Source organism: Shewanella sp. S23-S33 (genome assembly GCF_043359565.1).
Classification (GTDB): Bacteria; Pseudomonadota; Gammaproteobacteria; order Enterobacterales; family Shewanellaceae; genus Shewanella; species Shewanella oncorhynchi.
The window spans coordinates 1-47849 of sequence record NZ_JBHFFD010000072.1 but is presented as its reverse complement, the minus strand read 5'-3'; the positions used below and the strand labels follow the sequence as shown (position 1 = coordinate 47849).

At 44.4% G+C, this 47849-nt stretch carries 33 protein-coding genes, 10 tRNA genes and 1 pseudogene; 13 read left to right on the top strand and 31 right to left on the bottom strand.

Annotation, left to right across the window (positions count from 1 at the left end):
- Positions 1-132 precede the first annotated feature (132 nt).
- Positions 133-1902, bottom strand: a complete 1770-nt coding sequence (locus tag ACHA99_RS20890; protein WP_263171958.1) for a flavocytochrome c — start codon at positions 1900-1902, stop codon at positions 133-135.
- A gap of 226 nt (positions 1903-2128) precedes the next feature.
- On the opposite strand from ACHA99_RS20890, the gene ACHA99_RS20885 reads away from it, so the two are divergent.
- The 3 genes from ACHA99_RS20885 to ACHA99_RS20875 all read left to right on the top strand — a co-directional run bounded on the left by ACHA99_RS20885 (position 2129) and on the right by ACHA99_RS20875 (position 5433).
- A complete protein-coding gene (locus ACHA99_RS20885; protein WP_393944736.1) occupies positions 2129-3157 on the top strand; it encodes a porin in 1029 nt (342 codons plus the stop codon).
- Positions 3158-3280: 123 nt separating this feature from the next.
- A complete protein-coding gene (locus ACHA99_RS20880) occupies positions 3281-4162 on the top strand; it encodes a LysR family transcriptional regulator (RefSeq protein ID WP_393944734.1) in 882 nt (293 codons plus the stop codon).
- Between the two features lie 44 nt (positions 4163-4206).
- Positions 4207-5433: a DUF819 domain-containing protein gene (locus ACHA99_RS20875; protein ID WP_393944733.1), complete on the top strand. Its 1227-nt coding sequence runs from the start codon at positions 4207-4209 to the stop codon at positions 5431-5433.
- A gap of 349 nt (positions 5434-5782) precedes the next feature.
- On the opposite strand, the gene ACHA99_RS20870 is transcribed toward ACHA99_RS20875, so the two are convergent.
- Positions 5783-5859: transfer RNA gene (locus ACHA99_RS20870), tRNA-Pro, on the bottom strand.
- 311 nt (positions 5860-6170) lie between these two features.
- Positions 6171-7700 (bottom strand): annotated as a pseudogene (locus ACHA99_RS20865) (alpha/beta hydrolase).
- A gap of 224 nt (positions 7701-7924) precedes the next feature.
- On the opposite strand from ACHA99_RS20865, the gene ACHA99_RS20860 reads away from it, so the two are divergent.
- Complete coding sequence (locus tag ACHA99_RS20860; protein ID WP_263176564.1) at positions 7925-8425, top strand: DUF6942 family protein; 501 nt, start codon at positions 7925-7927, stop codon at positions 8423-8425.
- Between the two features lie 117 nt (positions 8426-8542).
- On the opposite strand, the gene nadE is transcribed toward ACHA99_RS20860, so the two are convergent.
- The 10 genes from nadE to dapA all read right to left on the bottom strand — a co-directional run bounded on the left by nadE (position 8543) and on the right by dapA (position 22945).
- A complete protein-coding gene (nadE, locus tag ACHA99_RS20855; protein WP_028759659.1) occupies positions 8543-9373 on the bottom strand; it encodes an ammonia-dependent NAD(+) synthetase in 831 nt (276 codons plus the stop codon).
- Positions 9374-9574: 201 nt separating this feature from the next.
- On the bottom strand, positions 9575-10879 hold the full coding sequence (locus ACHA99_RS20850; RefSeq protein WP_028759658.1) for an inosine/guanosine kinase: 1305 nt from the start codon (positions 10877-10879) through the stop codon (positions 9575-9577).
- Between the two features lie 477 nt (positions 10880-11356).
- A complete protein-coding gene (gene hemH / locus ACHA99_RS20845) occupies positions 11357-12376 on the bottom strand; it encodes a ferrochelatase (RefSeq protein ID WP_263176567.1) in 1020 nt (339 codons plus the stop codon).
- Between the two features lie 112 nt (positions 12377-12488).
- A complete protein-coding gene (gene adk, locus ACHA99_RS20840; protein ID WP_028759655.1) occupies positions 12489-13133 on the bottom strand; it encodes an adenylate kinase in 645 nt (214 codons plus the stop codon).
- Between the two features lie 140 nt (positions 13134-13273).
- The gene (locus ACHA99_RS20835) at positions 13274-14137 is read right to left on the bottom strand and encodes a tetratricopeptide repeat protein (protein ID WP_263199662.1); all 864 of its coding nucleotides are present in this window, start codon (positions 14135-14137) and stop codon (positions 13274-13276) included.
- A gap of 184 nt (positions 14138-14321) precedes the next feature.
- Complete coding sequence (gene htpG, locus ACHA99_RS20830) at positions 14322-16235, bottom strand: molecular chaperone HtpG (RefSeq protein ID WP_287480980.1); 1914 nt, start codon at positions 16233-16235, stop codon at positions 14322-14324.
- 181 nt (positions 16236-16416) lie between these two features.
- Entirely contained in the window at positions 16417-19512 is a 3096-nt protein-coding gene (locus ACHA99_RS20825; protein WP_028759652.1) for an efflux RND transporter permease subunit, read from the bottom strand.
- Complete coding sequence (locus ACHA99_RS20820) at positions 19509-20591, bottom strand: efflux RND transporter periplasmic adaptor subunit (RefSeq protein ID WP_393944729.1); 1083 nt, start codon at positions 20589-20591, stop codon at positions 19509-19511. Before ACHA99_RS20820 ends, ACHA99_RS20825 begins: the two co-directional genes overlap by 4 nt.
- A 368-nt stretch (positions 20592-20959) precedes the next feature.
- Complete coding sequence (bamC, locus tag ACHA99_RS20815; RefSeq protein WP_263162990.1) at positions 20960-22057, bottom strand: outer membrane protein assembly factor BamC; 1098 nt, start codon at positions 22055-22057, stop codon at positions 20960-20962.
- A 3-nt stretch (positions 22058-22060) separates the two neighbouring features.
- A complete protein-coding gene (gene dapA, locus ACHA99_RS20810; RefSeq protein WP_131523286.1) occupies positions 22061-22945 on the bottom strand; it encodes a 4-hydroxy-tetrahydrodipicolinate synthase in 885 nt (294 codons plus the stop codon).
- A gap of 172 nt (positions 22946-23117) precedes the next feature.
- On the opposite strand from dapA, the gene ACHA99_RS20805 reads away from it, so the two are divergent.
- Together ACHA99_RS20805 and bcp are read left to right on the top strand one after the other, a co-directional pair.
- Positions 23118-23669, top strand: coding sequence for a glycine cleavage system protein R (locus ACHA99_RS20805; RefSeq protein WP_028759648.1), 552 nt, complete (start codon positions 23118-23120; stop codon positions 23667-23669).
- 3 nt (positions 23670-23672) lie between these two features.
- Positions 23673-24140: a thioredoxin-dependent thiol peroxidase gene (bcp, locus tag ACHA99_RS20800; protein WP_028759647.1), complete on the top strand. Its 468-nt coding sequence runs from the start codon at positions 23673-23675 to the stop codon at positions 24138-24140.
- A 244-nt stretch (positions 24141-24384) separates the two neighbouring features.
- Here bcp and ACHA99_RS20795 read toward each other — a convergent pair whose 3' ends face one another.
- Positions 24385-25002, bottom strand: a complete 618-nt coding sequence (locus ACHA99_RS20795; protein ID WP_113940882.1) for a LysE/ArgO family amino acid transporter — start codon at positions 25000-25002, stop codon at positions 24385-24387.
- A gap of 125 nt (positions 25003-25127) precedes the next feature.
- Here ACHA99_RS20795 and ACHA99_RS20790 point away from each other — a divergent pair, with 125 nt between their 5' ends.
- Positions 25128-26063 (top strand): LysR family transcriptional regulator ArgP, encoded by a 936-nt coding sequence (locus ACHA99_RS20790; RefSeq protein ID WP_393944726.1) that lies wholly within the window; start codon positions 25128-25130, stop codon positions 26061-26063.
- Between the two features lie 109 nt (positions 26064-26172).
- Here ACHA99_RS20790 and htpX read toward each other — a convergent pair whose 3' ends face one another.
- Positions 26173-27036, bottom strand: a complete 864-nt coding sequence (htpX, locus tag ACHA99_RS20785; protein WP_006082065.1) for a protease HtpX — start codon at positions 27034-27036, stop codon at positions 26173-26175.
- 435 nt (positions 27037-27471) lie between these two features.
- Here htpX and pepE point away from each other — a divergent pair, with 435 nt between their 5' ends.
- The gene (pepE, locus tag ACHA99_RS20780) at positions 27472-28185 is read left to right on the top strand and encodes a dipeptidase PepE (RefSeq protein WP_263265454.1); all 714 of its coding nucleotides are present in this window, start codon (positions 27472-27474) and stop codon (positions 28183-28185) included.
- 452 nt (positions 28186-28637) lie between these two features.
- Positions 28638-30221, top strand: a complete 1584-nt coding sequence (locus ACHA99_RS20775; protein ID WP_393944739.1) for a glucan biosynthesis protein G — start codon at positions 28638-28640, stop codon at positions 30219-30221.
- A gap of 466 nt (positions 30222-30687) precedes the next feature.
- Here ACHA99_RS20775 and ACHA99_RS20770 read toward each other — a convergent pair.
- From ACHA99_RS20770 to ACHA99_RS20720, 11 genes are all read right to left on the bottom strand, one after another.
- Positions 30688-30774 (bottom strand) — tRNA-Leu (locus tag ACHA99_RS20770).
- A gap of 137 nt (positions 30775-30911) precedes the next feature.
- A tRNA-Leu gene (locus ACHA99_RS20765) sits at positions 30912-30998 on the bottom strand.
- Between the two features lie 49 nt (positions 30999-31047).
- Positions 31048-31121 (bottom strand) — tRNA-Cys (locus tag ACHA99_RS20760).
- 44 nt (positions 31122-31165) lie between these two features.
- Positions 31166-31241 (bottom strand) — tRNA-Gly (locus tag ACHA99_RS20755).
- Between the two features lie 214 nt (positions 31242-31455).
- Positions 31456-32004 carry a CDP-diacylglycerol--glycerol-3-phosphate 3-phosphatidyltransferase gene (pgsA, locus tag ACHA99_RS20750; protein WP_028759642.1) on the bottom strand — a complete coding sequence of 183 codons (549 nt, stop codon included), beginning with the start codon at positions 32002-32004 and terminating at the stop codon, positions 31456-31458.
- Between the two features lie 47 nt (positions 32005-32051).
- Entirely contained in the window at positions 32052-33881 is a 1830-nt protein-coding gene (gene uvrC, locus ACHA99_RS20745) for an excinuclease ABC subunit UvrC (protein WP_113940885.1), read from the bottom strand.
- 103 nt (positions 33882-33984) lie between these two features.
- Positions 33985-34629 carry a UvrY/SirA/GacA family response regulator transcription factor gene (gene uvrY, locus ACHA99_RS20740; protein WP_006082070.1) on the bottom strand — a complete coding sequence of 215 codons (645 nt, stop codon included), beginning with the start codon at positions 34627-34629 and terminating at the stop codon, positions 33985-33987.
- A 416-nt stretch (positions 34630-35045) separates the two neighbouring features.
- Positions 35046-35136: transfer RNA gene (locus ACHA99_RS20735), tRNA-Ser, on the bottom strand.
- 190 nt (positions 35137-35326) lie between these two features.
- Positions 35327-35417, bottom strand: a tRNA-Ser gene (locus ACHA99_RS20730).
- 178 nt (positions 35418-35595) lie between these two features.
- A complete protein-coding gene (locus ACHA99_RS20725; RefSeq protein ID WP_393944723.1) occupies positions 35596-37593 on the bottom strand; it encodes a methyl-accepting chemotaxis protein in 1998 nt (665 codons plus the stop codon).
- 452 nt (positions 37594-38045) lie between these two features.
- Positions 38046-38136 (bottom strand) — tRNA-Ser (locus tag ACHA99_RS20720).
- Positions 38137-38357: 221 nt separating this feature from the next.
- Here ACHA99_RS20720 and ACHA99_RS20715 point away from each other — a divergent pair.
- Entirely contained in the window at positions 38358-40091 is a 1734-nt protein-coding gene (locus ACHA99_RS20715; protein ID WP_393944722.1) for an AAA family ATPase, read from the top strand.
- A gap of 74 nt (positions 40092-40165) precedes the next feature.
- Entirely contained in the window at positions 40166-40681 is a 516-nt protein-coding gene (fabA, locus tag ACHA99_RS20710; RefSeq protein ID WP_198574003.1) for a bifunctional 3-hydroxydecanoyl-ACP dehydratase/trans-2-decenoyl-ACP isomerase, read from the top strand.
- A 122-nt stretch (positions 40682-40803) separates the two neighbouring features.
- On the opposite strand, the gene rmf is transcribed toward fabA, so the two are convergent.
- The 5 genes from rmf to rlmKL form a co-directional block, all read right to left on the bottom strand.
- Positions 40804-40980: a ribosome modulation factor gene (rmf, locus tag ACHA99_RS20705; RefSeq protein ID WP_006082074.1), complete on the bottom strand. Its 177-nt coding sequence runs from the start codon at positions 40978-40980 to the stop codon at positions 40804-40806.
- A 187-nt stretch (positions 40981-41167) separates the two neighbouring features.
- On the bottom strand, positions 41168-43009 hold the full coding sequence (locus ACHA99_RS20700) for a DUF3466 family protein (protein ID WP_393944720.1): 1842 nt from the start codon (positions 43007-43009) through the stop codon (positions 41168-41170).
- Between the two features lie 28 nt (positions 43010-43037).
- Entirely contained in the window at positions 43038-44963 is a 1926-nt protein-coding gene (locus ACHA99_RS20695; RefSeq protein ID WP_198574002.1) for an ABC transporter ATP-binding protein, read from the bottom strand.
- 1 nt (position 44964) lies between these two features.
- Positions 44965-45219, bottom strand: a complete 255-nt coding sequence (locus ACHA99_RS20690) for a glutaredoxin family protein (protein ID WP_263199676.1) — start codon at positions 45217-45219, stop codon at positions 44965-44967.
- Positions 45212-47341 (bottom strand): bifunctional 23S rRNA (guanine(2069)-N(7))-methyltransferase RlmK/23S rRNA (guanine(2445)-N(2))-methyltransferase RlmL, encoded by a 2130-nt coding sequence (gene rlmKL, locus ACHA99_RS20685; RefSeq protein WP_168827462.1) that lies wholly within the window; start codon positions 47339-47341, stop codon positions 45212-45214. The genes ACHA99_RS20690 and rlmKL overlap by 8 nt, the downstream gene beginning before the upstream one ends.
- 257 nt (positions 47342-47598) lie before the next feature.
- Here rlmKL and ACHA99_RS20680 point away from each other — a divergent pair.
- Positions 47599-47675: transfer RNA gene (locus ACHA99_RS20680), tRNA-Met, on the top strand.
- A 41-nt stretch (positions 47676-47716) separates the two neighbouring features.
- Positions 47717-47793: transfer RNA gene (locus ACHA99_RS20675), tRNA-Met, on the top strand.
- The last annotated feature ends 56 nt before the right edge of the window (positions 47794-47849 follow it).

The following is a 47849-nucleotide window of genomic DNA, read 5'->3' as shown; positions in this document are numbered from 1 at the left end:
GAGGCTACATTAGCCTCTCAAAAATAGCAGGGGAGCACTTTAACTCAAGCAATAATTTTATTGCTAATATTTACGATGAATAAAACTTGAGATGTTGTGAGAGACAATAACGAGTCTCTCACTGATTTAGCATTACTTTGTATTTAGAGCATGTTTGGCAGCATTTGTCCCTGCGATTTTACCGAAAATCACAGTATCAGCGACAGCGTTACCACCCAGACGATTATACCCATGAACACCACCAGTCACCTCTCCCGCCGCAAATAAACCTTTGAGCGGTTGACTTTGTATATCGAGTACTTCAGCTTTAGTGTCAATGGCAACTCCCCCCATAGTATGATGGATGCCAGGAGCAACTTTTACGGCATAATAAGGAGATTTTTCTATTGATAGCGGCATCTGCTCACGGTTAAATGCCTCATCTTTACCCTGTTTGAAATAATGGTTGTAGTTTGTGATAGTTTTGTCTAAAACACTTGGGGTCATTCCTGTTATTTTTGCAAGCTCTTCAACAGTATTGGCCTTTTCAAGCATTTCTAAATGATCATACCCCTGAACCATTTTAGCTTTTTTATATAATTCATTATCAAATACTAGCCAAGCATATTGTTCAGGTTGTTTTAGAATGGCATCGGAGGCTTTATCTCGAGTCGTTAATTCATTGATAAAGCGATTGCCTTCTTTATTAACCATTATGGCCCCGACACCTCGAACCGTTTCTGAAATTAATATACGACTATCTTTTCCTACTGTTGGATGTGTCTGGATCCAATCAATATCAGTCATACTTGCACCGACTGCTTTAGCAAGTTCAATACCATCCCCAGTTGAAGTGATATTATTTGAACTTGTCATGCCTTTAAATGTAGGGCGATAAAAAGCAATCATTTCTTTGTTAAACCCATAACCACCTGTGGCTAAAACAACCGACTTAGCTGCAACCATATAGTGACCAGAGTGTTTACCGTGGATGACAACACCCACAATTTTTTGTTCATCATCAACAACCAATTTAACAACTTTGGAGTTGAGTCTTGTATCAACCCCTTCTTTATCTGATGCTTTTCTTAGTACATCAATAATATGTGGACCAACACTTAAACCACCAGATGGACGATGTGTTCTATCGACTCTAGCGCCGCCAGAGCGTTTTAAATCATCCATATTGGCGCCCAAAGATTCTAACCATTTAATGCCATCAGCAGATTGCTCCGCTAATATTTGCACCAATTTAGGGTCGTTAGCATATCGACCGCCTTTCATTGTATCTTCGACATACCATTCGATTTTATCATCGACTTTATGATCTTTTTGCTGAACTGTACCCACAGCATTATACCCGCCTGCGGCGAGCATAGAGTTACCACCACTAAATGGTGCTTTATCAAGCAATATAACGTTAGCCCCCGCCTTTTTAGCTGCAATCGCAGCATTAAACCCAGCACTACCGGCTCCAACAACAATCACATCCGTTGTTTCTTTAGGACCTGCAGCTATCGCTTTATTTATGGCTTCATTATCCCAACCTTTGTCCCACGGTTCTTTAGATTTGGCTTTATTAAAAGGCATGTCGAGCCCTTTAAATGAATGACATTCATTACAATATAATTTTGGTTGTTCATGTCCTTTATGACAAGACGTACAATTAATATCACCTAAGTGTGAAGAATGTGGGTCAATTTCTAGTTTGGGATTTGCTAGTTTTCCATAATCACCATGACAGGATTTACATTGTTTATTTTCAAATGTCTCGCTATCGCTCACTTTATTGGGTGCCGTATGGCAGGTTTTACAACCATTAACATCTTTATGGAATGATGCTAAATCATTTTTATTATCAGCAGCCCATGATGACGCCGTTAAAATCGAACAGACAATAATACTCAAGTATTTTATCTTCATGCAATTCTCCAGTTTTTATTTTGGTAAGATTTGGCGTGATGATAGTTTCTTAATTTTTTTAAATAGTGACATTGAGCAACAAATTGAAATTGTTAAATATAACTTAACACACTTTAAGTTATGCTTAACTTGATGTTTTTGTTGATTAGATGTGATCTAAAGCGGAGATGTGTTTGCTTAAATCTCTAATATGACATTGCTTTTACATTCTAAAAAGGTGATGTCGATGAAAAATGCTAAATATCTTGGTTTTAGTTTTATTTTAATTTGTTCAACTCCAGCTTTATCTGAGCCATTAGATTTTTATGGAAGACTGTGGCTTGGTGTGGCCAACTCAAGTAATGGTCTTTCTGGTAACGAGAAAGTTGATGGATTTTCCCTTGAAAATTATGCATCATATTTAGGCGTTAAAGGTGAGTATAGTGTATATGATAATTTTAGCTTGTTATATAAATTTGAAGCAGGGATAGAAAGCTTTGATAACGATGATTCTAATATTTTCAAACCGAGGAACTCTTACTTAGGTTTTAAAACTAACTATGGCTCGGCTGTTTTCGGAAGAAATGATACCGTTTTTAAAAGTGCTGAAGGTAAAGTGGATTTGTTTAATATTACCTCAAGCGATATGAATATGATCATTTCAGGTAACGATAGATTAGGCGATTCGATAACATTAAATAGCGCTAAGGTCGCTGGTGTTACTATGGGTATCAGTTATGTTTTTGATAAGGATTTTAATCAAAAAAATCCAGAACTTTCTGATAAACAAAACAATTATGCAATTAGTTTTTCCCTAGGCGATGCAGCACTTAAAAAGAATAGTCACTATATTTCAATAGCCTATGCTGATGGATTGAACCAGTTAGAGGCAACAAGACTGGTGGGTGGTGTTGCTATTTCATCCGTAAAATTGGGGGCTATGTACCAGCGCTCTGAGTCAAGTATTTATGATAATATTAAAGGTAACTCCTATCTGTTAAGTATGGTTGTTCCTATTAATAAATATGATATAAAATTTCAATATTTAAAAGATGATGCTGGGCTGGGTAAAGTGACAAAAAATGCCGGAGCAGATCTAAAAACACTAAAAGAGAGTGATGCAAGTCAATATTCAGTAGGCGTTGATTTTAAGGCTCAAAAGGATTTGACTTTTGGGGTAGGTATTTCCTATTTTGATGGTGACTATACTGACGCCAAAGGACATGCTGAGTTTGATGACACTCTCATTTTTGTATCTACAAGATATCTATTTTAACCTCTATAGATAAAGCGGCTAAATAGCCGCTTTATAAAAATCAGATATTTATCATGTTAATTATTTATCGTTTTAAACTATTATACTGCTAGTATAACTGATTTTCCCCTCGCGGAGCATTTGATGCGGATAACATTAAGACAATTGATGATCTTTAAAGCCATACATTCTGAGAGGCAGATCTCAAAAGCGGCAAAAGTACTTCATATGTCAACGCCTGCTGTAAGTATGGCACTTAAAGAATTAGAAAGCTCTTTAGGCTGCAGATTATTTGAGCGAGTGGCGGGAGGTTTGGTTGTAAATGCGCATGGAGAAATAATATTACCTTATGCTAATGAAATGCTATCCAAGGGAAAAGAGTTAGAAAATATATTTTCATTCCCTGAACATGGCATCAAGGGGACGTTAACCATTGGGAGCAGTAAGACTGCTGGTAACTATGTATTATCTAAAAAAATTCCATTATTTAAGAACCAATATCCCGATGTAAAAATAAAACTAGTCATTGATAATAGTTTAGTTATTGAAAAAATGGTTTCAGAAAAAGAACTAGACTTAGGCTTTATTGATGCTAAACCCGCGAGTAAAAATCTCATTTGTGAGCATTGGTTACAAGATAATCTTTGCATTGTGAGTGGCGTAACTCATCCTGCTGCGAATGGTTTAAATACAAAATCTTGGCTTAGTGAACAATTGTGGATATTCGACCATGAATCATCGTTCTCTCGAATTCGTGCAATTCAGTTATTAAAAAGCTTAAATATTCACGTTCGTGATGAAATCAGCATGTCAACCATTGGCTCTATTAAAAGGGCAATTGGAACAGGCATAGGTTTGAGTGTATTACCCCTATTAGCGATTGACGCTGAATTAGCAAGAAAAGACCTTATTTTATTACCTGTGGATGGATGGGATTATAAACGAACTTATTGGTCAATTCAGCGTGAAGGAGAAGAATTATCTGCATTAAGCATGAGTTTCCTAGCCTTTAGTAAGCTACTTTAAAATATAATATATGTATACCAGCTATTCTTACTAGGTGAATTAAATTGATATCATCAGATCTTGGAATAGGATTTTTTTTAGTCTTTTTACTATGTGGTTTATTTTATACACACACATCCTCTATTACACTTTTTAAGCAATTTTATCGTATTTTTCCACTGATGCTAATGTGCTACACCTTACCTGCCATATTTAGCTCGCTAAATATTATTGATGCAAGTTATAGTCAACTTAGCGAAATGGCAAAAACACACTTAATGCCCGGTTGTTTATTTTTGTTGATTTTAGGTACCGATTTCTTTGCTCTCAGTTTAGTGGGAAAAAAACTTCTCGGTATGTACGTGCTAGGTGCTGTGAGCATCTGTATTGGCGGTCCATTAAGCCTATGGTTAGGCTCTATATTTTTTCCGAACGAACTCGTCTGGCAGGGAGATAATGCTGCCTGGAAAGGCATGTCAACACTGATGGCAAACTGGCTTGGCGGAACCGCCAATCAATTGGCTGTAAAAGAAATCCACAGTGTCGGTGATGCCGTATTTGCGGTAATGATGGCTATTAATATTCTTTTTTCCGGTATATGGATGGTTATATTACTTTTCATTGCAGAACGCCAAGATAAAATCGATGATTTCCTGAAAGCTGATAAAAGCTATAGACCGATATTTTGCACTGACATCAAACGTAAAGTGATAGGAAAACAAACAAGCTATTATTGGATTCTGATATTGATCTTGACTTTTTTCATTGTAATTTTCTTTAGTGAAAAATTATCATCCTTCCTTGCAACAAGAATCGCTAATAGTTTCCCACACTTATTTAAATACAATCTTACTTCTGAATTTTTTTGGTCAGTATTAATTGCAACTTTTTTAGGATTATTATTTTCATTAACAAATGCAAGACATGTGTTAGTCAAGGAAACTCAGCAGGCAGCTCTTTTTTTTATCTATATCATGATAATGTTGATGGGGTTGAACTTTGATATTAGCGCATTGAGCGCCGCGCCCTATTACGTTTGTATCGCTCTTATTTGGTTCTCTATACACATTATTATCTTATTTATTTTTACTGTATTTTTTCGATTACCTATCATGTACTTCGCGATCGCGAGTCAGTGTAATATTGGTGGTGCGGCTTCTGCACCAGTTATCGCCAGCGCTTTTCACCCAAGGCTGGCTTCCGCTGCTTTATTGATGGCAGTTTGGGGTTATACTTGGGCGTCTTTGTTGGCGTGGTATTTGGGTTTTTTAATGCAGTTTATTCAACCATAAGATGGGAACAAAAGTGTGTCCAACTAATTTTTTGCTCCCAATAAATGCCACTTCTGAATCTTCAAAGCATTACCCAAAGCTTTCAGAAAATTTCTATTTAACAATACAACTTATACATCCCCCCTATCAATCAAACCTCGGGGTGATTCAACACTGTGATAAAGTCGCAGCTACGCGCAGCCTGCCCATATTTGTTATGTTTTTTCATGATTCAAACTGGAGACACTTTACCATACATATACCTCAGTCTTTTGGTATGACTAAAATGAATTTAAAAATCGCACTAAAATAAAAAAGCCTGCAAACGATTAAGTTTGCAGGCTTTTTAACTCTTATAAAAAGAGGAATTTGGTCGGTATGAGAGGATTCGAACCTCCGACCCCTGACACCCCATGACAGTGCGCTACCGGGCTGCGCTACATACCGAATTTTTAAGTATATTGCATACCTGTGCTGACTTAGCTAAATATAGTTTAGCGATAATCTTTACGGCTTTTGCTTAATTACTTATCACCTAAGATACTGTTTATGGGGTTTATCTTAAGCGAGCCAGAACTGTAGCAATTGCCTCGCAACTGCGCAAGGGCTTCATTACATCTCTTTGATCAACTGCTTAGTTTATGTTCTGAATGACACAATTTTCGTCGATAATGATTGCTCGATACTGATTACGACCATACTCAAACAAGATTTAGCTGCAGAACAGACATAATGACACCTGTTTACTAAATCATCATTCAATGCGAGTGCATATGGGCGAGTCGGTACTCATCCATGCGCTCGAGTAGATACGGGAAAAAGGGATTCCATTTCTGTCGTAACATTTCAGACGCTGACACGCTATACAAGCCGCGCTCTCCGCGCGAAGCTGAGGCTCCGATTTGGATCCTATGTAAATCAGGCTGGATCACGGCGCCATAAAGCCCATCATCTATGCCAAAAGGTAGCGCAACATGGGATAAAGAATACACGCCTGCAGGCCAATATAAATCTAATATCCGCACGTTTTCACTGACCTGAGTGAGCACTTTACCCTGTGTGTCTATATCCTGTGTATCTAAATTTTGTTCATCTAAACCCAGTTCATCTAAACCAAAGTATCGCGCCTGAACCTGCGTGGTTTCATTACTGATATTTTCCACCACAGTGCTGCGATAATGTAACTCAGGGTTATTAATGTTCGCCAACAAGCCCGCAAGCGGATCATTGGACACCATCTTGGCATTTACATCGAGTCGGTTCATATCAAACAGCACTAGCTCATGACCTTTTTCAGGCAACGTTTGATACAGATTATTCACCACCGCCGCAGTTGAAACCGTTGCGTCCACCACTGACTGAAAGGTGAGTATCGACGGAACTTGCACCCGTTGCTTCGGCGTTAATCCTGCCAATAAACCTTGGTTACGCAGGGCTAATTGATAAACTACATCGCCCGCATTAACCGCAAAAGAGGTGTATTTAAAGGGATCGTACTCTACTTGAATACTGTTCCATTACAGTTTATCCAGCTCCAACAATCGTCCTATCCAACTCTGCCAGCGTGCAGCCGCCGCAGATGGCGCTAGCCCTATCGCGGGAGAGATAAAAATCATTCCATCATAATCAGGGGTTTTATTATGGCTTATACGTTCTAACTCATGGTTCAGCGCGACGGCGGCACCCGTCGAAAAAGCCACCACAAATAACGGTTTATCTTTCAGAGTTTGCCGCATATGCGCTGTGGCTAAATTCACCGCTGCGGCCAGATCTTGCCAATAAAGCTCAGTCAATCCACTTGGAATCGTGCCATGTCCTGGCAGTCTTAAACCGAGCACATGGGCTTTACCTTTAAAGTGCACTGCCACATTGGATAGAGCATAGGGCGAATCCGACATACCGTGGAGCAGTAATACTCCAAATTCGGCATTAGCCACAGACCATTCATAACTGCGATTCCAGTTTTGTGGCCAATGGGCAGGATCAGACAAGCTGTTTTTCACATAGCGATTCACTGGAGATAATTCAGAGGTAGGAATCTTCTGTACAACTTTGCGCTCAACTTCGCCGAATAAGCGGTCTTCTAGCGCTAAGTACTCATTAAAATTAGCGAGTTTAGTATTATAATGGAACTCATTTTCTAGCTCGACCGTATGCCAAAGTGACAGCTCAGGGCGCGCATTAAGAAAATAGATCCCTGTCGCGAGTAACGCCACCACTATGCCAGTACTCGCATACACTGCAGCTAAAAATAGGTGTTTTGTCGAACCTATGATGATGGTCTTCATCGCTGTTCCTACATGGAGATAAAATATGCAACTAGATTATACGGGTAGATAAAAACATCCTTCAAACGTTTTACCGCGATAAAATCTACTAGTGTAAGCAGTGCAATTTAATCACTTCAATTTAGTCACCCAATTTACTCATCTCGCAATTTTATTAGCCGCATAGGCCTTAATCGGGTTAGGATCGAAAATAGTCTTATTCCAACGAAACTTATACGCTCTCGATGATAATTGGTAATCCACACGCTAGGTTCGCTTACTATCTTCCTACAGCGCCGCTGGTACCTGAGAGCTGGCATTACACTCAGCCAGATGCTGTCGCGACTCTTATAGCTCTCAATGGCAATCATTGGCGTAAGATCTTCACTATTATGGCAAAAGTCAGCGCGGTTGGAGAAGATTGGCGCAGCTATCGTGACCAAGTGTTACTCAAGCAAAATGAACTGCTCTGCATAGGCGGCACTGAATTGATGGCAAACGCTAAGATTCATCTCATTGCGGGGCAAGTGGCCGCAAATGCTTTAGGGCTCACCATGTCCGTGAACGATTCCGGTGCGCAGCATTTAACTGCCCAAAATAAATCCATAACCGTACTTAAGCTGCCATCTTCGCTAGGACAGCATTGTTTACTCACGCCCTATTTGGATTATCGCCAATACCCAAACCAACTGATCGCCCTGACACGCCAACACTTAGCAACGCCAGAGCCCCACCACAGTGAATAATCCCATTATGATTGTGGTAACGGCTGTCACCACAGCATTAGTCACCAAATAACAAAGGCATAAAAAAGCACTCGTGAACAGAGTTCAAACGAGTGCATATTCAAGGACGATTCAGGGTTAGTCGTAAATAGTTGGAATAGGCTGACGTTTATGCTGCGTCGCCTTATAAATACCAATTAACTTGTCTTCAACCGCCTTGCCAACGTCTTTTCCCTCAAGGAAATCATCGATTTGCGCATAGGTTAGGCCAAGCGCGACTTCATCTTCGAGTAACGGTTTATTATCTTCTAAATCCGCGGTCGGCGCTTTATAGACTAACGATTCTGGCGCGCCAAGATACGCGGCGAGTTGGCGAACTTGGCGTTTGTTAAGACCAAATAATGGCGCTAAATCGCAGGCACCATCGCCCCATTTAGTGTAAAAACCTGTGATATTTTCGGCGCTGTGATCTGTCCCCACCACAAGCCCGCCTACGAGTCCGGCGAGTTCATACTGGGCGATCATCCGCATACGGGCTTTAACGTTACCCTTCACAAAATCCACTTTCGCCACATCGGGCAAAGGCAATCCGGCTTCGGCTAACGCGGCAACGGTAGCGCTGTGCACGCCATCAACGCCTTGATGCACATTCACAGTGACCAACTTAGAGGGCTGAATAAACTGACAGGCTAATTGCGCCTCATGCTCATCTTTTTGGATCTGATAAGGTAACCGCACAGCGATAAACTGGTAACCGCCTTGGCTATTTTCTTTATTTAAACTGTCCACCGCTAACTGACACAAACGCCCAGCGGTAGAAGAATCCACCCCACCGCTGATCCCTAATACCAATGCCTTGCTGCGTGCTTCTTTTAGTTTGGTTTTAATAAACGCGACACGACGTTGCACTTCGAACTCTGGCTCTATGGCCGTGAGTACCTTCATTTCTCTTAAGATTTGCGCTTTCACCGAAAATTCCACCTTAAATCATCGCTGTATTTGGACTACCTGAACCCGACTAACGTTAACATTTATTCGCAACTGCCTGTAGTTAAAATTAATGCTTAGTTAATTGATTATTGATAAACGCCATAAAAATAAGGGCAACAACGGTTTGCCGTTATTGCCCTAGCGTAAATCAGTCAGCTTAATCCCAATACAGCTACCGACTTATCTTTCCCAGTAGGATTCTTCTAAGCTGTCTTCGCGCTCAGGTAAACCGCGGGATAAACGCGGGCTATGCTGAGCTAAGACTTCATAGGCGACGCGGTTAGCGTACTTACACACTTGAGAAAACGAGGAATAACATAGGCCATCACGCTTATGTTTACTTGAGCCTGGCACGTTAGTCTTGTGGAAAGTATTGGCCGCCAGATCGTGCAATAACGCCGATAACGCGCCATCGCCAGCGCCATTGGTGTTACCGATTTTTTCTGGGCCGCCCATATAAGGTGAAATGTGGGCAAACACTTTGATTGGTGTTTCACAGTCACTTTTAAGCTTTGGACGGGAAAATTCATAACGATTAAATTCAGGGATAGCACCCGGCAACAAGGTGTGCGTCGTTTCGCGTTTTTCAGAATCTTCAGTATAACCCGCAGTATAAAGCCCGATAGGCCCCGCCGTGGTTAATACCATGTCGCACCATTCCAAGGCTTTTTCACTGGCAAGCAGAGGATCCCTTGAACCCGTTAAGGCTTCACCTTCGTCTTCATTCATCGCCAAAATGGTGACATGTTCTTTGATGAAGTTTTGCCACCATTGCGGGTCTTCTTCAATCAAGAAACGCGTGCCTAAGGTTAATACCACGGGAACTTCGGCGGCTTTTGCATATTCGATAGCGCACATGGCCGCATCGGTAATACGGTCGCCATCACTGGCGCGCATCAAATACGCGGTCAACACTAAGGCTGAACTGCCCTGCACCACGTCTTTATCGATAAATTCAGGTGTGAGTTTATCCATAGCGCCTTTGCTGATCGCAAATGTTCGCTCGCCGCACTCAGAAATCAGGGTAAAACAGCGACCGATAGGACCATCTACAGGTTGTAGAAAGTTAAGGTCGACTTTAGAAGAGGTATTACATAAATAGCGGTAGGCATAACTGCCCACTTCGATATTCTGACTCATTACCCCAAACAGCACTGAACGGTCATCGGCCAGAATAGAATAATTGTGCACTGTGTTGCCAATCGTGCCACCAGCAAATTCATCGCTAATCAAACCATGAATTTTTAACTCAGTGTAGAGTCTGTGGGCCTGTTCATCATTGATCAAGGTAGAATTGCCTTTGGGCAAGCCATAACGGCTCAGCAATTCGTCTTCCACTTTCGCTTCGATATCCACTAAGGTTTGATCAATACCGCTGATATAGGTCGCAAACGGCTGAGGCTGTTGAGTCAGCTGTTCAAGCAGCGGATCTCGGGTTTTAACCGGAAAATAATGTTTAGATTTACGCTGACCGGGAAACTTCATAGTGGCTCTCTTTTCCTGGCATCCATGCTAATTGGCGTCTGCCGAGGCGGTCAAGCCAAGCAGCATCCTAAAAATATTGAGTCTAGGCTAGCGAGACAAAAAAACCACCCCTTAGCCGGAAGGGCGCAGATTCTATCACAAAATCAGTTCGAAGCCAGTGCTCCAATACCCAAACAACCTGAAGATGCAGGATTCAGCGGGAATTTAACGGAATGGTTCAGACAAGGCAATTTATTACTCCTGCATAAATGGCATTCACGCCATCCATGGCGATTGCGGCTATTTGCAGACCTAGTGGGCTAAGTTAAAAATAGTCAACACAGTATAAAGTGCGTTACCTCGTGTTTAACATCTGCCGCCGGGACGGAGCGCCTAGGGCACTTCACTTCCGTGTTGCATCAATTCAAAAGGTGGCCGACATTCTGTCATTGATGCGCCTTGAATTGAATCACCCTAGGCGCTCTGAAACTCGTATCTTCAGGTGGCTTGGGTATGGGCCCAAGATACCGCTTGTTCTTGGATTAATTGCCGTAATAATTCAATGTGTAACTCATCGTCGTTCAAACAAGGGATAAACCGATAGTCGCTGCCACCCGCATGCAAAAAGGTTTCCTTAGCGCCAATGGAGATTTCTTCTAAGGTTTCGAGGCAATCGGTCGCAAACGCAGGGCAAATCACATCGACACTTTTGATCCCTTGCGCAGGTAACTCGGCCAGTAATTTATCGGCGTAGGGCGTTAACCATTCTTCGCGGCCAAAGCGCGATTGGAAGCACACTTGCCATTGCGACTCGCTCAGCTCAAGTTTTTGCGCCAACAGTTTAGCCGTGACAAAACACTGCTCGCGGTAAGGGTCGCCCTCTTTCACATAACGCAGTGGAATACCGTGAAATGACAAGAGCAACTTGTCGGCCTGCCCATGGGTTTTCCAGTGGCGCGTCACACTGTGTGCCAGCGCAGCAATATAAGCGCTATGGTCAAAATAGTCTTTATTAAAGCGAACCTGCGGCATGTCACGCACAGTTTTAAGATAACGGGCAACGGCATCGAACACACTTGCCACCGTCGAGCAGGAATATTGGGGATACAAAGGCAGCACAATAATACGCTCTGCTCCTTGATCTTTCAGGCGTTCAAATCCCGCATCGATGGAGGGATTGCCGTAACTCATACCCAGTTCAACCGGAATGGTCTGGTTAAAGGTTGCACTTAAGTCCACCGCCAACTTTTGTGCTTGGCGTGCACTTATCACCATCAAGGGCGAACCTTCCTGCGTCCACACGCTTTGGTAGAGTTTGGCGACTTTCGCCGGACGGGTGTTGAGAATAATGCCGTTCAGCAGCGGTTGCCAAATCCACGGCGATAAATCGACGACACGGGGATCACTTAAAAACTGCCTTAAAAAGCGTTTAACGGCCTTAGGACTAGGTTGATCAGGCGTGCCGAGGTTAACCAATAACACACCAAAAGCAGGGGAAGGATTCAACGTTAGGCTCATGGTTAATGAAGTTCACTTGGAGGCTAACATTGCGATACCCATAAAAAAAGCCTGCATCGGCAGGCTTTTTCTTAATATGAGAACTTGTTCTCGTAAATTAACCTTTATTCGGTTATTTCAACACTCTAGCTAACTGCTCACTCACGGCCGCAACCGATTGAGTACCGTCAAACTTGTTGTATTGAGTTTGGCCAGCGGCAGCCACTTTACCGTAGTATTCAACGAGCGGCTTAGTTTGCTCGTGATAAATCGCGAGGCGTTTACGCACTGTGCTTTCTTCGTCATCTGGACGAATAGCTAAATCTTCGCCCGTCACGTCGTCTTTACCTTCCACTTTAGGTGGATTGAAAACCACATGGTAAACACGGCCAGAACCTGGGTGAACACGGCGACCGCTCATGCGCTTAACGATTTCTTCGTCTGGCACGTCGATTTCAATCACGTGATCAATGCTAATACCGTTTGCCGCCATCGCATCCGCCTGTGGGATAGTACGTGGGAAACCGTCTAACAAGAAACCTTTAACACAGTCTTCCTGTGCGATACGCTCTTTAACCAGACCGATGATCAGATCATCAGAAACCAGTTGACCAGCATCCATCACTTTTTTCGCTTCCAAACCCAGTGGAGTACCCGCTTTTACCGCGGCACGTAACATATCACCAGTGGAAATTTGTGGGATACCATACTGTTCCATAATGAACTGGGCCTGGGTACCTTTACCGGCACCTGGGGCGCCCAATAGGATAATGCGCATCTCAAGAGTCCTCTTTTCGCATTGATATTCTTCTTAGGGCGGCGATCTTCGCACATCTGGCCGCCATTGAGAAGGGTTTTAGCTTCGACTTTAGCCTCAGAAACCGCAAATAAACTGCGGTTACTAAGCGATTTTTTTCATTAATAGAGCAAAGTATAGAGCTTACGGCGGTATTGATTGGCTATGGGATTACCTTGGCCAAGTGCCGTTAATACTTCCATAAATACTTGTTTTACTGTGCCATTTTCAGCACCTAAATCTTTACTGAGCACACCGAATAACAGTTCTAATGCTTCATCATCGCGGTGGGCAGCATGCAATGCCTTACTCAGCTCGAGTAATAACACTAAATCTGTTGGATTTTGCTCAAACTTTTGCTGCAAATCGCGAATTTCAGGGGTATCCGCCGCATCCAAGGCAAGTGCGAGCTTAGCTTTTAAACTCTGGTAATAACCATCTTGGTCGGCAAGCCCTACTTTCTCAAGCATGGCTTGTGCTAACACTAATTCGCCCTGCATCAGATACACATCGGCAAGCACTAGACTCACCTCACCCGCTTGATTTGACCCTGTATGTGCTTCTTTAAGCAACACGGCGGCAGTGGCAAGATCCTCTGCGCTAACTTGACTCAGGGCGAGTAATGCTTTTGCCTGTGCTAACTGTAACTGCCACATAGGCGGTAAATATTTATCCAGCATAGCCGTGACTTGCGCCGCATCTTGCAGGCCAGCAAAACCATCGACAGGCTGACCTTTATCCAATACTAACGTGGTCGGTAGACTTTGAATGCGAAAGTAATTGGCAATTTCTAATTCGGCTTCACAGTCAACTTTTGCGAGCACGAATCGACCCGCATTTTGCGCGGCAATTTTCTCTAAGGTGTGCAGCATAGCCACACTTTGTTCCTGCGGCTGAGCCCAAAATGCTAACACCACGATCTGTTGCATCGAGGCGTCAACCACTTGCTGAATATTGTCTTTAGTCAGACTGAGGATATTGTCCATAGTATTCCCTTAACATTTAAGGCCTCTATCATGGGAGGCCTTATTCTTTTAAAACTAAGCGTTAGAACCAAGTCTTAAAATCGAGTCTTACCGCTAACGGATTGAGTGACAGGCTAGGCGCAAACCACTCTTCCTGCACTAGAAACAATATCGGGGCCGTTCAAAGAAGGGCCCCGATAGTCATTTACTTCATGTTAGCCAGTAACATTTGGTTCATCAGCTTGATAAAGGCCGATGGGTCCGCAAGGCTACCTTTTTCAGATAATTGCGCCTGTTGCAGCAGCAGATTTGACCAATCCGCGAAGGCGGCTTCATCTTGAAGATCATTTAAGCGCGATACTAATGGGTGCGCTGGGTTGATCTCAAATGTCGGCTTCACTTCTGGCACAGGTTGACCCGCAGCTTGCATCAGCTTGATCATCTGAGTCGACATTTCGCCTTCACCCGCCACCACACAGGCAGGAGTGTCGGTTAAGCGTGACGTAACTTTCACATCCGCAACGGTTGAGCCTAATGCCGTTTTAATGCGTTCAACTAAAGCTACCGATTCTTGCTCAAGCTTTTCTTGCGCTTCTTTTTCAGATGCATCTTCCAGCTCGCCAAGTTCTAAATCACCACGGGTCACTGAGTGCAATTGTTTCTCTTTGTACTCAGTTAAGTGGTTGATTAGCCACTCGTCGATACGCTCTGACATCAGTAAGACTTCAATGCCTTTCTTACGTAGCAACTCTAAATGTGGGCTGTTAGCTGCGGCTTCATGGCTGTCGGCAACAATGTAATAAATCTTAGTTTGGCCTTCTTTCATGCGGCTGATGTAGTCATCAAGTGACACAGTCGGCGCCGCACTGCCCGTGTGGGTCGAGGCAAAACGCAATAAGCCAGCAATACGCTCACGGTTAGCGAAATCTTCCGCAGGCCCTTCTTTCAGCACTTGACCAAATTCAGCCCAGAACTGTTGATATTTTTCCGCATCGTCTTTCGCCAGTTTTTCCAGCATGCCAAGCACACGTTTGGTGATACCAGTACGCATCGCTTTGGTCACGTGGTTATCCTGCAGAATTTCGCGGGATACGTTCAGCGGCAGATCGTTTGAGTCAATTAAGCCCTGCACGAAGCGCAGATAAGATGGCATAAATTGCTCAGCGTCATCCATGATGAACACACGTTGCACAAACAGTTTTAGGCCGTGTTTACGGTCGCGATTCCACATATCCCAAGGCGCTTTTGCAGGAATATACAATAGGTTAGTGTATTCTTGCTTACCTTCTACCCGATTATGACTCCACAGTAGTGCGTCGGTGTAATCGTGGGAAATGTGTTTGTAAAACTCTTGATACTCTTCATCACTGATGTCAGCTTTATTGCGCATCCACAAAGCCGTGGCTTTGTTCATGACTTTCCATTGACCTTCGGTCGCAGGAATTTTTTCGCCATCAGGACCATCACGCTCTGGCGAGCCTTCTTGCCACATTTCGACTGGCACAGAGATATGATCTGAGTATTTAGTGATGATCGAACGCAGGCGCCAATCATCGGCAAATTCTTTTTCTTCGTCACGCAGGTGCAGCGTAATTTCAGTACCACGGCTCGCCTTGGTGATGGTATCAACGGTGAAGTTACCCTCGCCTTCTGATTCCCACAATACGGCTTCATCGGCCTTATGACCGGCAGCGCGAGTGCGAACAGTGACTTTCTTCGCCACGATAAAGGCTGAATAGAAACCGACACCGAACTGACCGATTAACTGTGAATCCTTTGAAGATTCGCCCGATAGATTCTTAAAGAAATCAGCGGTGCCTGATTTTGCGATTGTGCCTAAATGCTCAATCACGCCGTCGCGGGTCATACCCACGCCGTTGTCTTCGATGGTCACAGTGCCTTTTTCTTTATCGGCACTGATACGGACTCGCAGTTCACCGTCGCCTTCATAGAGTGCGTCATTGGTCAACGCCAGATAACGCAGCTTGTCCGCCGCATCCGCAGCGTTGGAGACCAGTTCACGCAAGAAAATTTCTTTGTTGGAATACAAAGAATGGATCATCAAATGCAACAGCTGTTTGACTTCTGTTTGAAAACCATGAGTTTCTTGTTGTGACATGAAATTTTCCTTTATTTGTTACGTAATTTGGTAAAAGTAACGCTTAGTGTTTACTAAATGGGGCTCCAAATTTGCTTTTCAAGGGCAAGGGCTAAAACGAGGTTCGAATGGCGAAAAATAAGGCGCTTGATGAATACCAAGCGCCTATATGTATGCTTCCAACATCAACCTGCACGAGGCGTTAGTCTTGGGCTAATTCTTTTTCTAACTGTTGGGCGATAGCTTCGGGCGATCCGCTGTTGCGGGCAAAGAGTCCATAAGCGGCGGGGATCACGAAGATAGTGAATAAGGTTGCCAGTAAAATCCCAGACAACACCACTACACCAATCACAAAACGAGTTTCAGCACCTGCGCCTACCGCCAACACCAATGGCACGGCACCAGCGGCAGTGGTGATCCCTGTCATTAAGATAGGTCGTAACCGCTGCGCTGACGCTTGGATAATGGCCTTATCAAAATCAACGCCTTTATCCCGTAATTGGTTAGCAAACTCGACAATCAAGATGCCATTTTTCGCGGCTAACCCGACCAGCATAATAATGCCTATCTGACTGTAAATATTAAGACTCTGCCCCGTAAGCCACAAACCAATTAAGGCGCCGACGGTAGCCAGCGGCACAGTAAGCATGATCACCACAGGGTGGATATAACTCTCAAACTGCGCCGCGAGCACGAGGAATACAATCCCCAGTGCAAGGATGAATACGAAGTACATAGAGCTACCCGACTCTTGATAATCGAGGGATTGGCCCTTGTAGCTAATCACCGCTTCCGCTGGCAAATAGGTACGCGCCAATTGATTCATATAATCAAGGGCTTCACCTAAGCTATAACCATCTTCCAAACTGGCTTCTATGGTGATCGCGCGCATGCGATTATAGCGATTAAGCGAACTGGCGTCGGCAAACTCCTCCACAGTCACTAAGTTAGACAGCGGAATAAGTTCTTGAGTGCGCTCGGAACGAACATAGATATTTTGCAGATCCGCCGCGGTATTTTGATTATCGCGCTCACCTTCAACTATCACATCGTATTCTTCACCGTCACGCATAAACGTCGTCACTAAGCGTGAGCCCAGCATGGATTCCAACGTACGGCCTATATTTGAAATCGACACCCCAAGGCTCGCCGCTCTGTCTCTGTCGATGACGACACGAAGTTGAGGCTTAGTCTCTTTATAATCGTGATCTAATCCCAATAATTTGGGATTCTGTGCCGCCTTTTGCATCATGATATCGCGCCAGCGGGCAAGCTCTTCGTAGCTAGGTCCACCAATCACAAATTGCACAGGTTTACCTACACCGCGACCAAAGGCTTGGCGCATTACAGGGAACGCTTGCACTCCGGCGAGATTGGCAAGACGTTTATTAATGTCGACGATAACTTCCTTTACTGGACGACGTTTGCCCCAGTCTTCCAGTACTATGATTGCCATACCGTTAGAGAAATCCGCCGCGCGGCCAAAGCCACGGGGGGCACGAATGAGCAGACGTTTGATATCACCCGTTTCGACCAATGGCATCAAGCGGTTTTCCACTTCATTCATATAGGATTCTATGTATTCATAACTCGCGCCCTGTGGCCCGTTGACCATCAAAAATAACGAACCACGGTCTTCCTGTGGCGCAAATTCTTGCGGTACTTTTTGGACTAAATAGACACTAGAGCCTAATGCGACTAACACTAGAATCGACACCAATATCGGGTGGGCCATGGCGGATTTTAGGGACAATTGATACCGGTTTGACACTTTTGTCATTATGCCGTCGACCTTACGTACCAACCAAGAATCCTGCGAACTCGGCTTAAGCAACTTAGAGCACATCATGGGCGTGAGTGTGAGCGCTACTAGGCTAGAGAACAGCACCGCCGCACTCATGGTCACGGCAAACTCTTTAAATAATTTACCTAAATCACCCTCAAGAAAAGTGATTGGCATAAATACCGCGACCAACACGAGTGTGGTCGCGATGACAGCAAAAGCCACTTCACGCGCACCGAGAAAAGCAGCTTTGAGTGGGGAATCTCCTTCTTCGATACGTCTATGGATGTTTTCCAGCATCACAATCGCATCATCCACCACCATACCGATGGCGAGGATCATCGCCAATAAGGTCAAGAGGTTAATGGTATAACCTAGCGCATACAGCACAATAAAGGTGCCGAGCAGAGACACAGGCACAGTGATCGCGGGGATCAACATAGCGCGCACGCTGCCAAGGAACAGATAAATCACGATAATCACTAAAATCATCGCTGTGAACAGGGTTTGATACACTTCTTTAATCGAGGCTTCGATAAACACTGAGCTATCGTAGCTGCGTTTAATCGACATGCCCGCTGGCAAGGTCGGGTTGATTTTGTCAACCAGCGCGTTCACTGCGCGCGCCACTTCTAACGTATTGGCGGTTGACTGTTTAGACACGCCTAAACCTATCATTGCCTCTTTGTTGCCACGGAACATAATCCGCTCTTCATCAGAGCCAATTTCCACCCGTGCGACATCGCTCAGTTTGACTAAATAACCGTCTTCCCCTTGGGTGATCACTAAGTTTGCGAAATCTTCGGCAGTGCGATAACCCCGCTCCAGTCGCACAGTAAAGTGCCGCTCCTTCGACTCTATCGAACCTGCAGGTAACTCGACGTTCTCAGCTCTGAGCGCGGCCTCAACATCGGCAACCGTTAAACTGCGAGAGGCCAAGGCTTGTCTGTCAAGCCAAACGCGCATGGCGTAAACCTTACCACCACCAATACGCATCCGCGCCACACCATCGACCACCGAAAAGCGGTCCGACAAATAACGGTTGGTGTAATCGGTCAATTCTAGGGTCGTCATTTGATCCGACACGAGATTGAGCCACATGATCACTTCATCACTGCCATTGGCTTTTTGCACTTCTGGGGGATCAGCTTCATCGGGTAAATTGTCGAGTAAACCTGAGATCCTGTCGCGCACATCGTTAGCTGCATCTTCAATATTACGGCTAATATCAAACTCTAAGGTAACTGATGAGCGGCCATCACTGCTCGATGAACTCACGTGACGAATGCCTTCGACGCCACTGATCCTGTCTTCAATCAATTGGGTAATGCGGCTTTCCACCACGGCAGCACTGGCACCGCGGTAATTCGTGTCGATAGATACCACTGGCGGATCTATGTTTGGGTATTCACGCAGGGGTAATTTATCAAAGGAGACAAGCCCGAAAGCGACCAGCAGCAAGCTGATCACTGAGGCAAATACGGGACGTTTGACCGAGAGATCAGTAAGGATCATACACTTGGCTCCGCGTTCGTATCGGCAAGATAACTAAACTTTTCCGCGAACTCAGTTTGCACTTTATCCCCAGGATGAACTTTCAGTAAGCCGCGGATCACTACGTTTTCGCCCAAGGCTAAACCATCTAAGATCTCCACCCAGCCACGGGTGCGAATCCCAATAGTGACTTGTTTACGTTCAATCACCTTGTCAGCATTGACGCTGTAAACATAATGGCTGTTTTGGATCGGGATAATGGCAGATTCAGGCAACATCAAGGCCTCGCGGCTACGCTTGATGAGTTTGACCTTCATCAACATGCCCGGTAATAAACGCAGTTCAGGATTGGGGATTTCGGCGCGAACAATCACTGTGCGCGTGGTTGGATTCACACGGCTATCAATCGATGTCACCACACCTTTGAAAGTCACATCAGGGAAAGCGACCGCTTTGGCTTCAACCTTTTTACCTGGCTCTAAATCTTGAATAAAGCGCTCTGGCACTGAAAAATCGAGCTTAATGGTAGAAATATCATCCAATGTCGTAATCACAGTGCCGGGCGACACTAAGCTGCCCACACTGATTTGACGTAAGCCTAAACGGCCATTAAAAGGCGCCAGAATACTGCGATCATTGAGTGATGATTGCGCCTGTTCGAGCTCGGCACGGGTGGTATCAATAAGGGTTTGTAATCTGTCGCGCTCTAACTCGGCCACAGTGCGGCTAGTCACCAACGAACTGATCCGAGCTAATTCACGTTGATTATCACTGACTTTGACTTGCGCGGCTTTAACCTTAGCGATCTGCTCAGCATTTTGCAGTTGGACTAATAACTCGCCCTTTTTAACGATATCGCCGTCGTCAAATTTAAGCGCTATCACTATGTCGGTGACTTTAGGCGTTATCGTTACAGATTCTGCGGCTTTATTGCTACCAATAGCTTCAACTTCATCGCGAATGGGCGCCATAGCTGCAGTGGCAATCACTACATTAGGTATGAGTTTAATCTGGGCTGCAGCAATCTCTTGCGGTTGCATGGCTTGGTATCCAAACCATGCCGCGGCCAATATGGCGATTATTAGAATAATTTTTTTCATCGGGCTTCCAAGGAATGACTCGCATTAATGACGGCTAGTTTACTCACTCACATCATCGCATCAATACGTTTTACTTTTTCTTACAAATTACGCTGATAGCGCAAAATATGTATGATTAAGTGTCTTTGGCGATATCAATGGTTGAGTTGCCAGAATGCAGTACGATAACAAGGTTGTTAAGTGATTAATTTTACTTATCACCAGTAACTCAACATTTATCACTAAAACCATTTGAAAAAGATTGGTATATAGATAATTAAATCCTGAAACACAGATCGCCTAGATAATCGACAACTCCCTGCTTAAAACTCAAATCGCAGCCAATAAAAAAGGGCGATAATTCGCCCTTTTCTAGTCAACTGCTGAAATTAACGTATTTGACGTTCTTCTTTCATCAGGTTTGACAGTGACTGGTACACATTGCTAACTACTTCATCGCTTAATGGCTGATCTTCGCCATCGCGAAGGAAGATTTTCGTTTCTTCTGGAGTATCACCATCTTCAAGCAGTAAACGGTAGCTACCTTCTTTCAGTGCTAACTTATCTTCGCCCCACAATGAACTCCAGAAACCAGAGTTATCGTCAAACTTGATAAAGTACAATCCTTTAGCACTATCCATATCGGCAATTTCAAAGCCCATTTCTGGTAGCACTATGCGTAGACGATCCCACACTTGCTTGTAAGAGGCTTTAGCAGACCAGTAAGCTTTACCTTCTTCAGGCGTTACGAGATCAACATTAATACCTAAGGTTTGCTTCAAACGATTCGATTGGATCGCTTGGTCGCGCTTAACGCTGATATACGCAATGGCGCTGTTCAGCATATCAATAGTGTATCTTTGCTTATCTTCACCGCTTAATAAAACTTGTTGCGCTTTATCGTCGTAGAACTCTTCGTGTTCAACTAAGTGAATAACGATATTTGCAGTACGACCATGTGGACGCGTTTCCACGTCAAAACGATAGCGTTGGCGCAACAGATAAACTTTATCCGAGCCCCACATGCTCGATTCAATCACTTCACGGCTTTCAATCCAATCGGTTTCTATGTTGCCTTTGTCAAAATCACGGCTACGAACAGCAATACCTTTTTGAGCAAAGAAACCATCTAAGTTTGTGAAGATTTCTTGTTTCAAATCCACAGCATTGTCGATGGATTCAACCACGATTTTAATGTTGTCACTGCCCTCTTCCACATGAGTACCTTCCGCCATTGGCAGTACTTGCAGTGGCGGACGGATATCTAAGTTTTTGCCATACAGCGAAGCATTCACTTTAGAACCCAGTGCTGGTACATCGAATTCTTTATTGTAGGGTGGCGTTTTTAATCCCGCGGGGATCTTAAGCAAAGGCGCTTGCTCGGCCTGAACATAGTCGTCGTTACCGTTCGCTTGGCGGCGATCAAGTGGCGAACTACAGGCTGCAACAGCAGCAACTAAGATCAGTGGAGTGACTTTCTTTAACATTAATTATTTAACCTCTATCTGGGCACGAGTCATTGCTTCTATCAACAGACCATGACATTGCTCAGAAAGTTCAGTCAAAGGTAAACGAATATGGCCACATTCAATCAAACCCATACGATGGGCAGCCCATTTTACTGGGATAGGGTTGGCTTCACAAAACAGTGTGCTATACAAACCGCGCAGCGGGGTATCTATGCTCTGAGCCAACTCGGCATGGCCAGCGAGCGCCGCATCACACATAGCTTTAAAAGCCTTTGGTACTATGTTGTTAGCCACAGAAATTACGCCATTTCCACCTAAGAGTAAAAACTCTCTGGCAGTGGCATCATCACCGCTATACAAGAGGAAATCGTCGCCACACAGTTCGCGCAGACGTTTTACACGGGATAAGTCACCGGTCGCCTCTTTTACACCAATAATGTTGCTTACGCTAACAAGCTCGGCAACAGTTTCTGGCAGCATATCAACGGCAGTACGACCTGGAACATTATAAAGAATTTGTGGAATATCTGTGCTAGCGGCCACGGCTTTATAATGCGCAATCAATCCCTTAGGCGTTGGCTTATTATAATATGGCGTTACGCCAAGCATAGCGGCAACACCCACCTTAGATAAGGACTTGGTGAGCTCAACGGCTTCAGATGTGGCATTGGCGCCATTGCCACCAATGACAGGAACACGTCCCGCAGCAAATTTAACGGTTTGTGAAACGACCGCTACATGCTCAGGCATAGGCAGAGTCGCTGACTCGCCAGTAGTACCAACGGCCACAATGGCATCTGTGCCTTGGTCAATATGGAATTCGACTAACCTTTCAAGACTTGCAAAATCTACTGAGCCATCACTGTTCATTGGCGTGATTAAGGCTACGATGCTTCCGTTTATCATCTGACTTTCCCCAAGATTTCAGGATTCGCTATGGTACTGATGCCAACCACTAATGACAAGCATTAACGGGGCTCTCAAATTGAATTAGTTATGGTAGCATTACATCCCGCACAAAAACTCAGCTTTAACCCTGAGTTTTCGCTCTATGATATCGAAAAAGTGAGGAAAATTCATGACCAATTTCCTGGTCGTAACAGCGATGGGTCTCGACCGTCCTGGACTTGTAAGTAAACTAGCTCGACTTGCCAGTGACTGTGACTGCGATATCGTCGACAGCCGTATGGCATTATTTGGTAACGAATTTACCCTGATTATGATGTTGTCTGGCTCGTGGGCATCAATAACGAAAATTGAAAGTATGTTCCCCAGTCTGAGCGTTGAGTTAGAACTGCTGACGGTGATGAAACGCACCTCTAAACACACACCACAAAACTACCTTTCTCGCCTCGAAGTACGCTTCACGGGTAAAGACCAACGCGGCACCATTAAACGCATTACCCAGTTCCTTGCTGACAGGTCATTAGATCTTGCCGCAGTACGTTCATTTTCTGAGGAACTCCCCGGTGGTGAACAAACGCAAAATGTGTCGCTAACCATTAATATTCCTGAAAAAGTTGAACTAGAAAAGCTCGAACAGAGTATCTATCAGCTCGCCCAAGATATGACCTTAGATTGTACTATTCGTCGTATGGAAGGCACTGCCATCTTAGAGGACAGAGGATAATAGATGAATACCTTAACGGCTGGGGCAAAAGCGCCTCACTTTACACTGCAAGATCAACATGGCAACTCAGTATCGCTGGCTGACAGCCTTAAGCAAGGCCCTGTTTTAGTGTATTTTTACCCGAAAGCATCAACGCCGGGTTGCACAGTTCAAGCCTGCGGCCTACGTGACAGTAAAGCCGAGCTCGATAGTCATAATGTCACTGTATTTGGCATTAGCCCAGATCCTGTGGCTAAACTGGCTAAATTTGCAGAGAAACAAGCACTCAACTTCACTTTACTGAGCGATGAAGACCACAGTGTCGCCGACGCTTTTGGGGTCTGGGGTGAAAAGAAATTCATGGGAAAAACCTATGATGGCATTCATAGATTAAGCTTCCTTATCAATACCGACGGCGCCATCGCCCACGTATTCGATAAGTTTAAAACCAAAGATCACCATGAAGTCGTACTCGCGCAAATCGCGGGTTAATGACTAATATGACGACGAATACAAGGCTTCAAGCTGCTGCTTTAATCGGCACAAAAGTGTAAACGTCGTGAGTTGAACTTGGCAGCCTGAATAAATAATCGGCAATCGATAACGAAAAGGTCCTGAAATCAGGACCTTTTTCATGAAAAATTTTCACTTTCATATCACAAGATGCAGTCAAACCGAGCAAAAAATCCGCAAAAGTATTCAGCTATGCCCGTATTCTATGGCATCCCAACACCGGTTATCCTGCCACATAGGGCCAAATAATCGCAGCGGCAATGCTCCACATGGTTAACCAAATAAAACGGTCGAGGTAACGCCATGCCGCTGGGCGAGTAAAAATGGGCGCTAACAAACGCGCACCAAAACTTAAGCCAAAAAACCAAATAAATGATGCCAGTACGGCACCCGCGCCAAACCAAGGCCGATCGAAATCATCAAATTGAGTGCTAATGCTGCCGAGCAACACCACAGTATCAAGATACAAATGCGGATTAAGCAAACTGATCCCAAGCGTCGTCAGTACGGCTTTCTTAAATGTGTCCGCATTATCGGCCTGATCCATCTCAATGCCCTTAGCCACAAACGACGCCTTTAGCGCATTCGCACCATACCAGAGTAGAAACGCAGCACCACCGAAACTCGCCACATGCTTAATAGTGGGAAACGACTCAATAATATGTCCTAGCCCCGCGACACCCGCAGTGATCATCAGCGCATCAATAATAGAGCAGAGCAAGGCAATCGGTAATGTGTACGAGCGCTTAATGCCTTGCTTGAGCACAAAGGCATTTTGCGCGCCCACAGCAATAATCAAACTGCCACCAATTCCCATACCTTGTATAAATGCCGCTTGCATAACCACCTCTCATGTTCGAAGAAGGCGCTAGCATAGTCAAAACAACAAAATTAATATAACTAATGTTTTTTATGTATCATAAGTAAAATTAATAACCGTCCAAACACACTCATTTAAGGATGACTATGCTGGAATACGCGAATCTCAAAGCGCTCGCCGTTGTGGTCTCGGAAGGTGGCTTCGACCGCGCCGCCAAAGTGCTGCACATCACCCAGTCGGCTGTATCACAGCGCATTCGACAACTTGAAGAAAAAGTTGGTCAGTCACTGCTTATTCGCTCCAATCCTGTGGTCGCAACGCCCACAGGTAAGCGCCTGCTGCGCCACTATTCACAGGTACAATTACTAGAGAGTGAATTAAGAGCTGAGATGGACGCCGACGATCCCAACCATCCAACCACAGTGCGCATCGCTGTGAATGCCGACAGTTTGGCCACGTGGTTTTTACCTGCGCTAGCAGGCATGTTCAGTCGCCACGCTTGGTTATTGGAATTAATTGTCGATGATGAGTCTTACACCCATCATCTATTGAAAAATGGTGAAGCGGTCGGATGTGTCACCACAACCGAAGTGCCGATGGCGGGTTGCAGCAGTGAGTTTTTAGGCACCATGGAATATTTATGTGTAGCCACGCCCGAATTTGCCGCGCGCTATTTTGGTGAGCCGAGCGACACTCAGTCACTTAGCAACACTCAGCTGTTTAACGGCATTAGCCAAGCCCAGTTAGCGAAGGCGCCAGCAGTGGTGTTCTCCACCAAAGATAAGCTGCACGAGAAGTTTCTCGCCCAATATTTCAATATGACGCCAGGGCAATGGTGGCAACATACTATCCCCTCTTCAGAAAGTTTTTTAGAAGCGATTAACTTAAGCTTAGGTTATGGACTCGTCGGTCATCTGCAAGCGAAGCCATTAATCGATAAAGGGATACTGATTGAGATCACCCCAGAACGGCGCATGCGCGTGCCGCTGTTTTGGCAGCATTGGAATATCAAAGCAAAACAAACGACACTGGTTTACCGTGCCCTTGCGGCAACCGCGCAGCATAATTTGCTGCAGGCATAAAAAATCGGGCTCAAACCAAAGTTTGAGCCCGATGTTAAAAGCCTTCAATCTAATATCAAGTGAGTCTTAAAGACTCAGATTTAACATTTAAGAGTTAACTCACTCTTTATTAGCTCGCTCTTAACGCAGCAATACGTTTCTCTAATGGAGGATGACTCATCATCATTTCCGCCATTGAACGTTTGCCGTTAATACCGAAGGCTGACATTTGTGCAGGCATTGCCGTACTTTCAGGGCCTTGGCGTAAACGCTCAAGCGCAGCAATCATCTTACCTTTACCCGCTAAACGTGCCGCACCTTCATCGGCTTTGTACTCACGAATACGTGAGAAGTAAGCGACGATAATTGAAGCCAAGATACCGAATAGCATATCCAGTACGAAAACAACGGCCATGTAAGCAAACATACCTAAACCTTCGCCTTCTTCATCATTACTCGACACGAAGTTGTTGATAATACCAGCAACCACACGGGCCGCGAAGATCACGAACGTGTTCACCACACCTTGAATAAGTGTCAAGGTCACCATGTCACCGTTAGCAACGTGGCTCACTTCGTGGGCTAATACGCCTTCAATTTCATCTTGGCTCATGCCATATAACAGACCCGTACTGACAGCCACTAATGAATTGTCTTTACTTGGACCAGTAGCGAACGCATTCATGTCAGGCGATTGATAAATCGCCACTTCTGGCATTTTAATCCCCGCTTGCTTAGCTTGACGGGCAACCGTCTCCACTAACCAACGTTCGGTACTGTCACGTGGGGTAGTGATGACTTCACAACCCATGGTCTTTTTCGCCATCCATTTTGAAATGGCTAAGCTGATAAAGGCCCCACCGAATCCAAAAATGGCAGCGAACACCAGCAGTCCACCCATAGTAGACGTGTTCACGCCTAGAATAGACATTACAATTGAGGCTACTAGCAACACAGCTAGGTTAGTCGCAATCAATAGAAATATACGCTTCATTTCAGCTCCTTTAGGGCAAGAATAGGCCATTTAACTTTGTTCAAAGACATAATATGTCCAAATCATCGAAATTCAAGTGGTAAAAGAAAAGAGTTTTTAAAATAGGTTATCTTTCTCGTATATAGACACTGCCTTTCATGGCCGAGAGTCTAGGGACAGTATATTAATCGAAACTTAAACTTATGCCCAAGCAACCTCAAGATACGAGTTTCATCGCGTTCTGAGAGCTTTAATTCAAGGCGTATCAATCACTGACTTTTGCATTGATGCCACACAGAAGTAGAATGCCCCGAACGCTCCATCTTGGTGGGGATCACTATCTTGAAAAACACCGCCGCTAGCCGTGCTATGGCGCAATTCTGCTTTAACTCTCTATGTTTATCGGAATTAATCTTTGTTAACATACCAATACACTCCGAGATTTCAGGATACAAAATGACAATCAACGCCCTACTACTGAGCAGCTCTCGTGTCGGTGATACGCCTTATCTTGCCCACGCGATCCCTTTTATTAAACCGCTCACCGTCAACGCACAAAAATGGATTTTTATCCCCTATGCAGGGGTTAGCATGAGTTATGACACTTATTTAGCGTCTGTCGTGACTGGGCTAGCTGAGCTTGAACTCGATATCAGTGGTATTCATCAGCATCCAGACCCTAAACAAGCAATAAAAGATGCCGATGGAATTTTAATCGGTGGGGGTAACACCTTTCACCTGTTACACCAACTATATCGTTATGATCTGGTCGCGCTTATTCGTGAGCAAGTCGCCCTTGGTAAACCTTATATCGGCTGGAGCGCGGGTTCAAACGTATCGGGACTGAGTATTCGCACCACTAATGATATGCCGATCATCGAACCGCCTTCGTTCAACGCATTAAACTTAGTGCCGTTCCAGCTCAATCCACACTATTCCAATTACCAAGCACCGGGCCACAATGGTGAAACCCGTGCCCAACGGTTATTAGAATTCACTAAAGTCGACCCATTAACCCCAGTGATCGGCATAGTTGAAGGCTCAGCTTTGTGGCGACAAGGAGACACACTATCACTCTTAGGTGACAAACCTGCGTATTTATTCTGTGGTGAGCAGCAAGAGATCCCAATCCCTGTGGGCAGTGACCTATCGCACTTACTCAAGTCCTAATATCCACGTTAGCATACCTAAATGGGCTCACAGTTAACACCGTGAGCCTGAATCACTCATTAGCAATAATTAAGATTAACCATTTGATATTGTAAGTTTTTAATTAACACTCTCGATTCAACTGCACCAATTTTGTGTAAAAACGCCACTGAATTCAATGAGAACAGTGTTAACTCAGCCAAGACAGTTTTTACTGCAGTACCAATTGCGATTACTTATCGTAAAATCACACCGCAAAGTATTGAGAACGGCACCTAAAATAGCGCCAAGCATAATTTATGTTACAAATCTCTAGCTACGCAGGTAAAATTATCCCTTACCTCAGCTACTCGAATCCCACGACTGAGGATTTTATAGCAGACAAGTTATTAATATTTAGGGATTAGATAGACTGAAGCATATATTGTGCCTATGAATCAGCGTCATTTTAGTAAGGAGTTTCCATTTTGCGAATGAATCTTATGATGAATTACCCTACCGGTTATCCGGCATTACTCAAAAAACTACCTTTTGTCATCTTGACCGCCATCGTCTATGTCGTCGGCATAAACAACGTCAATGCCGCAGCGGCAGAGACAACACCAACGCCAGCACCAGAGAAGAAATCCAAAAAATTCTCCCAAGACACAGTTATTGAACTCGCTCAACAACTGTCGCAAAAACCATTTAAAGAAGCGAAAAAAGCACCTAAAGAACTGGTTGATCTCGATTTCGCGACCTATGGCAAAATCAATTACCAAGAAAATGCCGCGATTTGGGGCGGAACACCGACCAAATTTTCGGTACAACTTTTTGCTCCAGGCTTTCTCTATAAAAACCTTGTCGATATCGACGTGGTCGAAAACAGCAAAGCTATTCCAATTGAGCTAACAGAAGCTTCGTTCGATGTCCCTAACGACACCATTGAAAAACTCATCACACAAGTGGGCCAATACGCGGGTGTACGTTTACATTACCCTATCAATGATGATGAAATAAAAGATGAATTCATCATGTTTCAAGGTGCGAGCTATTTTCGCGTGCTCTCTAAAGGACAAACCTATGGCTTGTCTAATCGAGGTTTAGCGATTGATGTCGCTCAGCCAAAAGGTGAAGAATATCCCCTGTTTAAGCGTTTCTGGGTCGAGCGTCCATCTAAATATCAGACGGCAATCGTGGTTCATGCTCTGCTAGATAGCCAAAGTGTCACTGGCGCCTATCGTTTTGGTATTTATCCCGGTTCACCATCACGTGTCGAAGTGGATGTAACCTTATTCCCACGCAAAGATATCCAGCATGTGGGTCTTGCACCGCTGACCTCTATGTTCCTCTTTGGCGGACTCGATAACTCAGATAAACCCGATTACCGCCCACAAGTACATAACTCCGACGGCCTACAAATCGATCGCGGTAATGGCGAGCGCCTATGGCGCCCATTAAATAATCCTAACAAACTGCAGATCAGTGCTTTTGGCGATGAAGATATAAAGGGATTTGGTCTTATACAACGCCATCGTAAATTTGAAGACTATCAAGATCTGAGTGCAAACTATCAACTTCGACCTTCAGCATGGATTGAACCCCTCAATGATTGGGGCAAAGGCCAACTGGTGTTACTTGAAATTCCCTCTAATGCTGAAACCAACGACAACATAGTTGCCTATTGGGAGCCGCAAGGCGGACTGAAAAAGGATCTGCCCTATAAATACTCCTATCGCATAACAGCCTCAAACGACAGCCCTTCTACGGCGTCAAAAGCACGTGTTGTCCGCAGTACTAAGGGGCAAGTGTTAGCAAAAGGCAAAGAATTACTTATCGATTTCAGTAACATCAAGCCGCAAGACATTGATAAAATTATCATCGATGCCAGCATCAGCAAAGGTAAAATCCTGTCGTCTCGGATTGTCGCCCACCCGGACATCAATGGCGCTCGAGTATTTATCAGCTTCGAACCAGAAAGTACCAATGTAGCCGAACTGAGAATACAGCTTAAGAAAGACGATAAACCACTTGCAGCGACTTGGCTGTACCGCTGGAATAGCGATGATTGGCAATAAGCTGATATTCACTATTATCACTGTCTAACAAACATAAACTGACCGAGTAAATGAATAAAAGCGCCAGTTTTTACTGGCGTTTTTTTATGCCTAGGGTTTTATTTATAGGCTTACTATTTATAGGTTTTATCTCTAGCATAAATAGAACAAGCCAAAGCTAAAAACTCACGACCTGCTTTTCAGCAAACATAATCCCATACCTTATCGCTCGACTTCTCTGCCAGCATAACTACTGGCTTACTTCAAAATGACACTATCAGCTTAAAACGTAGCACTATTGTGTGATTTTAGGGTTATTAGCCTCTCCTGATGTGCGTCGCCGCAAGGACCTCTGCGAACTAAAGTAAGCAGTACGTTAAGTGTGTCAGTCAAGTTTGACCTTAAACCCCTCACGAAGAATGCCGACTAAAAGTAGAAATCTAAATGCAAAAAAGCCTCGATATAAATATCGAGGCTTTTTCTTTTTTGGTACCCGAGGCCAGACTTGAACTGGCACGCTGTTACCAGCGAGGGATTTTAAATCCCTTGTGTCTACCGATTCCACCACTCGGGCAAACGCTGAATATTAATGACGGGAATCATGTCAAAAATATTATTAACTCTACATCATTAACGCTTAACACGAATAAATCTATTTAATAAAGCCTATTGAATATTCGGACTTTATTTTTACCATCACTATCAAAATAATGGTACCCGAGGCCAGACTTGAACTGGCACGCTGTTACCAGCGAGGGATTTTAAATCCCTTGTGTCTACCGATTCCACCACTCGGGCAAACTCTTTATATTAACGACGGGAATCGTGTCATTAATACTTTAATCTATGGAGGCGCGACCCGGAGTCGAACCGAGATCGACGGATTTGCAATCCGCAGCATAGCCATTCTGCCATCGCGCCATAGTTGCTAACTCATGTTGTGTAGAATTAGACTTTAAAAATATTGGAGCGACATATCGGGTTCGAACCGATGACCTATACCTTGGCAAGGTATCGCTCTACCAACTGAGCTAATGTCGCATCTTGTTTTACTATTCACTCAGATAAACAAAGCATTTCACTTTATTAACTAGCTAATATCAAACATCAATATTATGTAACGTTAAGACTTTGTTTGCACATTGCCTCTTGTCTACGGGGTGGCATTCTACCGATTTACCACCCAGTGTCAACCGCTGTTTTATCGATAACTTACTGCTTGCACACTAAATAATCTCTTTGATTTTTTATTGCACTATTCAGCGGTAAGATCTTTCCAAGCGGCTAAAATGTAACTCATCATTGACCAAAACGTTAATACAGCGGCGATATATAACAGTACAAATGCGGCATTTGTCATTAAAGGATTGTATTGCCAAATCAGCCCAATAATTGCCACCATTTGCGCAGCCGTCTTATATTTACCAATCCAAGACACGGCGACAGTACCACGTTTACCAATTTCAGCCATCCATTCCCTCAACGCTGAAATGACAATCTCGCGACCTATCATAAACAGGGCGGGCAATGTCAGCCAAATATTCGCGTATTGATCGACCAACAAAACTAAAGCTGTAATCACCATCAACTTATCAGCGACTGGGTCAAGAAAAGCGCCAAAACGAGTTAATTGTTTCAATTTACGGGCAGCATAACCATCTAATGCATCCGTTAACGCCGCGAGCCAAAAGGTAAATGCGGCAACAAAAGGGGTCCAGTCATAGGGTAAATAAAACAGCACCACAAAAATGGGCAGTAAAAAAAGCCTGAAAAGAGTTAATGCTATAGGTAAGTTAAACGGCATGATCAAACCAGTTAGTCAAAAGCAGCGCCAATCTTGCCTTAATTTTATCACCCTCGCAATGCATCATGAATGGTTTGTGCCATTTCTATGCTGATCCCTGGTACTTTGACTAATTCCGCCACACTTGCCCCTTTCACTTCCTGCAATCCTCCTAAATGCTGTAACAAAGCTTTACGACGTTTAGGGCCAATACCAGGAATCGATTCCAATGTTGAAGTATTACGGGTTTTCTGGCGACGGTTACGGTGGCCAGTGATTGCAAATCGATGGGATTCATCACGAATATGTTGGATAAGGTGCAGTGCTGGCGAATCCCCTTCGAGGGAAAAGCTGGTTTCGGTATCCCCTAAGATCAAGGTTTCAAGCCCAGGTTTACGGCCCTCACCTTTCGCCACCCCAATAAGCTGCGGCGCTTTATCCAAATGAACAAACTTTTCATCCACTATCTTTTGGGCAATACGCAACTGCCCTAGTCCGCCATCGATAAACAGAATGTCAGGGATTTTACCGCCTGCCTCAATCTTATCGAAACGGCGGCTTACCGCTTGCTTCATTGCCGCGTAATCATCGCCCGGCGTAATACCCTCGATGTTATAACGACGATACTCGCCTTTATGCGGCCCTTCTCGATTAAATACCACACAGGAGGCAACGGTGCTCTCTCCCATGGTATGACTGATATCGAAACATTCCATCCTCTGGATAGGCCCACTCAACTCTAAGATTTCTTCGAGTAACACAAAACGCTGCTCGACCGTATTTTTATGGGACAAGCGCGTAACCACTGCATTCGTCGCATTGGTCACGGCTAAACGTAAGAAGCTCGCCCTGTCGGCGCGAACATTGGTCTTAATCGAAAACTTTTTATCTAGCGCCTCTGAAATCGCCGCTTCAAGTTCATGTAATTCTTCAAAATTATGGCTAATCACCACTTCTTTTGGAATCGTGCGTTGAATATCTGCATTTAAATAAAACTGTAGGATAAAGGAGCGCAGCACTTCATCCATATCAGTTTGGGCTGGCACTGAAGGATAATAACTACGACTGCCAAAAATTTTACCTTCGCGGATAAATAGCAGGTGGAAACAGGCGATGCCTGACGCATAATGCACCCCAATAACATCCATATCGCCTTTATTATTAGAGACTTCCTGTTGCTCGGCAACTTTACGCAGCGCCATGATCTGATCGCGAAATCGTGCAGCCTGTTCATAGGCCTGCTGCTCGGCCGCAAGTTCCATTTTATCAACCAAGGCGCTGATCACTTGCTGATCTTTCCCCTTTAAAAACAGGCTGGCTAATTTCACTTGCTCATCATAATCAGCGTTACTGACTTTGCCCACGCAGGGCGCGCTACAGCGAGACAGTTGATATTGCAAACAGGGGCGTGAGCGCGATTTGTAGTAAAGATCGTCACATTGACGAATAGGAAACAGCTTCTGCATCAAATGCAGGCTTTCACGCACAGCACCGCCATTGGGATAAGGACCAAAATAGTGGCCTTTTTCCCGCTGCGGACCACGGTGATATGCAAGCCTTGGGTGCTCATGCTGGCTTAATAAGATGTAAGGGTAAGATTTGTCATCACGCAACAACACATTGTATTTTGGCATGTATTGCTTGATGTAATCATTCTCAAGCAACAGAGCATCTGTTTCACTGTGGGTCAGCGTCACATCAATATGGTGAATATGTGAAACTAAGGCTTGGGTCTTAACATTACCGAGGTTTTTACGAAAATACGAGCTGAGCCGTTTTTTAAGATCTTTTGCTTTACCCACATAAATGACGTCATTCTTGACGTCATACATGCGATAAACCCCAGCGGAGGATGAAACAGTACGTAAGAAACTCTGGGCGTTAAATTCATTAGACATCATTCACACCCACAGTTTTGGAGACTTAACACAAACAACATAGGAACATATAACCCAAGAACTCGCTAGATTAAAGTCATCGACCAACGCAATCCACTTCCCATTAAAAATGGCCAGCATCCAACATCTTATAGCGAATAGCTAATCGCGTTAGTTCGACATCACCACTGATCCCCAGCTTAGCAAATAAACGATAACGGTAACTGTTAACGGTTTTAGGACTTAAGTTCAGTTGCTCAGAAATATCGTTAACCTTCTCGCCATTGGTGATCATCAACATGATCTGTAACTCACGCTCGGACAAAGATTTAAACGGGTTTTCATCGGCGGGATTAAACTGGCTCAGCGCCATCTGTTGGGCAATTTCTGGGGACAAATAACGTTGTCCGCGAGAGACCTGACGAATCGCTTGCAGTACTTCCGGCGGCGTCGCTCCTTTTGTTAAATAGCCCGAAGCGCCAGCCTGCATCACCTTACTTGGGAACGGATCTTCCGTGTGTACAGTTAATACAATAATTTTTGCATGGGGTTGATATCGTAAAATTTTTCGAGTGGCTTCCAATCCGCCCATCCCAGGCATATTCATATCCATTAAGATCACATCCGCTTCATTTTGGCGAGCCCACTGCACCGCAGTCTCACCATCAGGGGCTTCGCCCACGACTTTGATCCCACGTTCATCTTCCAAGATGCGGCGGATCCCAGTTCTCACAAGCTCATGATCGTCAACCAAATATATCGAAATCAACTTAACCCACCTTTTACAATTTACAGCTCGATCCGTGTGTTAAACAAAGCAACATGGCAAACGGATAACGAGTTCATAGGGCTAATTTAGCCCAACAACCCCATTTCGCAAAGCATAAATTCAACATTGTTAACTAGATGATATTTAAAGGAAGGATTCCAGAATAGCATACCAATAAAAAGCGTTTAAAAACGAAGCAATAACCCCAGAATGACCAGCCTAAAATCCCTGTTAAATCGATATCAAAATATCCAGCAAATATAGGCAATTTTTCAGTTCAAGAAAAACAAAAGGCCATCATTACTGATAGCCTTTCACGTGAAAATAGCAGAAGAGATACGCTTAGAATGGAGAACCCTAGTTCAAATTTCACATACAAAAAAGGCCATGAATAAACATGGCCTTTTTTGTAAATATGGCGGAGGAGCAGGGATTTGAACCCTGGGTGGGCTATAAACCCACGCCGGTTTTCAAGACCGGTGCATTAAACCACTCTGCCACCCCTCCGAACGAGCGAGATAATAGCTATCTCTGTCGCCACTGTAAACTTAAATTTATGGTTAATAGCGTTGATTGACTATTTCATATTCACTTAAATCGAAAGCCGTGAACAACAAAGGGCTTAGGATGAGAAAACTGAAATGAAAATTGCACAAACAAAAAAGGCCATCATTACTGATGGCCTTTTCCGTGAATATGGCGGAGGAGCAGGGATTTGAACCCTGGGTGGGCTATAAACCCACGCCGGTTTTCAAGACCGGTGCATTAAACCACTCTGCCACCCCTCCGAACGAGCGAGATAATAGCTATCAACTACTCTGCTGTAAACCCTTAATTTAAAGAAGCAATCTACATGGTCAATCTACATCCAATCCGCTTAAAAATATTGCGTTATTCAACTTATCTTTGACACCCTTGTCAGTTGAAGCGCCATTTTAAGGTGGCACACTTCACACTATATTAAGACTAAGCTCGATTGATATTGATTAAACGGTCAGATAGTTTCTGCATCTCAAGGCTTAACACATCAAGCGCCGTTGCATCGAGAGAGTTATCTTCACTGATGCTATTTATTCGCACCGCCAACTCATTAATTTCTTGAGTGACTTGGCTTTGCTGCTGAGCAGCTAACGCGATTTGTTGGGCACGCTGTGAAATATCATCGAAACTTTGTACGGTACTCGATAGAGAATTGGCAGCGCCCTCAGCCTCCGCAACCGCATGGACAGTGCGGGACTCCCCTGCTTGCATTGCTTGCACAGCGAGCCGCGAAGCCGATTGCAAAGCGTTAATCATGGTACTAATTTCGTTGGCCGAATCTTGAGTACGCCCCGCAAGGGTTCGAACTTCATCAGCAACGACTGCAAAACCGCGGCCCTGATCGCCCGCTCTAGCCGCCTCAATTGCCGCATTAAGAGCGAGCAAATTAGTCTGCTCAGAAATCGCCTTAATCACATCTAATACAGCGCCCACCTTTTGGCTGTCTTGGGCCAATTGGGATATCACCTTAGTTGCGTTGGCAATTTCTCCTGATAATGCCTCGATGGAAGTATTGCTGGCTGCAACACGGGTTTGCCCTTCTCGCACTACAATCAAAGACGATTGCGCAGTTGCAGCACAGTCATTGGTATTATTCGCGACTTCCATAGCGCTTGAAGACATTTGCGTTATCGCAGCGGCTAATTGTGCACTCTCCAGCCGCTGTTGCTCTGCGCGCTGAGCTAACTTACGGCTAAGTCCGCTTAATTGCGTTGCCTCAAATTGAATTTTCTTCGCTTCTTGAGTGATCAGATCTAACATTGCCCTTAACGTCCCTGCATAGGTGTTTACGGCTCGGCGCAAAGCACCAATCTCATCATCCCGCTGAATTTGCAGTTCAACATTCGCCCCCAAACTACCGCTCCCAAGGGAAGCAATTTGATCTGTGGTTTCCTCAAGTTGCGCCAACAGTTTTTTACCCGATAACCAAGCCAGAGAAAGTAAAATGGCGAGTAATGGTAATAAAAACAATAAAATATCAAATGTCAGCTCACGGGCAAGCCCTGTGACTCGCGTTTTAGGCGTCACAAGGCCAATCACCCATCCGGTATCAGGCATCACAAAAAGGCTCACTTCACTCGCCTGATTAAGTCTTCCATCCTTATTTAAGCTTACAGACACCACTTTGTTGATTGAGGTTTGCTTAAGTGCAGTTTCAACAGGGGCAAGCCAAGGTAACTGCGCGACGATATCCGTAAAACGTAACATAGTGTCGGACTTATTCGTTTCAGGAAAATGTAAGATATTACCCGCTTGGTCTAAAGCGAAAGCATAACCGTCAGTCACATTGCCATGTTCTGTTAAAAATTTGGCTAAATCATCAAGTTTTAAATCTATCGTTGCGACCCCAGCAAATGTCCCCGTGAGACGATATGGCACACTACATGTCACCATAGCCACCTTTGTAACCGGATCTTGATAAGCCTCTGACCATAAACATTGAGATACTGAGCTAGTCCGCGCGCCCGTATACCAAGGATCATTATGATACCCAGGGCCAGATGGCGCATTATAGTCATCCGAATAAGCCAGTAGATTATCGCTACCACGGGCCCAGAAAAAACTGTGGCGGATACTCCCAGCGACGAATTTATCTGGCTCAGGCCAGATCCCGCCCCCAGCGATAGTGAGATCGCCATTGTTATCAATCAAATTAGGTAAGGAGTTAAGATATAGAGCTTGCTCATGGGGTAGCACTTCTGCGAGGTGTGCAAGGCTTAAAGTAATCCCCTCAATGCTTGCCAACTTAAGTGCGAGTTGCCTTACGATACTGCTCCCCGTTTGCTCAATTAACTCTTGACTCGCCGCCACCACTCGAGGCTGCCCTCGAAGTGACATCACACCAAAAACCGCGAGCCCAGTCAGTAGAAGCAGCACTACGCTGCCCATTGTGAGCCGCTGCGAAATACGTGTAGGTAACAACATAGCTTTCTCTACTTAAAATAAGTCACCCAGATGGGAGAATTGTTCGGCCATATGATCCAAGACTGTCGAGAATCATACGTCGCACCATCCTAGTGCAAATTTTAAAGGCCATAAAAACCATTAACTTGGCCACAAACTTAGTGTAGACCATAAACGAGAAGCGCGGATAAAAAAGCCCATTAATCAGTAGCAGTCACTGATATCAGAATGAAGAATCTAGGGTTAACACAATGAACAATCATGACAGATAGTCTTTCCCTAAAGCATGGCACTGACGCCACAATTAGGGTCAAAACCTAAGAGCGGAAATAGCACAAACAAAAAAGGCCATCATTACTGATGGCCTTTCTCTTGAATAAGCGCAGTAGCTGCGCTTCAAATCAGGAACCCAAGGGTTCAAACGATATGAATGCAAAAAGCCGCTAATTGCTTAGCGGCTTTTTGACTAAATATGGCGGAGGAGCAGGGATTTGAACCCTGGGTGGGCTATAAACCCACGCCGGTTTTCAAGACCGGTGCATTAAACCACTCTGCCACCCCTCCGAACGCCGAAAATAATATAAGTATACCGCTAACTTGTAAACCTCAATTTTTAAATATCGAGTCAAATGCTCAACTTATGTTCACCCCGATGTTTTTTACAACAAATACATGCCCAGTTTCAACGAATAATCGAGTAAACAGAGGTAAAAACACCTATACAGTGAGAGACTTGTCGTCTTGGTATGGTAAAATCACTGCAACTTTTCACGGTAAATGCTTATATGAATTCACTCTTGATACCCACGTCTTCACTCGCACCTGAATTTAGCCTGCCAACCCTTCCCGAAACGGCTGACAATCTAAGCGCATTACTCTTAGGACAAGAGCGTGCTGTGGATGCGTTTAAACTCCACCAAGCTATTGTCGATCAGCACTTGTATCTAGCTGATTTCCCGAGCATTGACCGCCAATTAATGATCCAAGCCTGTATTGATAGCCTAGCGCCGTTATCTCCAGCTTATTTAGTGGCAACACGCCCGACTGACAAAGCGGCAACATTTCAGTGGCAATCAGAGAAACCACAGGAAAATCAGGTCAGTATTGCCGAAAAAACGACTCGCTATCGCTACCTCAGTGGTAATATTCGCCGTGTAGACCTCATTGGCCGTATGGCACAAACAGGAACAACAAGCCAGTATCAAGCTGGTGCTCTGGCCGAATGTCATTATGTATTTATTTGCGCCGAGTCACTTTGGAAACGTGAAGGTTTATGGGAATTAGTGATGCAAATCCTCACCCATAAAGCGTATCAGATTAGCAATAACCTAAGTCCTATCCCGCTCAATTGTAAAATTGTCCTTATCGGTGCAGGAATGATTTATAGCCAAGTCAGAACTGAGGATTGGCAATTTCAACGTCACTTTACCCTACTAGCAGAACTCGCTAGCGAAATCGACTTGGTCCGTTATACAGAGTCACAATACGTCGCATGGTTACAAGCGGTTGCACAAAGTGTCGAGGTCACTCTAGAACAATCAAGCCTAGCGCCACTTTTTCGTTATAGTGCACGGCTAACCGAACATCAGCGCCGCCTCAGTTTGTCTATGCTCGAGTTTGCCCAACTGATGGTACAAGCTAAAGCCTATTGTGGTAAACCGAGTATCAATGCGAGCAGTATTGAGCTCGCGTTAGCCCAAGCCAACTATCGTCATAACAGCTCGGAAGAGTATTCAGGTCAAAGCTTCGATGACAACTTCATAAATCTGCCAACTTCGGGTGCTATGGTTGGTCAGATCAATGGCTTAACTGTCATTGATGCCATCGATTACAGTTATGGTGAGCCTGCGCGGATCACGGCATCTGTTCACTATGGTGATGGTGAAGTCGCCGATATCGAAAGAAAATCTGAACTTGGTGGCAATATACATGCCAAAGGAATGATGATCCTTTCTGCCTGCTTGTACCGTATCTTTGGGCGAGATGCACCATTACACCTAAATGCCAATATCGTTTTCGAGCAATCCTATCAAGAAATTGATGGTGATAGCGCATCACTCGCCGAATACTGCTGTTTGATGTCAGCGATTGCCGAACAACCCATTATTCAGTCACTGGCAATAACTGGTGCATTGGATCAATTTGGTAATGTGCAAGCGATTGGTGGCATCAACGAGAAAATTGAAGGCTTTTTTAATCTGTGTGAACGTCGTGGTCTCACGGGAGAACAAGGCATTATTATGCCCAAGTCGAACGTGTTACAGCTTAACCTCAATCCCAAAGTGATTACAGCTGTAGGCAAAGGCTTATTTCACCTCTATGCAATCGAGCATATGGACCAAGCTGTTGAGCTATTAATGCAAATGCCTGCGGGTGTAGCCGATGAAGATAATGATTTTCCACATGATTCATTATACGGCCTTGTGCAGGAACGATTAGACAAGCTCGCAGGAAATGGCGAGGAGGAAATCGGCATAATCACGAGATTACTCGCAAAATTGGGATTTTTTCGCCGCTAATTAGCTGATCGGAGTTGTTTAGCTTACACGTGTTCGCTAATCTTGGCGGCTCTTATTGCTGGAGTAGTAAAACAATGAACAAAGCAAACAGTTTCAATAAAGAAGAACTCATCGCCTGTGGCCATGGGAAATTATTTAGTCCAAACTCACCTCGTCTGCCTGTCGATAACATGCTGATGATAGATAGAATCGTTACTATCAATGATAATGGCGGTGAGTTTGGCAAAGGTGAAATTGTCGCTGAACTCGATATTAATCCAGACTTATGGTTTTTTGACTGCCACTTTATTACCGACCCGGTAATGCCTGGTTGTTTAGGGCTAGATGCCATGTGGCAACTCGTTGGCTTCTATTTAGGCTGGGAAGGCGCGGAAGGCAAAGGACGTGCTCTGGGTGTAGGTGAAGTGAAGTTTACGGGTCAAGTATTACCAGGCGCTAAGAAAGTCACTTATAAACTCAATATTAAACGTACTATTCACCGTAAACTGGTGATGGGTATTGCCGATGCAATCCTTGAAGTTGATGGCCGTCAAATCTACAGTGCAACCGATCTTAAAGTCGGTGTCTTTAGCGATACGTCTACATTCTGATCAGTCTTACTCCAATACACTGAAGATATCAGTACTACAGATATAAAAATGCCCTCATCTGAGGGCAATATGCTGCATTACTTTGCTTGTTCTGGGCTATTTAATTAATGAGTAAAACTCAATTATTTATTAAATAGCCCATTAACTCGGCCATCCACACCTTCACGCCAACCGCCTAACCACTGCGATCGCGAATCAAGATTTGCATATGGACAGAGCTCCTTAGAGCGTCCACCAACCCCAGCTTGGAATCCTTTTGAAAAAGCTCTGTCTAAACGATCTCGTTTTTGTCTTTTCATGCAAGCGTCCTCTGTTCTACATAAAATAGAAGCAAAAGCTTCACCCATAGAAATAGTGCTTTTTGACGCCAAGATCAATCAAAAAATCGGCTATTATACTGACTATTTATTAAACTATTGAGATCCTAGCGAAAAAAAATCGAGGCATTTCGCCTCGATTTTTTTAGTCTGAATTGAAGCTTAAAACTTAACGAATTCGACGACGGAACCACACCAATGGCAAGGCAAATAACCAAGCTAACGTTGCCGCACCAGAACGCTCAAAATTACCGGTATCTTGACTATCATCCATAGTACAGGCTGCGCCACTGCTTGTAGGTTTAAGCACAACCATACGTAGAACATAAGCAGTCACTGGATCACCATTACCATTCAGTTCAAATAGTGGTTCACCATTCTCACCAACAATAATATTACCATTAGAGTCTAACTGGAAAGAAGGCTTACGAATAAAGGCAGTTCCCACAATGGTGCCATCTTCATTAATGCTGGTCGCTTCAACAACGAGAATATCACTGTTATAAGTCAGTACTTTTCCAGTACCATCCGTAAATTCAACCTTATGACGGGTCCAATTGCCATCAGAGCCCTTTTCATAGCCCTTAGATTCACAGGTCAACAAGTTGTTAAGGTTACTAAATTCACCGGTAGATTTCTCATACAGGAAGCCCGCCTTAGGACGTGGTTTTTCCTTATCATAGGTGGTTTCTATATAACCTACGACTTGACCTTTATTATTAATATCCTTTGGTTTACTCGAAAGATCCGTTGTAGAAGCGGCGAAATCATTCGGGGTTACTATTGTTGCATCAGCTTGATTCGTATCAAAATAGAAAAACTTGTCGCGCAAATAACCTTGAATATAGCTGCGATAACTACCGACAAGAATACCACTATCGTTGATGTCATAGGCAATAGAGCTAGAAATCGAATCGACCATAGGGATCCAATGGTATTGGTATTTACCTTCAGTATCTTTAGCCCAATAAGCTGCATCTTGACGCAAATTATTGGTGTCACCACCACGATAAACATGTGAGCGACCCACAACGACACCATTATCATTCAAACCCAGTGCTTGAGCGGTAAAGGTCAAGGTATTATCTGTCGCTGGAGTCAGCCCCAAAGGTAACTCAGTCCCAGTAGCAACATCATTGTCAATTTGCCATACATAGGCACGGGTCTGGTACTGAATATTACGTGTACCCGTTGTATTCGGGTATTGTTCACGTTGAACGCATACATCCAAAGGCAAAGTATTATCGGTACTTAAACAGTAAGTAACACGCTCACTACCATATTTACTGATGGCAGTACTGGCGTAGCCTGCTACTAAATTATTGTTATTAACCGCCGTTGCTGCAGACCATCCACCTAACTTAACCTCTTTTATGGCGTTAGTGGTATCAGGATTGACAAATGTATGATACGGCGGTGGTAAATCAATTTGAGTGTCACCATTTTTTACCACACCGCGGAGCTCATAGTCGCGGTAATACCAGTAATCATCGGTAACATCAGTAGTTGCAGTGTTCTCTGTTTTCTTTTCAGGCGCAGTCATGCTGCCCACTTTAATACCGGCATCATTAATACCGTAATAAAAGGTATCAACAGAGTTAATCACAGCAGTATCATTTGGCGGTGTAGTACCATTAATGCTGTCGAATGTCGGTAACCAAGCCCCAGCTGCACCATTTTCTGCAGCAATAAAAGCAAAGTTATTTGCAACAATGGCAGCGGTAATAGAATAAGTAATGGTTTCTTCTGGTGCGATACCGTCGGCAACATCAATCACGCCGCCTTCGACATCTGAACTGCTGAGTTTTTTCTTACCCTTTGAAATACCGACTAATTCACCACTAGCATTTACACCTAAAGCATAACCGTTACGAGTGCCTTCAAGCGTGCCCTGCAGGTCATAATTATCGATATTAACGATTTCATAGACAGGTGCAGCATGGGCACTGTTTAATACACCAAGGACACCTAAGGCAACCAAGGAAAGGGCTTTATCCAACTTTGACTTCATTAATTCTATTCCCATTTTTATTATTGGTTTACTTCAGTGACTCAAGCTCTTCCCAACGCTCGAAGCAAACTTCCAATTGCTTTTCTTTATCAGCCAACAGACTCAATACCTGATTGACTTTATCCTGCGCCTGACTATAAAAGTCTGAATGTCCAATAGTGGTCTGCAATGCGAGAATTTCTGCCTCCAATTGCTCCATCACATTAGGTAGCGACTCTAACTCACGCTGTAGCTTATACGACAGTTTTTTTACCGCTTTCACAGGTTCTGCAGTTTTAACTTCAACGGGTTTCGTTTCAACCGCAGGAGCTTCGACCGCCTTTTGCGAACTAGGTTCCTCAGAATAAAACTTTGCCCCTTGGTTCACGGCATCTTGATAACCACCTACATACTCGCTCCAATGGCCATTACCCGCATACCACCAGCTACTGGTCACAGTATTGTCGATAAATGCCCTATCATGGCTCACTAGCAACAACGTACCTTGGTATTCAGTGAGCAACGACTCTAGCAATTCTAAGGTCTCAATATCAAGATCGTTAGTTGGCTCATCGAGAATGATTAAGTTTGCAGGGCGAATTAATAACTTAGCCAATAACAAACGGTTCTTCTCACCACCCGACAGCGCTTTCACTGGCGTTCTGGCACGCATAGGCGAGAACAAGAAGTCCTGCAAATAACTTAAAATGTGGCGGTCTTGACCATTAATCGTGATGGTCTTTTTACCTTCACCAACGTTATCTTCAACGGTTTGCTCAGGATCTAACGCTTCACGATATTGGTCGAAATAAGCGATTTCGAGCTTAGTACCGACTTTAATTTCGCCCGATTGCGGTTGCAGCTTCTCGATTAACAGCTTGATCAAGGTTGATTTACCACAACCGTTTGGCCCAATCAGCGCAATACGGTCACCGCGGATAACCGTCGTATTAAAGTTTTTAACCAGATTTTTATCGGGCAGATTGAAGTTAAGATCGGTCACATCAAAGACTAACTTACCAGAACGTTCAGTATCCGATACTGCCATTTTAGCATTGCCTTGACGATTCAGACGTTCACTTCGCTCTTCACGTAACGCCTTAAGTGCGCGAACTCGACCTTCGTTACGGGTACGTCTGGCTTTAACGCCTTGACGGATCCACACTTCTTCATCGGCGAGACGCTTGTCAAACAAGGCATTTTTCTCGGCTTCGACGCGCAACCATTCTTGCTTACCATCAAGATACATTTGATAGTTGCCCGGCCATGAGGTCACCACACCACGGTCTAAATCGACAATCCGCGTCGCCATACGGGCAATAAAGCCCCTATCGTGGCTGATAAAGACGATAGCGCCTTGATAATCGAGTAAAAACTTTTCAAGCCACTCGATAGTGTCTATGTCTAAATGGTTGGTCGGTTCATCAAGTAACAACAGATCTGGCTCGCTCACCAGTGCTCTGGCTAACGCCACTTTACGCTGCCAACCACCCGATAACTCGCTCAAGGATTTGTCAGGATCGAGACCTAACAACTCGCAGTTTTGTTGGATACGAGAATCTAGCTGCCATCCATTATAGTGGTCTAAGGTTTCTTGCAGACCTTGCATTTCATTCAGCATACGATCCATTTGCTCGGGATCGGCATGGGCCACATCGTGGGACAGTTGATGATAACGCTCAAGCGCCTCGCCCACTTCCTTTAATCCCGCAGCAATATAAGCGTATACCGTGCCTTGCTCAGCCTTTGGCGGATCTTGTTGTAGACGGCTAACGGTCACATTACCAGCGATGTTGAATTCGCCTTCATCCAGCAGTACATCACCAGATAACACTTTTAATAAACTCGACTTGCCAGCACCATTACGGCCAACAATACACACGCGCTCGCCGCGTTGAATAGTAAAATCCGCTTTTTGTAACAACGGAGTGTAACCATAGGCTAAAGAGCCACTATTGATACGAACCAGACTCAAACTAAGCTCCTGTAAACTCTTGTAATTGCGTTGCGTTAAATGGCCAATGTAATTCTCTATCATCCCAAGCTTTAAGCACAGGGATCGATACGCCATAACGCTGCGCGAGGTATTCATCGTCACAAATATCTATGGCCCGATAGCCAATATCGGCCGCGTCCAGTAAGGCCGCGGCCAGTTCACACAGATGACATCCCTCTGTGTGATATAGCAGATAATGCCTGTTATCTAATTCTGCTTGAGTCAACTCAGGCATGGGTGATAAGCCAAGTATTATGAATATGTGGATTACGTTTGTAGTCCATAGGCAAAGTCACGTCATCAATATTCTTCACATTAATGTTCATCTTTGTCAGCGCCTCTATGTCCATCTTAAACTTACGTTTATTATTAGAGAACACTAGCTCGCCCGTTGGGCTGAGCAGTTTCACTAAGGATGCCAGTAAGTTCACATGGTCTCTCTGCACATCGAATGAATCTTCCATACGCTTAGAATTTGAGAAGGTCGGCGGATCGATAAAAATCAGATCGTACTGTTCACGGCAATCCCGGATCCACTGCATGCAGTCAGATTGAACAAACTCATACTGCTTACCTTGCAGTCCATTGAGTGCAAAGTTGTCCTTCGCCCAAGCAATATAGGTATTTGACATATCCACCGTCGTCACCGATTTAGCCCCACCAAGCGCCGCATGCACAGAAGCAGAACCTGTGTAAGAGAACAGGTTAAGTACACGGCGTCCCTTAGATTTTTGACCGACTAAACGGCGTGTCAATCTGTGATCGAGGAATAAACCTGTATCCAAATAACCGGTTAAGTTCAGTTTGAACTTAGCGCCATATTCAGTGGTGATAAGCTCTAACTTACGCTCATCCAGCTTTTGATACTGACTCGTGCCCTTTTGACGCTCACGCGTCTTCATGATCATCTTGTTCGGATTGATACCAATGGCCGACGGCAGTGCTAACAATACATCGCTTAAACGACGCTTGGTTACGGCTTCAGGTATAGTTGCTGGTGCCATATATTCTTGAATAATCACGTAATCTAAGTATTTATCTACTGCGACGTTATATTCAGGAATATCGGCATCATAAATACGATAGCTGTCGATGCCTTCTTTTTTCGCCCATTTCTCTAATAACTTGGCATTTTTCTTAATGCGGTTAGCAAATGCAGGGGCGATATCGGCAATGTCGACGCCGTCTGGCAGCACTGGCGTATCACGACGTGTACTGGTCGCATGTAAGGTATAAATGTTAAAGGCACATTCTAGAGCACCGTTGAACATCTTCATCTGTTTGTCGGCTTTAAGCTTAAGTGATGATACCAGCTCGATATCACTACACAGCATGGCCACTTTCCAGCCGCCAAACTCTTTCTTAAACTTGTCGCCTAGCTGATAGTAAAGCTGCAATAACTCAGACACATTGCCTAAACGTTCACCATAAGGTGGGTTAGTGATCAAATATCCACTTTCTGCAGGCGGTGTTATCGTCAACGCATCTGCAACTTGAAACTCAATTAACTCGAGTACACCGGCATTTTCGGCATTACGTTTGGCTAACGCAACTAAGCGAGAATCGATATCTGAGCCGTAGAATTTAATCTCGCAACGTTTCACGCCTAATGAGGCACGCGCTTTTGCTTCTTCAACGATTTCTTGCCACACAGCTTTATCATGACGACGCCAATGTTCAAACCCAAAACGGCTACGCTGTAAGCCTGGGGCAATATCGGCCGCCATTAAAGCAGCTTCAATCAGCACAGTTCCACTACCACAGAAAGGATCGAGCAAGGTCGAAGGCGCTGCTTGCCAGCCACTGCGTACTAACATGTTGGCGGCTAAGTTTTCCTTCAGAGGCGCTTCACCAGTAGTAGAACGATAGCCACGTTGATGCAATGATGGACCAGAGAAGTTCATCGCAATCGTGATTACGCCATTACGAAAATGGGCATCAACTTTAAAGTCAGCATCGACGCGTGACACATTTGGGCGCTCAACGTCATCGTCCCGAAATCTATCCACAACCGCGTCTTTAATCTTGAGTGCGCCGAACTGGGTATTATTAATAAAACCACCCGTACCATGAAAATCGATACTAAAAGTGCTTTTATTGGAAAAGTGCGCCGGCCAATCGACACAATAGGCGGCATTATAAAGTTGCTCTGCCGACTCGCAGCTACCTTTATAGATAACCAACACGATACGGCTGGCTAAACGTGTCCATAAAGTAATCCGATACGCTAAAGCTAAGGGGGCAGTGAAATACACACCAGCAACACTCTCTTTTACTTCAGTCGCACCAAATTCTGTCAGCTCTTGGGCTAAGCTATATTCAAAGCCCTTAGGGGCGGCGGCAAAAAAATTAAGCATGGGATAATCAGTACGCAGTCAAAATCAAAGCGACATTATACCTGCTCGAATACATAAAAGATAAACAGTTATTAGTCGAAACCCCATTTAGTCTCATCCTCGACTTAAGATAATCAACGAAAAATCCCTAACTTATGTCTAAATTGTATGAAAGCCCCCCACTCCGCTTTATATTTAAGCGTTCACCACCTTTTTCGATCTTCGTCCTTGCAATGCCAAGGCGCTGCCGTTATAGTCTGCCCCGCTTTGAAGACGGACGCGGGATGGAGCAGCATGGTAGCTCGTCGGGCTCATAACCCGAAGGTCGTAGGTTCAAATCCTGCTCCCGCAACCATTTAAAAGAAAAATAGTAAAGTAATACAGATAGATATCGGACGCGGGATGGAGCAGCATGGTAGCTCGTCGGGCTCATAACCCGAAGGTCGTCGGTTCAAATCCGGCTCCCGCAACCACTTTCTATATGTGTTTATAACGAGAACAGCTTATCGGGCTCAACTCCTTATAAACA

Excerpts from the sequence above, each read along its gene's own strand:
- ACHA99_RS20890 (WP_263171958.1), bottom strand. The coding sequence starts at position 1,902 with ATGAAGATAAAATACTTGAGTATTATTGTCTGTTCGATTTTAACGGCG.
- ACHA99_RS20885 (WP_393944736.1), top strand. The coding sequence starts at position 2,129 with ATGAAAAATGCTAAATATCTTGGTTTTAGTTTTATTTTAATTTGTTCA.
- ACHA99_RS20880 (WP_393944734.1), top strand. The coding sequence starts at position 3,281 with ATGCGGATAACATTAAGACAATTGATGATCTTTAAAGCCATACATTCT.
- ACHA99_RS20860 (WP_263176564.1), top strand. The coding sequence starts at position 7,925 with ATGATAATTGGTAATCCACACGCTAGGTTCGCTTACTATCTTCCTACA.
- ACHA99_RS20850 (WP_028759658.1), bottom strand. The coding sequence starts at position 10,879 with ATGAAGTTTCCCGGTCAGCGTAAATCTAAACATTATTTTCCGGTTAAA.
- hemH (WP_263176567.1), bottom strand. The coding sequence starts at position 12,376 with ATGAGCCTAACGTTGAATCCTTCCCCTGCTTTTGGTGTGTTATTGGTT.
- adk (WP_028759655.1), bottom strand. The coding sequence starts at position 13,133 with ATGCGCATTATCCTATTGGGCGCCCCAGGTGCCGGTAAAGGTACCCAG.
- ACHA99_RS20835 (WP_263199662.1), bottom strand. The coding sequence starts at position 14,137 with ATGGACAATATCCTCAGTCTGACTAAAGACAATATTCAGCAAGTGGTT.
- htpG (WP_287480980.1), bottom strand. The coding sequence starts at position 16,235 with ATGTCACAACAAGAAACTCATGGTTTTCAAACAGAAGTCAAACAGCTG.
- ACHA99_RS20825 (WP_028759652.1), bottom strand. The coding sequence starts at position 19,512 with ATGATCCTTACTGATCTCTCGGTCAAACGTCCCGTATTTGCCTCAGTG.
- ACHA99_RS20820 (WP_393944729.1), bottom strand. The coding sequence starts at position 20,591 with ATGAAAAAAATTATTCTAATAATCGCCATATTGGCCGCGGCATGGTTT.
- bamC (WP_263162990.1), bottom strand. The coding sequence starts at position 22,057 with ATGTTAAAGAAAGTCACTCCACTGATCTTAGTTGCTGCTGTTGCAGCC.
- dapA (WP_131523286.1), bottom strand. The coding sequence starts at position 22,945 with ATGATAAACGGAAGCATCGTAGCCTTAATCACGCCAATGAACAGTGAT.
- ACHA99_RS20805 (WP_028759648.1), top strand. The coding sequence starts at position 23,118 with ATGACCAATTTCCTGGTCGTAACAGCGATGGGTCTCGACCGTCCTGGA.
- bcp (WP_028759647.1), top strand. The coding sequence starts at position 23,673 with ATGAATACCTTAACGGCTGGGGCAAAAGCGCCTCACTTTACACTGCAA.
- ACHA99_RS20795 (WP_113940882.1), bottom strand. The coding sequence starts at position 25,002 with ATGCAAGCGGCATTTATACAAGGTATGGGAATTGGTGGCAGTTTGATT.
- ACHA99_RS20790 (WP_393944726.1), top strand. The coding sequence starts at position 25,128 with ATGCTGGAATACGCGAATCTCAAAGCGCTCGCCGTTGTGGTCTCGGAA.
- htpX (WP_006082065.1), bottom strand. The coding sequence starts at position 27,036 with ATGAAGCGTATATTTCTATTGATTGCGACTAACCTAGCTGTGTTGCTA.
- pepE (WP_263265454.1), top strand. The coding sequence starts at position 27,472 with ATGACAATCAACGCCCTACTACTGAGCAGCTCTCGTGTCGGTGATACG.
- ACHA99_RS20775 (WP_393944739.1), top strand. The coding sequence starts at position 28,638 with ATGAATCTTATGATGAATTACCCTACCGGTTATCCGGCATTACTCAAA.
- pgsA (WP_028759642.1), bottom strand. The coding sequence starts at position 32,004 with ATGCCGTTTAACTTACCTATAGCATTAACTCTTTTCAGGCTTTTTTTA.
- uvrC (WP_113940885.1), bottom strand. The coding sequence starts at position 33,881 with ATGTCTAATGAATTTAACGCCCAGAGTTTCTTACGTACTGTTTCATCC.
- ACHA99_RS20725 (WP_393944723.1), bottom strand. The coding sequence starts at position 37,593 with ATGTTGTTACCTACACGTATTTCGCAGCGGCTCACAATGGGCAGCGTA.
- ACHA99_RS20715 (WP_393944722.1), top strand. The coding sequence starts at position 38,358 with ATGAATTCACTCTTGATACCCACGTCTTCACTCGCACCTGAATTTAGC.
- fabA (WP_198574003.1), top strand. The coding sequence starts at position 40,166 with ATGAACAAAGCAAACAGTTTCAATAAAGAAGAACTCATCGCCTGTGGC.
- rmf (WP_006082074.1), bottom strand. The coding sequence starts at position 40,980 with ATGAAAAGACAAAAACGAGATCGTTTAGACAGAGCTTTTTCAAAAGGA.
- ACHA99_RS20700 (WP_393944720.1), bottom strand. The coding sequence starts at position 43,009 with ATGAAGTCAAAGTTGGATAAAGCCCTTTCCTTGGTTGCCTTAGGTGTC.
- ACHA99_RS20690 (WP_263199676.1), bottom strand. The coding sequence starts at position 45,219 with ATGCCTGAGTTGACTCAAGCAGAATTAGATAACAGGCATTATCTGCTA.
- rlmKL (WP_168827462.1), bottom strand. The coding sequence starts at position 47,341 with ATGCTTAATTTTTTTGCCGCCGCCCCTAAGGGCTTTGAATATAGCTTA.